General features: G+C 70.6%; 53 protein-coding genes, 2 pseudogenes and 1 CRISPR repeat array (2 of these 56 only partly in view). Of the genes and pseudogenes, 30 read left to right on the top strand and 25 right to left on the bottom strand.

Annotated features, from left to right (window positions below):
- The 3 genes from CP978_RS09255 to CP978_RS09245 form a co-directional block, all read left to right on the top strand.
- Positions 1–161, top strand: the end of a protein-coding gene (locus CP978_RS09255; protein ID WP_043439294.1) for a helix-turn-helix transcriptional regulator. It extends 1,018 nt beyond the left edge of the window; 161 of the gene's 1,179 nt are visible here — the last part of the coding sequence; its start codon lies beyond the left edge, outside the window; its stop codon occupies positions 159–161.
- 77 nt (positions 162–238) lie between these two features.
- Positions 239–613, top strand: a complete 375-nt coding sequence (locus tag CP978_RS09250; RefSeq protein ID WP_052454066.1) for a hypothetical protein — start codon at positions 239–241, stop codon at positions 611–613.
- 447 nt (positions 614–1,060) lie between these two features.
- The gene (locus CP978_RS09245) at positions 1,061–1,414 is read left to right on the top strand and encodes a hypothetical protein (protein ID WP_052454065.1); all 354 of its coding nucleotides are present in this window, start codon (positions 1,061–1,063) and stop codon (positions 1,412–1,414) included.
- 238 nt (positions 1,415–1,652) lie between these two features.
- Here the strand turns inward: CP978_RS09245 and CP978_RS09240 are convergent, their stop codons facing one another.
- The 3 genes from CP978_RS09240 to dapA all read right to left on the bottom strand — a co-directional run bounded on the left by CP978_RS09240 (position 1,653) and on the right by dapA (position 3,684).
- Positions 1,653–2,144: an HNH endonuclease gene (locus CP978_RS09240; protein WP_227745344.1), complete on the bottom strand. Its 492-nt coding sequence runs from the start codon at positions 2,142–2,144 to the stop codon at positions 1,653–1,655.
- 98 nt (positions 2,145–2,242) lie between these two features.
- A complete protein-coding gene (locus tag CP978_RS09235) occupies positions 2,243–2,665 on the bottom strand; it encodes a DUF6086 family protein (protein ID WP_043439289.1) in 423 nt (140 codons plus the stop codon).
- Between the two features lie 113 nt (positions 2,666–2,778).
- A complete protein-coding gene (gene dapA / locus CP978_RS09230; protein WP_043439287.1) occupies positions 2,779–3,684 on the bottom strand; it encodes a 4-hydroxy-tetrahydrodipicolinate synthase in 906 nt (301 codons plus the stop codon).
- Positions 3,685–3,760: 76 nt separating this feature from the next.
- On the opposite strand from dapA, the gene lipB reads away from it, so the two are divergent.
- Complete coding sequence (lipB, locus tag CP978_RS09225; RefSeq protein ID WP_043439286.1) at positions 3,761–4,396, top strand: lipoyl(octanoyl) transferase LipB; 636 nt, start codon at positions 3,761–3,763, stop codon at positions 4,394–4,396.
- 28 nt (positions 4,397–4,424) lie between these two features.
- On the opposite strand, the gene CP978_RS09220 is transcribed toward lipB, so the two are convergent.
- Positions 4,425–4,784: a DUF6204 family protein gene (locus CP978_RS09220; protein ID WP_043439285.1), complete on the bottom strand. Its 360-nt coding sequence runs from the start codon at positions 4,782–4,784 to the stop codon at positions 4,425–4,427.
- 210 nt (positions 4,785–4,994) lie between these two features.
- Here CP978_RS09220 and CP978_RS09215 point away from each other — a divergent pair, with 210 nt between their 5' ends.
- From CP978_RS09215 to CP978_RS09205, 3 genes are all read left to right on the top strand, one after another.
- Positions 4,995–5,714, top strand: coding sequence for an ArsR/SmtB family transcription factor (locus CP978_RS09215; protein ID WP_079162066.1), 720 nt, complete (start codon positions 4,995–4,997; stop codon positions 5,712–5,714).
- A gap of 30 nt (positions 5,715–5,744) precedes the next feature.
- Positions 5,745–6,488, top strand: a complete 744-nt coding sequence (locus tag CP978_RS09210; protein ID WP_043439282.1) for an SRPBCC family protein — start codon at positions 5,745–5,747, stop codon at positions 6,486–6,488.
- Positions 6,489–6,661: 173 nt separating this feature from the next.
- Positions 6,662–8,089: a hypothetical protein gene (locus CP978_RS09205; protein ID WP_043439279.1), complete on the top strand. Its 1,428-nt coding sequence runs from the start codon at positions 6,662–6,664 to the stop codon at positions 8,087–8,089.
- Between the two features lie 93 nt (positions 8,090–8,182).
- Here CP978_RS09205 and CP978_RS09200 read toward each other — a convergent pair whose 3' ends face one another.
- The 7 genes from CP978_RS09200 to CP978_RS09170 form a co-directional block, all read right to left on the bottom strand.
- Positions 8,183–9,376 carry a TerD family protein gene (locus CP978_RS09200; RefSeq protein ID WP_150478379.1) on the bottom strand — a complete coding sequence of 398 codons (1,194 nt, stop codon included), beginning with the start codon at positions 9,374–9,376 and terminating at the stop codon, positions 8,183–8,185.
- A gap of 403 nt (positions 9,377–9,779) precedes the next feature.
- The gene (locus tag CP978_RS09195) at positions 9,780–10,769 is read right to left on the bottom strand and encodes a zinc-dependent alcohol dehydrogenase family protein (protein ID WP_043439272.1); all 990 of its coding nucleotides are present in this window, start codon (positions 10,767–10,769) and stop codon (positions 9,780–9,782) included.
- Positions 10,766–11,611 (bottom strand): carbohydrate ABC transporter permease, encoded by an 846-nt coding sequence (locus CP978_RS09190; RefSeq protein ID WP_043439270.1) that lies wholly within the window; start codon positions 11,609–11,611, stop codon positions 10,766–10,768. The genes CP978_RS09195 and CP978_RS09190 overlap by 4 nt, the downstream gene beginning before the upstream one ends.
- Entirely contained in the window at positions 11,608–12,546 is a 939-nt protein-coding gene (locus CP978_RS09185) for a carbohydrate ABC transporter permease (RefSeq protein WP_043439268.1), read from the bottom strand. The genes CP978_RS09190 and CP978_RS09185 overlap by 4 nt, the downstream gene beginning before the upstream one ends.
- The gene (locus CP978_RS09180) at positions 12,543–13,913 is read right to left on the bottom strand and encodes an ABC transporter substrate-binding protein (protein WP_043439267.1); all 1,371 of its coding nucleotides are present in this window, start codon (positions 13,911–13,913) and stop codon (positions 12,543–12,545) included. The genes CP978_RS09185 and CP978_RS09180 overlap by 4 nt, the downstream gene beginning before the upstream one ends.
- A 117-nt stretch (positions 13,914–14,030) precedes the next feature.
- Positions 14,031–14,801, bottom strand: coding sequence for a DeoR/GlpR family DNA-binding transcription regulator (locus CP978_RS09175; protein ID WP_043439265.1), 771 nt, complete (start codon positions 14,799–14,801; stop codon positions 14,031–14,033).
- A 279-nt stretch (positions 14,802–15,080) separates the two neighbouring features.
- On the bottom strand, positions 15,081–15,890 hold the full coding sequence (locus CP978_RS09170; protein WP_043439263.1) for an NAD-dependent epimerase/dehydratase family protein: 810 nt from the start codon (positions 15,888–15,890) through the stop codon (positions 15,081–15,083).
- A 254-nt stretch (positions 15,891–16,144) separates the two neighbouring features.
- Between CP978_RS09170 and CP978_RS09165 the strand changes: the two genes are divergently transcribed.
- Positions 16,145–17,086, top strand: coding sequence for a 5-dehydro-4-deoxyglucarate dehydratase (locus CP978_RS09165; protein WP_043448311.1), 942 nt, complete (start codon positions 16,145–16,147; stop codon positions 17,084–17,086).
- The gene (locus CP978_RS09160) at positions 17,083–18,246 is read left to right on the top strand and encodes a hypothetical protein (RefSeq protein ID WP_150478174.1); all 1,164 of its coding nucleotides are present in this window, start codon (positions 17,083–17,085) and stop codon (positions 18,244–18,246) included. Before CP978_RS09165 ends, CP978_RS09160 begins: the two co-directional genes overlap by 4 nt.
- On the opposite strand, the gene CP978_RS09155 is transcribed toward CP978_RS09160, so the two are convergent.
- Complete coding sequence (locus tag CP978_RS09155) at positions 18,183–19,415, bottom strand: MFS transporter (RefSeq protein WP_043439260.1); 1,233 nt, start codon at positions 19,413–19,415, stop codon at positions 18,183–18,185. The genes CP978_RS09160 and CP978_RS09155 overlap by 64 nt on opposite strands.
- Positions 19,416–19,967: 552 nt before the next feature.
- On the opposite strand from CP978_RS09155, the gene CP978_RS09150 reads away from it, so the two are divergent.
- The 10 genes and pseudogenes from CP978_RS09150 to CP978_RS09105 form a co-directional block, all read left to right on the top strand.
- On the top strand, positions 19,968–20,624 hold the full coding sequence (locus CP978_RS09150) for a GntR family transcriptional regulator (protein WP_043439257.1): 657 nt from the start codon (positions 19,968–19,970) through the stop codon (positions 20,622–20,624).
- Positions 20,621–21,532 (top strand): dihydrodipicolinate synthase family protein, encoded by a 912-nt coding sequence (locus CP978_RS09145; RefSeq protein ID WP_043439255.1) that lies wholly within the window; start codon positions 20,621–20,623, stop codon positions 21,530–21,532. The genes CP978_RS09150 and CP978_RS09145 overlap by 4 nt, the downstream gene beginning before the upstream one ends.
- Complete coding sequence (gene araD / locus CP978_RS09140; protein WP_150478173.1) at positions 21,520–23,250, top strand: L-arabinonate dehydratase; 1,731 nt, start codon at positions 21,520–21,522, stop codon at positions 23,248–23,250. Before CP978_RS09145 ends, araD begins: the two co-directional genes overlap by 13 nt.
- A 184-nt stretch (positions 23,251–23,434) precedes the next feature.
- Positions 23,435–24,370 (top strand): carbohydrate ABC transporter permease, encoded by a 936-nt coding sequence (locus CP978_RS09135; protein ID WP_043439251.1) that lies wholly within the window; start codon positions 23,435–23,437, stop codon positions 24,368–24,370.
- Positions 24,367–25,266, top strand: a complete 900-nt coding sequence (locus CP978_RS09130) for a carbohydrate ABC transporter permease (protein ID WP_043439249.1) — start codon at positions 24,367–24,369, stop codon at positions 25,264–25,266. Before CP978_RS09135 ends, CP978_RS09130 begins: the two co-directional genes overlap by 4 nt.
- Positions 25,267–25,399: 133 nt before the next feature.
- Positions 25,400–26,554, top strand: a complete 1,155-nt coding sequence (locus CP978_RS09125; RefSeq protein WP_043439247.1) for a Gfo/Idh/MocA family protein — start codon at positions 25,400–25,402, stop codon at positions 26,552–26,554.
- The gene (locus CP978_RS09120; protein WP_043439245.1) at positions 26,551–27,396 is read left to right on the top strand and encodes a DUF6807 domain-containing protein; all 846 of its coding nucleotides are present in this window, start codon (positions 26,551–26,553) and stop codon (positions 27,394–27,396) included. The genes CP978_RS09125 and CP978_RS09120 overlap by 4 nt, the downstream gene beginning before the upstream one ends.
- 269 nt (positions 27,397–27,665) lie before the next feature.
- Positions 27,666–29,006: an ABC transporter substrate-binding protein gene (locus tag CP978_RS09115; protein ID WP_043439241.1), complete on the top strand. Its 1,341-nt coding sequence runs from the start codon at positions 27,666–27,668 to the stop codon at positions 29,004–29,006.
- Positions 29,007–29,164: 158 nt separating this feature from the next.
- Positions 29,165–30,493, top strand: a complete 1,329-nt coding sequence (locus tag CP978_RS09110; RefSeq protein ID WP_043439240.1) for a pectate lyase family protein — start codon at positions 29,165–29,167, stop codon at positions 30,491–30,493.
- A 2-nt stretch (positions 30,494–30,495) separates the two neighbouring features.
- A pseudogene (locus tag CP978_RS09105) lies at positions 30,496–31,355 on the top strand (pectinesterase family protein); the annotation flags it as partial.
- 5 nt (positions 31,356–31,360) lie between these two features.
- Here the strand turns inward: CP978_RS09105 and CP978_RS09100 are convergent.
- Both CP978_RS09100 and CP978_RS09095 read right to left on the bottom strand, forming a co-directional pair.
- A complete protein-coding gene (locus tag CP978_RS09100; RefSeq protein ID WP_043439239.1) occupies positions 31,361–32,989 on the bottom strand; it encodes an IS200/IS605 family element transposase accessory protein TnpB in 1,629 nt (542 codons plus the stop codon).
- Positions 32,982–33,581: an IS607 family transposase gene (locus CP978_RS09095; protein ID WP_043439237.1), complete on the bottom strand. Its 600-nt coding sequence runs from the start codon at positions 33,579–33,581 to the stop codon at positions 32,982–32,984. The genes CP978_RS09100 and CP978_RS09095 overlap by 8 nt, the downstream gene beginning before the upstream one ends.
- A 69-nt stretch (positions 33,582–33,650) precedes the next feature.
- Here CP978_RS09095 and CP978_RS09090 point away from each other — a divergent pair.
- Both CP978_RS09090 and CP978_RS09085 read left to right on the top strand, forming a co-directional pair.
- Positions 33,651–33,905 (top strand): annotated as a pseudogene (locus CP978_RS09090) (pectinesterase family protein); the annotation flags it as partial.
- A gap of 217 nt (positions 33,906–34,122) precedes the next feature.
- Entirely contained in the window at positions 34,123–34,914 is a 792-nt protein-coding gene (locus CP978_RS09085) for an HAD family acid phosphatase (RefSeq protein ID WP_043439235.1), read from the top strand.
- 338 nt (positions 34,915–35,252) lie between these two features.
- Here the strand turns inward: CP978_RS09085 and CP978_RS09080 are convergent, their stop codons facing one another.
- The 3 genes from CP978_RS09080 to CP978_RS09070 form a co-directional block, all read right to left on the bottom strand.
- Positions 35,253–36,503, bottom strand: coding sequence for an IS701 family transposase (locus tag CP978_RS09080; RefSeq protein WP_170307423.1), 1,251 nt, complete (start codon positions 36,501–36,503; stop codon positions 35,253–35,255).
- A 159-nt stretch (positions 36,504–36,662) separates the two neighbouring features.
- Positions 36,663–38,123 carry a peptidoglycan D,D-transpeptidase FtsI family protein gene (locus tag CP978_RS09075; RefSeq protein WP_043439234.1) on the bottom strand — a complete coding sequence of 487 codons (1,461 nt, stop codon included), beginning with the start codon at positions 38,121–38,123 and terminating at the stop codon, positions 36,663–36,665.
- A 138-nt stretch (positions 38,124–38,261) separates the two neighbouring features.
- Entirely contained in the window at positions 38,262–39,035 is a 774-nt protein-coding gene (locus CP978_RS09070; RefSeq protein WP_043439232.1) for an IclR family transcriptional regulator, read from the bottom strand.
- Between the two features lie 134 nt (positions 39,036–39,169).
- Here CP978_RS09070 and CP978_RS09065 point away from each other — a divergent pair, with 134 nt between their 5' ends.
- The 5 genes from CP978_RS09065 to CP978_RS09045 all read left to right on the top strand — a co-directional run bounded on the left by CP978_RS09065 (position 39,170) and on the right by CP978_RS09045 (position 44,511).
- Entirely contained in the window at positions 39,170–40,699 is a 1,530-nt protein-coding gene (locus CP978_RS09065) for an aldehyde dehydrogenase (NADP(+)) (RefSeq protein WP_043439230.1), read from the top strand.
- A 155-nt stretch (positions 40,700–40,854) separates the two neighbouring features.
- Positions 40,855–41,463 carry a DUF1349 domain-containing protein gene (locus tag CP978_RS09060; RefSeq protein ID WP_043439225.1) on the top strand — a complete coding sequence of 203 codons (609 nt, stop codon included), beginning with the start codon at positions 40,855–40,857 and terminating at the stop codon, positions 41,461–41,463.
- Between the two features lie 585 nt (positions 41,464–42,048).
- The gene (locus CP978_RS09055; RefSeq protein ID WP_043439223.1) at positions 42,049–42,564 is read left to right on the top strand and encodes a GNAT family N-acetyltransferase; all 516 of its coding nucleotides are present in this window, start codon (positions 42,049–42,051) and stop codon (positions 42,562–42,564) included.
- A gap of 76 nt (positions 42,565–42,640) precedes the next feature.
- Positions 42,641–43,360, top strand: coding sequence for a DsbA family oxidoreductase (locus CP978_RS09050; protein WP_043439220.1), 720 nt, complete (start codon positions 42,641–42,643; stop codon positions 43,358–43,360).
- Between the two features lie 101 nt (positions 43,361–43,461).
- Entirely contained in the window at positions 43,462–44,511 is a 1,050-nt protein-coding gene (locus CP978_RS09045; RefSeq protein WP_043439218.1) for an aminotransferase class V-fold PLP-dependent enzyme, read from the top strand.
- Between the two features lie 61 nt (positions 44,512–44,572).
- Here the strand turns inward: CP978_RS09045 and thpD are convergent, their stop codons facing one another.
- The 5 genes from thpD to CP978_RS09020 form a co-directional block, all read right to left on the bottom strand.
- Complete coding sequence (thpD, locus tag CP978_RS09040) at positions 44,573–45,463, bottom strand: ectoine hydroxylase (protein ID WP_043439215.1); 891 nt, start codon at positions 45,461–45,463, stop codon at positions 44,573–44,575.
- Positions 45,464–45,467: 4 nt separating this feature from the next.
- Complete coding sequence (locus CP978_RS09035) at positions 45,468–45,863, bottom strand: ectoine synthase (protein WP_043439214.1); 396 nt, start codon at positions 45,861–45,863, stop codon at positions 45,468–45,470.
- A 71-nt stretch (positions 45,864–45,934) separates the two neighbouring features.
- Positions 45,935–47,206 (bottom strand): diaminobutyrate--2-oxoglutarate transaminase, encoded by a 1,272-nt coding sequence (gene ectB / locus CP978_RS09030; RefSeq protein WP_043439212.1) that lies wholly within the window; start codon positions 47,204–47,206, stop codon positions 45,935–45,937.
- A gap of 44 nt (positions 47,207–47,250) precedes the next feature.
- Positions 47,251–47,793: a diaminobutyrate acetyltransferase gene (ectA, locus tag CP978_RS09025; protein ID WP_043439211.1), complete on the bottom strand. Its 543-nt coding sequence runs from the start codon at positions 47,791–47,793 to the stop codon at positions 47,251–47,253.
- A gap of 350 nt (positions 47,794–48,143) precedes the next feature.
- Positions 48,144–49,265, bottom strand: coding sequence for a pyridoxal-phosphate-dependent aminotransferase family protein (locus CP978_RS09020; RefSeq protein WP_174498614.1), 1,122 nt, complete (start codon positions 49,263–49,265; stop codon positions 48,144–48,146).
- A gap of 200 nt (positions 49,266–49,465) precedes the next feature.
- Between CP978_RS09020 and CP978_RS09015 the strand changes: the two genes are divergently transcribed.
- Genes CP978_RS09015 through CP978_RS09000 form a run of 4 tightly spaced genes read left to right on the top strand, consistent with a single transcriptional unit; the run spans position 49,466 to position 53,069 of the window.
- Positions 49,466–50,323: a transporter substrate-binding domain-containing protein gene (locus CP978_RS09015; RefSeq protein ID WP_043439210.1), complete on the top strand. Its 858-nt coding sequence runs from the start codon at positions 49,466–49,468 to the stop codon at positions 50,321–50,323.
- A complete protein-coding gene (locus CP978_RS09010) occupies positions 50,320–51,165 on the top strand; it encodes an amino acid ABC transporter permease (RefSeq protein WP_043439208.1) in 846 nt (281 codons plus the stop codon). Before CP978_RS09015 ends, CP978_RS09010 begins: the two co-directional genes overlap by 4 nt.
- The gene (locus CP978_RS09005; protein ID WP_043439206.1) at positions 51,162–51,956 is read left to right on the top strand and encodes an amino acid ABC transporter ATP-binding protein; all 795 of its coding nucleotides are present in this window, start codon (positions 51,162–51,164) and stop codon (positions 51,954–51,956) included. Before CP978_RS09010 ends, CP978_RS09005 begins: the two co-directional genes overlap by 4 nt.
- A 21-nt stretch (positions 51,957–51,977) precedes the next feature.
- Complete coding sequence (locus tag CP978_RS09000; RefSeq protein WP_043439205.1) at positions 51,978–53,069, top strand: amidohydrolase family protein; 1,092 nt, start codon at positions 51,978–51,980, stop codon at positions 53,067–53,069.
- A 103-nt stretch (positions 53,070–53,172) separates the two neighbouring features.
- Positions 53,173–54,177: direct repeats of the CRISPR family, unit length 29 nt; unit sequence CGACTCACCTCCGCTCGCGCGGAGAGGAC.
- Positions 54,178–54,195: 18 nt separating this feature from the next.
- Here the strand turns inward: CP978_RS09000 and cas2e are convergent.
- The 3 genes in view from cas2e to cas6e are tightly spaced (at most 28 nt apart) and all read right to left on the bottom strand, a layout consistent with a single transcriptional unit that may run on beyond the window.
- Positions 54,196–54,507: a type I-E CRISPR-associated endoribonuclease Cas2e gene (cas2e, locus tag CP978_RS08995; protein WP_043439204.1), complete on the bottom strand. Its 312-nt coding sequence runs from the start codon at positions 54,505–54,507 to the stop codon at positions 54,196–54,198.
- Between the two features lie 28 nt (positions 54,508–54,535).
- The gene (gene cas1e, locus CP978_RS08990; protein WP_043439202.1) at positions 54,536–55,510 is read right to left on the bottom strand and encodes a type I-E CRISPR-associated endonuclease Cas1e; all 975 of its coding nucleotides are present in this window, start codon (positions 55,508–55,510) and stop codon (positions 54,536–54,538) included.
- Positions 55,507–56,145, bottom strand: the 3' portion of a protein-coding gene (gene cas6e / locus CP978_RS08985; protein ID WP_043439199.1) for a type I-E CRISPR-associated protein Cas6/Cse3/CasE. Its footprint extends 33 nt past the window's final position; only the last 639 of its 672 coding nucleotides appear in the window; its start codon lies off the right edge, out of view; the stop codon is at positions 55,507–55,509. Before cas6e ends, cas1e begins: the two co-directional genes overlap by 4 nt.

The following is a 56,145-nucleotide window of genomic DNA, read 5'->3' as shown; positions in this document are numbered from 1 at the left end:
CGGAAGCCGTCGACACCTTCAACAAGATCCGCGCCGGCTCCCCGCAGTGGCTCCCGAACCAGCGCTACGCCCGCGACATCCTCGTCCGCATCGTGAGCAGGCGTCGCACGCTCACGCCGGAGATGCGGGAGCTTGCCGACCTGGTGCATCTGCCCGTGTGACACCCTGTGACACTTCGCCTTCGCCATGCGTCAAAGTGCCATCGACTCAGCGTCAACGCAGCTCCTAGCGTTGCAGCATGGCTATCGACGACGAGAGAAATGATGGCGCGACGTTCCCCTCTCCGCAGGGGAGGCTCCTCCCGTGGATCGGCGAGAACGGCAAGCCGTGCTACCTGTCCCCGAGAAGCGGGGGCGGCTTCCTCTCCCGCCTTGCAGACGCCGTGGAGGCCGAGCAGGTCCGCGACTCGCGGGAGGTCCTGGCCCACTCAAGCGGCCTCCTGGAGAGAGAGCGTCTCGGGCCCCAAGAGCTTCGGTTCATCGCGGCCCGCCTTGCCGAGTGCCTCGCGACCACACTGCGCGTCACGGAGTCGCGCGGTCTCCGGCTGGGCGTCATCGAACCGGACGGGGACGAAGACGTCACGGAGCTGATGGGTCCCGGGCCCGCTGTATGACCTCGGCGCGCCCGAAGCCCTGCTATGGCGCCCTGCTCGTCCTCATGGTCTCGGGCTCGACCGGGTTCACTCCGGCCGCTGCGTACATCGTGGCCAACCTCTGACCATCCCGTACCCCTGACCATCTGACGTGACCTCTCGAGCCGGTACACGCAGCGTGCTTGGATCACTCGTCGATGCGTCATCGTGGCCCTTCCACGGCCCGTACCGGTGGTCCGGTTCCGAGACCGGACGTGTCCCTCAGCCCATGAGGTCGCGCGGAGGTACTCCTGCTGCTTCGACGGTTCGGTCCGGCTGTATGTGGGCGCGACGGCTGCGGTGCTCGCGCACTCGTCGTCGGGGGCTGTCCTGCTTCCATCCTGACTGGCCTGACGCGGTTCGCGACGGTAGCTTGCGCGCCAGTCGATTCAGCCAGCCGTCGATGCGCGGCAACTTCGTGGAGGAGCCATGTGGGACGGACCGTTCTATCGAGTGAAGCGCGAGGGATACGAGATCCTTTTTGTACCGGGCGGAGGCGAAGATCTCGACGAGGTGTGCGACGTCGACATGTGGGTGATCTTCGCCGACGGCAACCGGTGGTCCGGGACGGTGATGACCCTGGATCTGGTGCGTCAGCTGATGGACCGAGGGAAGAACACCGGCGAGTGCTTGAACGGCAGTTACTTCTATTACTGGGACGGTCTCATTGTTCGCGACCCCGGCATCCCCGCCATGGTCCGGGTGATCGACGACCTCGTCGCCACCGGCGATTACCAATCAGCCCTTCGTCCCCTCGGACCGGAGGACGACCGGGACGCCTGACCCGCGCGCCGTTAGGATTCCGCGTGCGGGCTCGTCGTCCAGCTCTGGTGTGGACTCGATGAGTGCGCCGGACAACCGCTTTAGGAGAGGGGCTGGTCCGGTAGTACAGGTGGCCTGAGGCTTCACCGGCCGAGGTAGCGGGCAGGACTGGGCCCGTCAGCAGCCCTTGTTGACCGTGGCCGACCCCCTGCATCTGGCACGGCTGGGGCACGCGACTCCGTCGTGGATGCGTACGCGGTCAGCGTTTTTCGCGCTTGTAGCGTTCCACTCGATGCGCCAACTTGGCCTGATACCTCTCGGGTGAGTGGAAAGCCTGAGAGCTGCGGACCATATCCTCTGCCGTGAGGCTTGCTGCGTAGGCCCGGAGAGTGGGGATCCGGAGGAGGACAGCGCGCCGCTCTTCGGCTTCTTCGGTGGTTCTCAGCGGGGTGTTGTCGTTGCGTTCATGGTTGCAGCCCCAGTGTGTGAGACGCACATTGTCGCGCGTGTCAGTGCCGCCGGCCACGATGGTGCGGATGTGATCGATGCTCGGTGACCGAGGGTCCGGATGCCGGTAGGTCCGGGCCACCGGATCCTGGCACAGGCCGCAGAGCCAGCCGTCCCGTTCACCGATCTCCTCCGCCGTGTAGCGCTCGCTGCTCCCATTGCTCCGCATGCGCTCACGACGGCGCCGATCCTGGGCGCGCTTGGCTTCGCTGCGCCGCGGTGTGGGCAGGTCCGCGTTGCTCATCTGTGCCTCCTTGCTACGCGCTGCTGGGCAACGCTCTTGCCCGCTCCCGAGCTTTGGCACGCACTTCCTTTTGCCCCTGTTGTCGTGCGGTGTTCTGGTCAGCGAGCCATGTGCCGCTCGAGTTCCCGTGCCCTCTCGCGCAGGCCCGTACCCCGGGCACGCCCTTCGGTCGGAGCGGACATACCTGTGGCTTCGGGTGCGCCGTCAGGGGCTGATTCGAGCTGGGCCCAGTCCACCGTGATCCCGGCGCGCTCTGCGAGAGCCAGCACGGTAGCGGTGAACCCTTCGGAGAGTGCGAGCAATATGGCATGGCTCGTTCTCCGGCGTTGTGCCAGCAGAGCGTTGACGAAGACCTCGAAGGTGTCCGGGTCGATCTGGCATTCGTCGTTCTCCATCGGTCCGATGCCCGATGAGAGTTCCAGCTCTGCTTCGAAGACCGCCACTTGGCGCCGGAACAGACGGGAAGCTCCGTTGGACGGGTTCCACAGGGTCTCGTCGCCGCTATCGAAGTACTGGCTCATCACGGCACCTTTCGGCTGGTCATTACAGGCAGGAGTATCCAGCGGGGTCACCGCTGTCGTCGCTGTTACGTCCTGTCCGGGCGCCCGTGACACATGACGTCGGCCAGGCGTGCTCAGGGTCCGTCGATCAGTTCCTTGTACGCGGTCAGCAGGGCTTCGGTCGTTTGCGGGGGCGCGGGGCGCAGGGGTGGGCGGACCGGGCCGGACGGTAGGTCGAGGTGGGTGAGCAGGGACTTGGCGGTGACCGTGCCCGGTAGGCCGGCGGCCATCATCAGCTCTATCAGGGGGAGGAGGCGTCGCTGGAGGCGGGCGGCTTCCCTCGTGACGCCGGTGTCGAACGCGTCCAGGACGGCGCGGAACTGACGCGGGGCCACGTTGGCGACGGTGCTCACATAGCCGGTCCCGCCGAGGGCGTACAGCGGGAGCACCTGCTCGTCGCAGCCCGTGTAGTACGCCAACTCGGTGCGGGCCAGCACCTTCTGGGTGCCGAGGAGGTCGTAGGCGCAGTCCTTGACCGCCGTGATCCGGGGGTGCTCGGCGAGGCGGATCATCGTCTCGGGCTCGATGCGGGTGCCGGTGCGGCCCGGGATGTCGTACAGCATCAGTGGCAGCCCACTGGCGTCGGCGATCTCCCGGAAGTGGGCCTGGACCGCGTCCTGCGGGGGCCGGCTGTAGTACGGGGTGACCACCAGCAGCCCGTCCGCTCCCGCCTTCTCGGCCGCCAGGGAGAGTTCCACGGTGTGCCGGGTGTCCGCGGTGCCCACGCCTGCCACCAGCGAGGCGCGGGTGCCCACCGCCTCCCGCACCGCCCGTACCAGCGCGGCCTTCTCGGCGTCGGTGGTGGTCGGCGACTCGCCGGTGGTGCCGGAGAGCACCAGCCCGTCGCAGCCCTCGTCCACGAGACGGCCGGCGAGCCGCTGCGCCCCGTCGAGGTCGAGCGCACCCTCCTCGGTGAAGGGCGTGACCATCGCGCACAGGGCGCGGCCGAAGGGTGGGGTGGGGAGGGCTGGTGTCGTCATGGGAGTAGTCTCAGCACAGCGATTGTGAAGCTCCAGTTAATTTTTCTACGGGATATTGATTAGGGATGCTTAGGTAATGGCTGATATCGAGCGGATCGACCTCGGTGAGGTTCCCTACCAGGACGCGATACGGGAGATGGGCGACTGGGTGGCGCGGCGGCGCGCCGGGGAGATCGGGGATCGGCTCGTCCTGCTCGGTCACCCGCCCGTCATCACCTACGGCTCCCGCACCCCGCCCGCCGAGCTGCCGGTGGACTCGCCGATCCCGCTGGTGGCGGTGGACCGCGGCGGGCAGGCGACCTATCACGGCCCGGGTCAGCTCATCGGTTATCTCGTCCTCAATCTGCGGGAACGCGGCCCCGCCGATATCGTCCGCTGGCTGGAGAACGGCCTGATCGAGGCCTGCGCGGTGCTCGGGTTCCAGGTCGTGCGCCGGGAGACCCCGCCAGGCGGGCAGTCGCTGGTCGGGGTCTGGACGCCCGCCGGGGAGAAGCTGGTGTCGATCGGGATGCGGATCCGGGGCGGGGTCACCAGTCATGGCTTCGCCCTCAATGTCACCTCGGATCTGGAGGAGTTCACCAAGTTCACGGCGTGCGGCCTGCCCGATGTGCCGATGACCTCGCTCGCCGCGATGGCGGCCGCGCAGGGCCGTCCGGCCCCGACCGAGGCGGAGGCCAGGGACGCGGTGGCGGAGGCGCTCGGGGCGCGGTGAGCGCCCGGGTGGGGGTGCGGCCGCGGGATCAGGCGGGTTTCTGGGCCGCGGCGCGCCGCTGCCGTTTGCCGAGCGGTGCCTGGGAGAGGTCCTCGGCCTGGGACCTCAGGTTCTTGTAGCCCAGGCCGCGCTCGGTCAGCCAGGCCTTCGCCGCCTCCTCGGCGCGTTCGGACGCCTCCAGGATGTCCTCCTCTTCCTCCCCGGAGTCCAGGAAGCGGAAGGTGAAGGCGGGGCGCGCCGCCACGTCGTAGCTGAGGTGCCCCTCGGGGGTGAAGGCCGCCCGCAGGACGTCGTGTTCCGCGGCTCGAGCCAGGAGTTCGGCCCGTTGGTCGCTGCTGAGTCCGTCGAAGACGCCGCGGACGGTGATGCGGAAGGTGCGAGTGCTCATCCCGCGAACCTAGCCAGTGGGATCGGCGGACTCCACCGGGTTTCCGACGGCAACGGCGACGGTGAGGGCGAGGGCCGGCGCGCCCATGACGGTGATGGTGACGCTGGGGCCATTTCACGCTGCGCATTGTGGGTTTTTCGTCGCACCGGATGGGTCACCGACGACTGGGGCTGTCTGGACAAGAAAAGTTTTCGGTGGGAGGGTGGGGGCATGTTGGATGTCACCGTGATCGAGGATCCGGAGGCCGCGGCCGTCTCCCTGGATCCGACCAGGGCGCGGCTGCTCGCCGAGTTGGCGGCGGGGCCCGCGTCGGCCGCCATGCTGGCCGTCAAGGTCGGGCTGCCCCGGCAGAAGGTGAACTATCACCTGAAGGCGCTGGAGCGGCACGGCCTGGTCGAGCTGGCCGGTGAGCGCCGCAAGGGCAATGTCACCGAGCGGCTGATGCGGGCCACCGCGGCCTCCTATGTGATCAGCCCGCTGGCGCTCGCCTCCGTGCAACCCGACCCGGACCGCTTCCGCGACCAGGTCTCCGCGCGCTGGCTGCTCGCCCTCGGTGCCCGCCTGGTGCGGGACGTCGGTTCGCTGATCACCGGCGCGACGAAGGCCCGTAAGCGACTGGCGACCTATGCGCTCGACGGCCAGGTGCGCTTCGCCTCCGCCGCCGACCGTGCCGCGTTCGTCCATGAGCTGACGGCCGGAGTGAGCGCCCTGATCCGCAAGTACGACACCCCGGACGCCGAGGGCGGGCGTGACCACCGGATCGTCCTGGCCGTTCATCCCACGGTCGAGACGGTCGAACCCCAGGTCGCCCAGTCCTCCCAGTCCGTCCAGTCCGCCGAATCCGTCCAGCCCGCGCAGTCCCCCGAGTCTGCGCGCCCCGCGCAGTCCGCCGCGACCGAGGCGCGTCCGGACGCCGGACTCGCCGACTGACCGCCCCCTCCCCGACGCACAGGAGCCCCCATGTCCAAGGAATTCGAGATCGCCCGTGAGTTCGAGGTCGATGCCACGCCCGAGCAGGTGTGGGACGCGGTCGTCGACGGCTCCGGCGGATGGCTGTGGCCGATGGAGGCCCCCGAACCGCACGTGGGCGGCCGGGGCCCCTTCGGGTCCAGGGTCACCGCCTGGGACCCGCCGCACCGCTACGGCAACCGTGTCGCGGACGCCGAGGGGGTCTCCGGGCAGACCCTCAACGCGCTCGACTTCACCGTCGAGCCGCGCGAAGGCGGACGCCGCGCCTGGGTGCGGTACGTCCACAGCGGCATCTTCACCGACGACTGGGACAACCAGTACGACGGAGCCGGCCGGCACACCGACTTCTATCTGCACACCCTGCGCCAGTATCTGACCCACTTCGCGCCCCGCCCCGTCGCCTTCTCGACGTTCGACGGGCCCGAGGCGTCCAGGGCCGCCGACGCCTTCACCGCCGTGGGGCGCGCGCTCGGCCTCGGCGACGACACCGGGGCGGGCGCGGTCGTGGAGGTCACGGGCCCCGAGGCGGCGGGACCCTTCGAGGCCGTGGTCGACTACCGCACCCCGTACTTCATCGGGCTGCGCACCGACGACGCCCTCATCCGCTTCTTCGGCCGCAACCGCTGGGGCGCCCCGGTCGGCATCAGCGTCCATGACTTCGCCCCCGGCGCCGACGCGGGAGCCGACGAGGCCGCCTGGCGGGGCTGGCTGGACGAGGTGTACACGCGTCCTTGACGGACCCCGTCCCCCGGGAGGGCGGGTTCCGGAGGGCGGCGTCAAGGTTTCGGCCATGTCCGGAGCCGGTCGGGGAGCGGAACCGGGCGGCATGGGCGGAAACCCGTCTAGGCTGAAGCGTGTGTTTCGGGGCGTCCTCCCGGCCGCCACGTACGTCCAAGGAGATCCAGCCGATGTCAGACAGCTCCCCCTTGCCGCCGGTTCGGCTCCGCTCCGAAGCGGAGCTCGCGCGGGACGCGCTCGCCACGCCGCTGCTCTCCCGCGCCGCACGGCTCGCCCGCTGGGCCGGCCCGGACACCCGCGTCGGCGCCGGTGGCGAACTGGTCGAGGAGCAACTGCCCGCCGCGGCCGAACTCCTGGAGCTGACCGGTGAGGACGCCGTCGCCTGCGCCGGCGAGGCATGGCGGATCGCCGTCGACGCCGGTCTTGTCGAGATCGTCGACGAGGAGCAGGACACCGTGACCCCCGGCGCCGCCCTCGCGCAGCTCACCTCCGGAAGCCCGCAGGAGGTGCTCGGCGTCTGGCTGGAGGCGCTGGAGGCCCTGATCGCCGATGCGAGCGTGCCGGACCTCGACGACCTCGTCGACGCCATGGAGGAAGGCGGCGAGATCGACTTCTCCTCCCTCGACTGGGATCCGGAGGCCGAGGCCGACTTCCTCGACGGAGTGCTCGGCAATCTCTATCTGGTGTCGGCCGACGACGAGGGACGCGGCGAGGGCCAGGTGCCGCTGCCCGCCCTCGCCGCCTCGATGATCGTGCCCGACGGCATGGGCAACCCCAGCAACGCGGTGCTGGAAGAGGTCTCGGACGCCGTGATGCGGCTCGACGACCAGTTTCGGATCCTGGAGCCGATCGGGCTCATCGACTTCCAGCCGGTCGACGAGGCCCTGATGGCCGAACCCGGTGAGGAGCCCCCGGCGCCCGTCGACGAGTCGGACATCAGCCGCTACGGGATGGTGCGGCTCACCCCGCTCGGCCGGTACGGAATGCGCATGCGGCTGCTGGAGGCCGGGATGACGGCGCCGGTGGTGGGGGAGCTGACGGACAAGGGCGCGGACGTCCTGCTCGACGGCACCTCCGTGTTCCCGCCGGGGGCGGCGCAGGCGGAGACCGAGCTGTGGCTGGCCGGCCGGGAGCCGCTCGCGGCGGCCAGGGAACTGCTCGCCGCGGCGCGGGGTACGGACGCCGGTGCCCCGCTGCGCCGGCTGAGCTGTCAGCAGGCCCTGACCCTGGTCGGCGCGGAGGCCGAATCTGCCCTGCGGGAGGTGCTGGACGACGCGGAACTGGGCGGGCTGGCACGCGTCTGGCTCACCGAGCACGGGGCGGCCGATGTGCCCGCACCGCCCGAGTCGATGGTCTTCTGGCTGACCATCGACACGGTGGCGGCCCAGCTGTCGGCCGAGGGCAATTCGGCGGAGCTGCGGGCCCTGGTGGAGGGGCTGGCGGCACAGCACAGCGGGTTCTTCGCCACCGCCTGGCGGGTGGACCACCCGGCCACCCCGGAGGTCCTGGAGGCGATGGGACGACTGCACCCGGACAAGAAGGTGGCCAAGGAGGCCCGGAAGGCGGCGTTCAAGGCGCGCTCCCAGCAAGGCGGTTGAGCCCCGGCGAGGGAACTGGGCCGCCGCCCCGGGAAGGGGTGGGCCCGCGGGCGACCCGATCGGGCGCCCGCGGGCTCCGTACGGCGTCCGCTCCTACAGAGCCTGTGCCGCCGGTTCGACCATGTTCCGTACCGTGCGGGCCTGGACGAAGTCGCCCATCGCGGTCATGTCCCACTCCCCGGAGAACTGCCGGACCAGCTTGGCCATCATCACCCCCGTCTGCGGCTTGGCGTTGGTGAGGTCGAAGCGGACCAGCTCCTGGTCGGTCGTGGCGTCCACCAGACGGCAGTACGCCTTGGCGACCTCGGTGAACTTCTGCCCGGAGTAGGAGTTCACGGTGAAGACCAGACCGGTGACCTCCTGCGGCAGCCGGCCGAGGTCGACCACGATGACCTCGTCGTCGCCTCCGCCCTCGCCCGTGAGGTTGTCGCCGGAGTGCTTGATCGCGCCGTTCAGAATGCTCAGCTGGCCGAAGAAGCAGCTGTCGATGTGATTGCGCTGCGGGCCGTAGACGATCACGGACGCGTCCAGGTCGATGTCCGCGCCGCGGTACGCGGGCTCCCAGCCGAGGCCCATCTTGATCCGGGAGAGCAGTGGACGGCCGGCCTTGACCAGGGACACGGTCTCGTTCTTCCGGAGGCTGACCCGGCCCTTGTCGAGGTTGACCTTCCCGGCGCCGGGGGCCGGGACGGGCGGGGCCGGGGGCGCGGCCGGCATCGGGGGAGCACCGACGGGCATGGCCGGCGGCTGCGCCGGGGGCGGGGGCGCGGCGACGGGCTGGGCCGGGGCGGCCGGTTCCTCCACCGTGACGCCGAAGTCGGTGGCGATGCCCGCCAGTCCGTTCGCATAGCCCTGGCCGACGGCGCGTGCCTTCCACACCCCGCCCCGGAGATAGACCTCCACGATCACCAGGGCCGTCTCGGTGCCGAGCTGTGGGGGCGTGAAGGTGGCCAGGGCCCTGCTGTCGGCCGCGTCGCGGAGGGTGGCGGTCGGCTCGATCCCCTGGAAGGTCTGGCCCGCGGCGTCCGGGCTCGCCGTGACGACGATCTTCTCGATGCCCGGGGGCAGCAGCGCGGTGTCGACTGTGATGGAGTCGGGGCTGGTGCCGCCGCCGGAACGATAGGTGACGCCCGGGCCCGAGGGCTGGTTGTAGAAGATGAAGTCCTCGTCGGAGCGCACCTTGCCGTCGGCGGTGAGCAGCAGGGCCGAGACGTCCAGTCGCACCGGGGCGGCGACGTCGACCGTCACACGGGTGGCTCCCAGGGGGATGTTCGAGCCGGGGGTCATAACTGTCATGCCCGATCAACGAGCAGAGCCGCTTTACCGTTCCCTTACTCGGGGTCGTGTGGCCTGGACGGGTGAAACGAGTCCCGGCCCGCGGACCGGACGAGGTGGGGGGTTCCGATCCGCGGGCCGGGCGAGGTGGGGCCCCGCGTCCGGGGCCCGTAGGGGGAGGCGGAGATGAGGGCCCGCGTCCGGGTTCTCTACGGGGAGGTGCTCCGCTTCCCTGGCCCTCCAGGAGGTGGGGGGCTCCTGGAGGCCTGGCTCATACGGGAGATGGGGTTCCGGGTTTCTGGTCCGTGCAGACCCGGATCCCTGGTCCGTGCAGACCCGGATCCCTGGTCCATGGAGGTCCGGGTCCCTGGTCCGTACGGGGGAGGCGGAAGGACCAGAGACCCGGGCGGTCGCCCTACGGCACCACCACGATCTTGCGCCCCTCGCCCGCCGCGAACTGCTCCAGCGCCTCCGGGTACCGCTCCAGCGGGATCCGGTCGCTGATGAACACCTCGGGGTCGAGCACCCCGCCCGCGAACAGCTCCGCCGCGCGTTCGAAGCTGTGCAGGACGGCCATGGAGCCCGTGATGGTGATCTCCTGGTTGTAGATCCGGTACGGGTCGATCTCGACCCGGGTCGCATAGTCCGCCACGCCGAACTGGAGGAAGGTGCCCGCCTTCGACACCCGGCCGAGACCGTCCTGGATCGCGGCCGCGTTGCCCGTGGCGTCCACCACCACGTCCCAGCCCTGCGGCCGGTCCAGCTCGTCCGCGTTGGCCGCCGAGGCCGACACACCGAGCTGCCGCGCGGTCTTCAGACGGGCCGGGTTCACATCGACCACGTCCACGCTCGCCGCGCCGGTCCGCTTGGCCAGCTCCAGCATCATCAGGCCCATCGTGCCGGAGCCGTAGATCAGCACATGTGCGCCCAGCCGGGACTGCAGCACGTCGTAGCCGCGCACCGCGCAGGACAGCGGCTCGATCAGCGCCGCGTCCTGGGTGCGGATGTGCTCGGGGAGCTTCACACAGTTGGCCACCGGCGCCACCGCGTACTGCGCCGCGCCGCCGGCCGTCGTGACCCCGATCGCCGCCCAGCGCTCACAGAGGTTGTTGTGGCCGGCCCGGCAGTAACGGCATTCGAAGCAGTACAGGGAGGGGTCCACGGCCACCCGGTCGCCCACCGCCACCTCGGTGACCTGGGTGCCCACCCCGACCACCTCGCCCGCGAACTCGTGGCCCGGCACGATCGGCAGCTTGGGCGCGAACTCGCCCTGGAGGATGTGCAGATCCGTGCCGCACAGACCGCAGGCCGCGACCTCGACGACGACCTCGCGGGGCCCGGGCGTCGGGTCCGGGACCTCGGAGACGACGGCGCGTCCCACGGACTCGATGACGGCGGCCTTCATTTGACGGCTCCCAACGACAGGCCCTGGACCAGCTTGTCCTGGGCGGCGAACCCCGCGGCGAGCACCGGCAGGGAGATGACGAGCGACGCGGCGCACACCTTCGCCAGGAACAGGCCCTGGCTGGTGATGAAGCCGGTCAGGAAGACGGGGGCGGTCTCGGCGACCACACCCGTGAGCACCCGGGCGAAGAGCAGTTCGTTCCAGCTGAAGATGAAGCAGATCAGGGCGGTGGCGGCGATGCCCGGCAGGGCGATCGGGGCCACCACACGTGACAGGACCGTCGGCAGCCGGGCGCCGTCCAGCTGCGCCGCCTCGATCACCGCGACCGGGACCTCGGCGAGGAAGGACTGCATCATCCACACCGCGATGGGCAGGTTCATGGAGGTGTAGAGGATGACCAGGAGCCAGATGTTGTCGAGCATCCCGGCGTTCTTGGCGAACAGATAGATCGGCAGCAGGCCCGCCACCACCGGCAGCATCTTGGTGGACAGGAAGAAGAACAGCACATCCGTCCACTTCCGCACCGGGCGGATGGAGAGCGCGTACGCCGCCGGGAAGGCCAGCAGCAGCACGCACAGCGTGGACACCAGCGAGGCCACCGTGGAGTTGATCAGGGCGGGCCAGGGGCTCGCGCCGCCGCCCACGCCGAAGAAGTCACGGTAGCCGTCCAGGGTCAGGGCGGCCGCGAAGGACGGGGGGTTGGTGGCGGCGTCCGCCTCGGAGTGGAAGGACGTCAGGGCCATCCAGGCGATGGGCAGGAAGAACAGCAGTCCGACCAGCCAGGCCAGCAGGCCGAGGCCTGCTCCGCGGCGGCTGCGGCTGTGTGCGGCGACGGCGCTCATGCGCGGGACACCTCCTCGCGGAACAGGGACGACACGACGCGCAGGGCGAAGGTCGCGATGATGATCGAGCCGATGACGACCAGGACGCCGGCGGCCGAGGCGAGGCCGTTCTCATGCGCCTGGTAGAAGGTCTGGTAGACGGTGTAGGGGAGGTTCGCGGTGCCCAGTCCGCCCGAGGTGAGCGTGAAGACCGCGTCGAAGTTCTGCACGATGTAGATGGACCCCAGCAGGGCGCCGAGCTCCAGATAGCGGCGCAGATGGGGGAGCGTGAGATGGCGGAAGATCTGCCAGTCGCTCGCGCCGTCCACCCGGGCGGCCTCGATCTGCTCATGGTCCCGGCTCTGCAGGCCCGCCAGCAGGATCAGCATCATGAACGGCGTCCACTGCCAGACCAGCGCGGCCTCCACCGCGATCAGCGGGGTGTTGGAGATCCAGTCCGGCTGGGGCCCTCCCACATAGTGCAGCAGCCCGTTGAACAGCCCGTACTCGGGGTTGAAGAGCACATGCTTCCACAGCAGGGCGGCGGCGACCGGGACCACCAGGAAGGGGGCGATCAGCAGGGTGCGGACGATGCCCCGGCCGCGGAACTTGCGGTTCAGCAGCAGGGCGAGGGCAAGGCCCAGGACCAGGCTGGCCAGGACGACCGAGACCGTCAGCAGGATCGTGGTGCCCACCGACTGGCGCAGATCCGCATCGGTCAGCACCTCCCGGTAGTTGTCGACACCGGCGAAGTGACGGGCCTTGGGATAGAGGGCGTTCCAGTTGAAGAACGAGATCACCAGCGTGGCCACGAAGGGCAGCTGGGTCACGACGATCATGAAGATCAGGGCGGGCAGCAGCGGGGCCCTGGTGGCCCAGGCGCGGAGCTTGGCCGGGGGCCGGTGCCCGGTGCTCGGGGCGGGGGCGGCCACGGGGGCCGTGGTCATGGCGGTCATCGTCCCTCGTACTCCTCGGAGATCTGCTCGGCGAGCTTCTGGGACTTCTTCAGGGCCGACGCGACGGACTGGCGTCCGGCGACGGCCGCGCTGATCTCCTGGGAGACCTTGGTGCCGAGGTCGGTGAACTCGGGGATGCCGACGAACTGGATGCCGGGCGCGGGACGCGGCTGCACTCCCGGGTCGGTGGGCCGTGCGCCCTCGATGGCGGCGCGGGTCATCTCCTGGAAGGAGGCGGCCTCCTCGCGGTAGGCCGGGTTCTCATAGGTGGAGGCGCGCTTGCCGGCGGGGACGTTCGCCCAGCCGCTGGTGTCGCCGACGAGCTGCTCGTAGTCCTTGCCGGAGGCCCAGGAGACGAACTTCCAGGCCTTGTCCGCGTTCCGGGAGGCCTTCTGCATGCCCCAGGCCCAGGTGTAGAGCCAGCCGGCGGAGTCGGTCTTCTCGACCGGCGCCGGGGCGTAGCCGAGCTTGCCCTTGACCGGTGACTTGTCGGCCTCCAGCAGTCCGGCCGCGGAGGTGGCGTCGTACCACATGGCGACCTTGCCCTGGGTCATGTTGTTGAGGCACTCGGCGAACCCGGACTGAGCGGCGCCCGACTCGCCGTGCTTGCGGACGAGGTCCACATAGAAGGAGGTCGCCTTCTTGAACTCGGGGGAGTCCAGCCGTGCCTTCCAGTTCTTGTCGAACCAGGTGCCGCCGAAGGTGTTCACCACGGTGGTCAGCGGTGCCATGACCTCGCCCCAGCCGGGCAGGCCGCGCAGACAGATGCCGCGCATCCCGGGCTCCGCGCCGTCCACCTCGGCGGCGAGTTCGGCCACCTGCTGCCAGGTGGGATGCTCGGGCATAGTCAGGTGCTTCTCGGCGAACACGTCCTTGCGGTACATCAGGAAGGACGACTCGCCGTAGAAGGGCTGTCCGTAGAGCTTGCCGTCGTCCCCGGTCAGCGACTGGCGCATGGGCCGCAGGATGTCCTGCTGGTCGTAGCCCTTGTCGTCGGCGACATAGGTGTCCATCTCGTGCAGCCAGCCGTTGCGGGCGTAGATGGGTATCTCGTAGTTGCTGAGGGTGGCGACGTCGTACTGGCCCGCCTGGTTGGCGAAGTCCTGGCTGATCTTGTCGCGGACGTCGTTCTCCGGCAGCACGGTGAAGTTCACCTTGATGCCGGTCTCCTTGGTGAAGTGCGCGGCGGTGAGTTTCTGCAGCTCCACCATCTGCGGATTGTTGACCATCAGTACATTGATGGAATTTCCGCCGGAACCGGACCCGCCCGCCCCGACCCAGCAGCCGGAGAGAAGCGGGGCGAGCAGCGTCCCTGCGGCGGCCATGGCGAGCATGGCTCGCGGCCTCCGTCGGCTCTGGGTGCGCATGGATCGCTCCTGGACGTGAAAGGGGTAGGGGAAGATGAGGGGCGCTCTCGTGGTGCTGAGCGTCCCTCGGGGAGATGACGGGGGAGTGATGTGTTTCTCGGCTGTTCGCGGGTGGTGTCAGACGCGGACGACCTGCGGGCCGAGCAGTGAGTAGCGGTGCGCCTCGGCCGCCGGCAGCAGGCTGGTGGTGACGATCGCCTCCAGCGCGCCGATCTCCGCGAAGCGGCAGAAGCTCACCGCCCCGAACTTGGTGTGCACACCCGCGAAGACCGTGCGGCGGGCGGCGCGGATCGCCTGCGCCTTGACCTCGCTGACGGCCGGGTCGGGGGTGGTCAGCCCGTGTTCCCGGGAGATGCCGTTGGCGCCTATGTACGCCAGGTCGATCACGAATCCGGCCAGCATCTTCGTCGTCCAGTGGTCGACGGTGGCGAGGGTGCCGGCCCGCACCCGGCCGCCCAGCAGCAGGACGGTCGTGTTCTCGGCCTCCGCGAGCGCGCCGGCGGTGGCCAGGGACGCGGTGACCACGGTCAGCGGACGGTCCCGGGGCAGTGCCGCGGCGATGAGCTGGGGGGTGAACCCCTCGTCCACGAAGACGGTTTCGGCGTCCCCGAGCAGTTCGGCGGCGGCGGCCGCGATCCGGCGCTTCTCGGGCACCTGGCTGGTGGCGCGGAAGGCGAGGGTCGTCTCGAAACCGGCGCTCTCCACGGGATAGGCGCCGCCGTGGGTGCGGCGGACCAGCCCGTGGTCCTCCAGGGCGCGCAGATCCCGTCGTACGGTCTCCTTGGCCACGCCCAGTTCGGTGGCGAGCGCGGTGACGTCGACCGAGCCCGTACGGCGGGCGACCTGGACGATCTCGCGCTGACGTTCTTCCGCTGTCCTCGCCGTCATCGTCGCCTCCCGCCTTCCCGCAGGTCGTGCCCGTTCGGGCGCATTCTGGCCCGATGGGGCCCTTGCAGGAAGTTCTACCGCCGTGCATGCGGGGCTGACCAGGCTTGTTGCGTGCCCGAGTGTGCCCGATCCGGCCCGTATGGCTGAAAGAACCACCGTCGTGGACCTGCGATGGAGCGGCGCGGCGGGTGGGAGCGGGCGGTCCTGGTGCCCGAAACGCAGTGCGGGCGGGCCCGTTCGGTGCCCGCCCGCCCGTAGGGGGTGTCCGCTCGGTACCGCTCAGTAGGGCCAGATGGGCGGGTTGGTCACGAAGTGGCCGCCCAGGCGGGCGTGGTCGGGGTTGTCCGGGTCCAGTTCGCCCTGTTCGGCGATGAGCCGCTCCGCATAGGGCTCGGAGTCGTCCTGCGGCTCGTAGCCGAGCGCCCGGGCACTGGTGAGGTCCCACCACAGACGGGTGTTGGCGGACGAGCCGTGGACCACGGTGTGCCCCACATGCTCGGCGGTCAGGGCCGCGTGGAAGAGGCGGGCGCCGTCCCCGGGGCTCATCCAGACGGAGAGCATGCGGACGCTGGTCGGCTCGGGGAAGCAGGAGCCGATGCGCACGGAGACCGTCTCCAGGCCGTGCTTGTCCCAGTAGAGCTGGGCGAGGTCCTCGCCGAAGGACTTGGACAGGCCGTAGAAGGTGTCCGGGCGGCGCGGGGTGTCGATCGGGATCAGCGGCTCGTCGCCACGGGGGTGGGGGGTGAAGCCGACCGCGTGGTTGGAGGAGGCGAACACGATCCGGCGCACGCCCTCCTCGCGGGCCGCCTCGTACAGGTTGTAGGTGCCCTCGATGTTCGCCTTGAGGATCTTCTCGAAGGTGGACTCCACGGAGATGCCCGCGAGATGAATGATCGCGTCCACGCCCCGCACGGCCTCCCGCAGGGCCGCGCGGTCCGCGAGGTCCGCGACGACGGCGTCCGGCTCGTCCTCGATGGGCCGGAGGTCCAGGAGCCTCAGCTCATAGCCGTACTGCGGCAGAAGTCCGCGCATCAGGGTGCCGAGTCCGCCGGCGGCGCCGGTGAGCAGAACGGTGTGGGGAGCGGGCATCCTCGGAACTCCTTGAGCAATGGTCGCATTCTTATACAGCATTCACATGCATGGACACGCTAGGGAGTCTCGGGCTGACCCGTCAAGAGGGGCACGACGGCAGGAAATCCGCCCCGGTGGTACCGGTTTGCGCGCTTGACCTGCCTTGTGGCGGGGTCTTAGCGTAAGCGCGTTCAGAAATATAGACGCGGATCACAAACATGCACCACTGTGAGATCGGTCCGCACCGGAGCGCCTGTCTCAAGGGAGAGCCCGTGACGCCAGCCCCTCTTGCCGCTCGACTCAGTATCCCCAGCGGGCCGCTGTTCTTCCCCGTGACCGCCTACGGACCGGACGGCACCGTCGCCCTCGACACCTATCGCGCGCATGTGCGCGAGGGCGTGGAGGCGGGCGCCGCCGGCGTCTTCGCCTGCTGCGGCACGGGAGAGTTCCACGCCCTCACCCCCGAGGAGTACGAGTCCTGTGTGCGCACCGCCGTCGAGGCGGCGGACGGACGGGTACCGGTCGTCGCGGGCGTGGGATACGGGACCGCGCTCGCCGTCCGCTACGCCGGGATCGCCGAGGCGGCCGGCGCGGACGGGCTGCTCGCCATGCCGCCCTATCTGGTGGTCGCCGGGCAGCCGGGACTGCTGCGCCACTACCGGGAACTGGCCGCGGCGACCTCGCTGCCGGTCATCGTCTACCAGCGCGACAACGCCGTGTTCACTCCGGAGACCGTCGTCGGGCTGGCCCGCACCGACGGCATCATCGGCTTCAAGGACGGCCTCGGCGACCTGGACCTGATGCAGCGCGTGGTGAGCGCCGTACGCACCGAGGTCCCGGACGGCTTCCTCTACTTCAACGGTCTGCCGACCGCCGAGCAGACCCAGCTCGCCTACCGGGGCATCGGCATCACGCTGTACTCCTCCGCCGTCTTCTGCTTCGTCCCCGAGATCGCCCTCGCCTTCCACCGGGCGCTGGCCTCCGGTGACGAGCGCACCGTCCGCCGGCTCCTCGACGGCTTCTACCGCCCGTTCGTCGAACTGCGCGCCCGGGGCCGAGGCTATGCCGTCTCCCTGGTCAAGGCCGGTGTACGGCTGCGGGGTCCGGACGTCGGCGGGGTGCGGCCGCCGCTGCACGAACCGTCCGAGGACGATGTCGCACGGCTCGCCGAGCTGATCGACCACGGTCTCGGACTGCTGGGGGAGGACCGGTGAAGACATCCGCCTTCCTCTACCCCTGGGACGTCAACGGGGACCCCGAGGCGGCGCACCGCACCGCCGCCCTGGGTGTCGGCCAGGTGACCCTCGCCTCCGCGTACCACTCCACCCGCGCGCTGACCCCCCGCCACCCCCGGCACCGCATCGTGACCGCCCGTCACGCCGCCGTGCTCTATCCGGCGGACGCGCGCTGGGAGGGCCGGGAGCTGCGCCCCTGGGCGGCCGGGGACTGGGCCCCGGGCGACGCCTACGGCGAGGCCGCCGAGGCGCTCTCCGCGGCCGGGCTCGAGGTGCACACCTGGGTGGTGCTGGCGCACAACTCCCGCCTCGGGGAAGAACATCCCGACACCTCGGTGGTCAACGCCTACGGCGACCGCTATCCGTGGGCGCCCTGTATCGCCCAGCCCGCCACCCGGGCGTATCTCGTCGCCCTCGCGGCCGAGGCGGCCGTACGCCCGGGGGCGCGCGGCACCGAACTGGAGTCGCTCGGCTGGTACGGCCTGGCCCATCTGCACGCCCACGACAAGACCGCCGGAGTGGGGCTCGGGGACGCCGGGCAGTACCTGATGTCGCTGTGCTTCTGCGGGAGCTGCCGCACGGGCTACGAGGAGCAGGGCCTGGACGCCGGGGAACTGGCCGCGACGGTACGGGCCGCGCTGGAGCCGGTGTGGCGCGGGGCACCGTCCGACGGGGGCTGGACGGGGGTCGAGAAGCTGCTGGGCGAGGCACGGGCGGCCGCCACCCGCGCCTGGCGCGACGAGCGGGCCCGCACCCTCCAGGAGGCCGCGGTGACGGCGGTCCGCGCCGCCGCCCCCGACGGCTTCCAGGTGCTGCTGCACGCCGACCCGGTGTCGTACCACTGCGGGGCCAACGCGGGCGTCGACCCCGCGCACATCCTGTCCGTCGCGGACGGGGTCGTGGTGCCCTGCACCGGAGGCGCGGACCGGCTCGCACCGTTCGCACGCGAGCACCGGGAGGGCGCGGTGCTCGCGGCCAACTTCACCGTGGTCTCCGGGATGGGCGGCAGCCCGGGGACGCTGGAGCGGGACGCGCGCGCGGCAGCCGACCTGGGCGCCGGCGAACTGCGGCTGTATCACGCCGGGTTGGCGTCCGACGGCGACCTGGACGCGGTGCGCGCGGCCCTCGCCGCACTCTGAAACAGGGGCACCGCCGGCACCAGCAGCGCCAGGCCCAGCCCCACCAGCAGCAGCCGCCGGTCGACCAGCTCGACCAGCGCCGCCCCGACGGCCAGCCCCAGCGCGTTCGGCGCGAACAACAGGGTGTGGGCCGTCGCGGTGGCGCGCCCCAGCAGCTCACCCGGCATCTCGCGCTGCACCGTGGTGAGCGCGGCGATCAGCACACAGGGCAGCCCCGCCCCGATCGCCGCGCTGCACACCAGGGCCACCGGATCGGACGGGACCGCCCGCACGGCCACCGCCACCGCGGTGAGGGCGATCCCGCACCCTGCGAAGCGGCGCGCGCCCAGCAGCCGCAGCGCCGGGCCGGAGAGCAGCCCGACCGCCACCGAGCCGACGCCCTGGACGGCGTACAGCACACCGGTGTAGGCGGGAGAGCGCCCCAGCCCTTCCACCACGGCGTAGATCAGCGCCCCGTTGAGGCCCGCGCCCAGCATGGTGGCGCCGCCGGCCAGCACCAGGGGGCGCAGCCGTGGATGCGTCCACAGCCGGCGGGCACCCTCGGCGGTCTCCCGGCGCCAGTCGCCCCGGGGCCGGCCCGGCCGCTCCTCGCGCACCCGCAGCAGGGCGTACAGGCCGGTGGCGAGCATGAAGGTGACCGCGTCCAGCAGGGCGACGCCGGTGCCGCCGTACGCCGCGTAGATTCCGGCTCCCGCCAGCGGGGCCACCAGCTTCATGCCCTCGGTCGCCGTCATGCGCAGCCCGTTGAAGTCGCCGAGCAACGGCCCGTCGACCGCGGCGGCCACCAGCGCCGACTCCGCCGCGTCATGGACCACCCCCGCCGCGCCGTACAGAAAAAGAACCGCGTACAGCAGCCACAGCCGGCCCGGGGAGTCCACGGCGAACAGGGTGAGCAGCAGGGCGGCCAGGGCCAGGTTCGTGCGGATCAGCAGCGGTTTGCGGCGGGTGCGGTCGGCGAGCGTGCCCAGCAGCGGCCCGGCCAGGGTCGGCGCCCACAGGGCCAGCATGCACAGCGCCGCCAGGCCGTTCGAGCCGGTCAGGTCCTTGACCCACACCCCGGAGGCCAGCCACAGCGCCGAGGTGCCGAAGCCGGAGACCACCACCCCGCCCAGATAGAGGCCCGCGTTCCGGTCGCGCAGGACACGCAGCCCGGTCCATGTCGTCGTCATGTTCCGTCAGCGTGGTCCTAAGGACACCGGTGACGGATCGGGAAGGTGCCTTAGAAACGCCGCCCCGACGGCCCACCGGTCTACGCCGTCCCCGCTGTCGGTCCTCGCAGAGTTGCGAAGGCACACGGAAGCCGGTGCTTCCCGGGGCGGTCCGGATCGCGTGCCCGGACAGGGTCGGCGGCCGGGGTGCCGCTCCGTCTCGGTGAGGGTGACGGCCCGGGGGGAAGGCGTACGGACCCTGAGGGGGTCATGAGCACCCCGAGGGGGGCGGCCCCGCGCCACGCTCGCCGAACCCGCCGTCGCCGCCGAGGTGTTCCCGTCCGCTTCGGACACCCGCCCGCGTTGCCGTCGCGAACGACTCCTGGATTCCTGCGGGCACGGGCGCGTAGCACGAAGACCCCGCCGGGACCAGCCCGAACGGCCCCTTGAACTTCTCCTGCGAGAAGCATTGACGAAAGACAGGGGCGCACCTACCTTCATCGCGTCGTACTTCGTACGTCATATATGAGACGCGATACGCGAGATCAGTTACGCGATACCCGAGAGGCGCGCATGACCTCTGTGCCCACGCCGATCCCCTCCCGCACGCAGTTCGTGCTGGAAGGGATCAAACACCGCATCCTCACCGGGCAGCTGACGCCCGGTCAGGCCCTGGTCGAGACCAAGCTCGCGGCACAGTTCGGGGTGTCCAAGACCCCGGTGCGCGAGGCGCTCAAGACCCTGGCCGGCACCGGTCTTGTGGTGATGAGCCAGTACAAGGGCGTCACGGTGCGCATGGTGGACGCGGACATGGCGCGCGAGGTCTACGACGTCCGGCTGCTCCTCGAACCGGAGGCGCTGCGGCGCGCGGTGCGGCGCGGGGCCTCCCTGGACGCCGCCCGCGACGCGCTGAGCCGGGCGGACACCGCCACGGACACCGCCGAACGCTCCCTGTCCAACCGGGAGTTCCACCGCGCCCTGTATCTGCCGTGCGGCAACCCGCTGCTCGGCCGGATGCTCGACGAGGTCCGCGACCAGGCCGCCCTCGTCTCCGCCGTCGCCTGGTCCGCCGATCCCTCCTGGGAGCGGGAGGCCGGCGAGCACCGGGAGATTCTGCGGCTCGCCCTGGAGGGCGACGCCGACGGCGCGGCGCGCGCCCTGCACGCACATATCGCCTCGTTCGTCCGTCGGGCGTTCCCCCAGGCGCAGGAAGAGGAAGGTCAGTCATGAGCAGCGTGGCGTTCGAGACCCAGCGGACGGCCCTGGCCGACGTGGTGGCGATCCCGGTGACCCCGTTCGCCGAGGACGGCACCGTCGACCCGGACGTCTACCGGGCACTGCTGCGGCGGCTGCTCGACGGCGGGGTCAGGACCCTCACACCGAACGGCAACACCGGCGAGTTCTACGCCCTCACCCCCGAGGAGCGCCGCCTGGTCGCGGAGCTGACCGTCGAGGAGGTGGGCGACCGGGCCGCGATCCTGGTCGGCGTCGGACACGATGTGCCCACCGCCGTCGCCTCCGCCCGGCACGCCCGCGATCTGGGCGCCCAGATGGTGATGGTCCATCAGCCGGTGCACCCCTATGTCTCGGCCGCCGGCTGGGTCGACTACCACCGGGCCATCGCCGAGGCCGTGCCCGAGCTGGGCGTGGTCCCCTACATCCGCAACGCCCAGCTGCCCGGCGCCCGGCTCGCCGAACTCGCCGACCGCTGCCCGAACGTCATCGGGGTGAAGTACGCCGTGCCGGACGCCGCCCGGTTCGCCGCCTTCGCGCGGGACGCCGGCCTCGACCGCTTCGTCTGGGTGGCGGGACTGGCCGAGCCCTACGCCCCCTCGTACTTCTCGGCGGGCGCCACCGGTTTCACCTCGGGGCTCGTCAATGTCGCCCCCGCGGTGTCGCTCGACATGATCGAGGCGCTCCGCTCCGGGGACTATCCGGCGGCCATGAAGGTCTGGGAGCAGATCCGCCGCTTCGAGGAGCTGCGCGCGGCGAACGGCTCCGCGAACAATGTGACCGTGGTCAAGGAGGCCCTCGCCTCGCTCGGCCTGTGCCGCCGGGACGTGCGCCCGCCGAGCAAGCCGCTGGCCGAGGAGGAGCGCGCCGAGGTGGCCGCCATCGCCTCCGGATGGTCGATATGAAAAGACCCGAAGAGCTGAGAAGCCATCAGTGGTACGGCACCGACGGACTGCGCTCCTTCAGCCACCGGGCCCGCACCCGCCAGCTCGGCTACCTCCCCGAGGAACACCTCGGCAAGCCCGTCATCGCCGTCCTCAACACCTGGTCGGACATCAACCCCTGCCATGTCCATCTGAGGGACCGCGCCCAGGCCGTGAAGCGGGGCGTGTGGCAGGCGGGGGGTTTCCCGCTGGAGTTCCCGGTCTCCACGCTCAGCGAGACCTTCCAGAAGCCGACCCCGATGCTCTACCGCAATCTGCTCGCGATGGAGACCGAGGAGCTGCTGCGCTCGTACCCGGTGGACGGGGCGGTGCTGATGGGCGGCTGCGACAAGTCCACTCCGGCGCTGCTGATGGGGGCCGCCTCGGTCGACCTGCCCACCGTCTTCGTGCCCGCGGGGCCCATGCTGCCGGGCCACTGGCGCAACGAGGTGCTGGGTTCCGGCACCGACATGTGGAAGTACTGGGACGACAAGCGGGCCGGCCTCATCGGCGACTGCGAGATGACGGAGCTGGAGAGCGGGCTCGCCCGGTCCCCGGGGCACTGCATGACGATGGGCACGGCCTCCACCCTCACCGCGGCGGCCGAGGCCCTCGGCGTCACCGTGCCCGGCGCCTCCAGCATCCCCGCCGTGGACTCCGGACACGACCGGATGGCCGCCGCCTCCGGCCTCCGGATCGTCGAACTCGTCCACCAGGACCGCAGGCTGAGCGACATCCTCACCCGCGAGGCCTTCGAGGACGCGGTGCTCACGGTCCTCGGCCTCGGCGGCTCCACCAACGCCGTGATCCATCTGATCGCCATGGCGGGGCGCGCCGGGGTCCGGCTCACCCTCGACGACTTCGACCGCATCGCCCGCACGGTCCCGGTGCTCGCCGATGTCCGGCCCGGCGGGGAGCGGTACCTCATGGAGGACTTCCACTTCGCGGGCGGACTGCCCGGGTTCCTGTCCCGGATCCCGGATCTGCTGCACCTGGACCGGCCCACGGTCGCGCACGACACGCTGCGCGAGCAGATCGCGGGCGCCCAGGTGTACGACGACGACGTGATCCGGCCCCGGGACAACCCGGTGGCGAAGGAAGGGGGAGTGGCCGTGCTGCGCGGCAACCTCTGCCCGGACGGCGCCGTCATCAAGCACATCGCCGCCGAGCCTCAGCTGCTCAGGCACACCGGGCCGGCGGTCGTCTTCGACGACTACCGCACCATGCAGCGGACCATCAACGACCCCGGCCTGGGCATCACCGCGGACAGCGTGCTGGTGCTGCGCAACGCCGGACCCAAGGGCGGACCGGGCATGCCCGAGTACGGGATGCTGCCCATCCCCGACCATCTGCTGAAGCAGGGTGTGCGGGACATGGTGCGGATCTCCGACGCCCGGATGAGCGGCACCAGTTACGGCGCCTGTGTGCTGCATGTGGCACCGGAGTCGTATGTCGGCGGACCGCTGGCGCTGGTGCGGACCGGTGACCGCATCACCCTGGACGTCGAGGCGCGCACCCTGCGGCTCGAGGTGGACGACGAGGAACTGGAGCGTCGCCGGGCGCGGTGGACGCCGCCGCCCGAGCGGTACGAACGCGGCTACGGCGCGCTCTACAACGAACAGATCACCCAGGCGGACACCGGCTGCGACTTCGCGTTCCTGGCCCGTCCGGGGCAGGTGCCGGACCCCTACGCGGGGTGAGCCGAGGACCTGCCGGCGGCCTCCCCTGACGGCCGGCCACCCCGACGGAATCGGAGGACCGCTTGAACCAGGGACATCGAGCAAGCGCTTGCTATCCGATTCCCGACCAGCAGCCCCGCACCGCACACGCCCCACCGAGACACCCAGCACGCCTTCACGGCACCCGCAAGATCGGAGAACAGTCATGGCCCAAGCCGCAGCCGTGGCGAAACCGCCCGCGCCACCCCGGCGGCGCCGTGTCTCCGCGACGCCGCGCAGACTCCCGTACCTGCTGATCGCGCCGGCGGCCCTGCTGATGCTGGGCTTCATCGCCTACCCGGTCATCAGCGTCTTCTACTACAGCCTGCAGAACTACAACCCCACCAAGCCGTGGCGGAACGGCTTCGCGGGCTTCGACAACTTCGTCCAGATCTTCACCAAGGACCCGCAGTTCTGGGACACGCTGATCTTCAGCGCCAAGTGGGTCGTCGTCGAGGTCGGGCTCCAGCTGCTGTTCGGTCTCGCCCTGGCGCTGATCGTCAACCAGACGTTCGTCGGGCGGGGACTGGGCCGTGCGCTGGTCTTCTCCCCCTGGGCCGTCTCCGGCGTGCTGACCTCCGTGATCTGGGTGCTGCTCTTCAACTCCCAGACCGGTATCAGCCGGTACCTCGCCGACCTGGGCATCGGCGCCTACGGCACCAGCTGGCTGTCGGACACCTCGACCGTGTTCCCCGCCGCGGTCGTCGCCGATCTGTGGCGCGGGGTCCCCTTCTTCGCGATCCTGATCCTCGCCGACCTCCAGTCCGTCTCCAAGGACCTCTACGAGGCCGCCGAGGTCGACGGAGCCAGCCGGCTGAAGCAGTTCTGGCACATCACCCTGCCGCATCTGAAGGACGCCATCGTGCTGTCCACGCTGCTGCGCGCGGTGTGGGAGTTCAACAACGTCGACCTGCTCTACACCCTCACCGGCGGCGGCCCGGCCGGCGAGACCACCACGCTTCCGCTCTACATCGCCAACACCAGCGTCGACGCCCATAACTTCGGCTATGCCTCGGCGCTGACCACCGTCGCGTTCGTGATCCTGCTCTTCTGCTCGATCGTCTATCTGCGACTGAGCAAGTTCGGAGGCGATGACAAGTGATCACCAAGGAGATCACCGGGACCGCGCCCGCGCCGGAGCGCGTCGCACCCGCCCCCGGACCCCGGCCGCGCACCGCCCGCCGCGCCTGGGACGAGGTCCCGCGCTGGCAGATCTATCTGCCGCTGTCGGTCTATCTGCTCTTCACCCTCGTCCCCTTCTACTGGATCCTGCTCTTCTCCCTGCGCCCGGCGGGCTCGACCTCGCTGGTGCCCTGGCCGATCACCTTCGAGCACTTCGAGAAGGTGTGGACCGAGCGCAGCTTCGGCATCTACTTCACCAACAGCGTGCTGGTCGGCGTCGCGACCCTGGTGATGACGACGCTGGTCGCGCTGGCCGGCGGCTACGCCCTGGCCCGCTTCGACTTCAAGGTCAAGCGCGGCTTCATGCTGGCCCTGCTGTGCTCGCAGTTCGTGCCGGGCGCGCTGCTGCTGGTCCCGCTCTTCCAGATCTTCGCCAATCTGCGGATGATCAACTCGCTGGGCAGCGTCATCATCGCCGAGACCGTCTTCCAGCTGCCGCTGTCGATGATCCTGATCAGCGGCTTCATCAAGAATGTGCCGTACTCCCTGGAGGAGGCCGCCTGGGTCGACGGCTGCAACCGCTTCTCCGCCTTCCGGATCGTGGTGCTGCCGCTGCTGCGGCCCGGGCTGATCGCCGTCGGCTCGTTCGCCTTCGTGCACGCCTGGAACCACTTCCTGTTCGCTCTGATGTTCCTGTCCGACCAGAGCAAGCAGACCATCCCGGTCGGTCTGAACACCCTGATGAGCGCGGACAGCGTCGACCTGGGGGCCCTGGCCGCGGGCGGCATCGTCGCCGCCGTGCCCGTGGTGATCGTGTTCGCCTTCATCCAGAAGTGGCTGATCACGGGCTTCAGCGCGGGGGCGGTGAAGGGATGAGCACCCATCGGCCGAGCGGCCCGCTCACGGTGCACGGCCTCTCCGCCGGGCGGCCGGCCCCACAGCGGGGGACCGACGGCGCCCGGGCGGACGGCCGCAGGACGGCACCGGGCACGGGATCCGGGAGGACCCCATGACGAACACCGCACTGCCCGTCGTGCTCGCCGGGGCCCGCGGGCACGGCCGCTGGCACCTCGACAACCTCCGCCGGCTCCAGGACGCGGGCCTGGTACGGCTCGTGGGGATCTGCGAGCTGACGCCCCTGACCGGCGAGGAACTGACGGGGCTGGGCGAACCGGCGCAGTCCTCCGACTTCGGAGCGCTCCTCGACGCCACCGCCGCCCGGATCGCCGTGATCTGCACCCCGATCCCCACCCACACCGACCTGGCGCTCATCGCCGCCGAGCGGGGCGTCCATCTGCTCCTGGAGAAGCCGCCCGCCCCGTCGTACGCCGAGTTCCGCCGGATGGCCGACGGGGTCGCCCGGGCCGGTGTGGTCTGCCAGATCGGCTTCCAGTCGCTGGGCTCGGGCGCCCTGCCCGCGATCGCCGAGCTGATCTCCGACGGGGCGATCGGCACGGTGACCGGGGTCGGCGGCGCCGGGGCCTGGGCACGCGACGAGGCGTACTACCGGCGCGCACCCTGGGCCGGCCGGCGCCGGCTGAACGGCGCCGATGTGATCGACGGCGCCCTCACCAACCCCCTGGCGCACGCCGTCGCCACCGCCCTCGCCCTGAACGGCTCCTCCCGCGCCGAGGACGTCCTCGGCATCGAGACCGAACTGCTGCGCGCCAACGACATCGAGTCCGACGACACCTCCTGCGTCCGGGTCACCACCGCACAGGACCGGCCCGTCACCGTCGCCGTGACCCTGTGCGCCGAACGCCCCGGCGAGCCCTATGTCGTGGTGCACGGCAGCAGCGGACGGATCACCTTCTGGTACAAGCAGGACCGCATGCTGCTCCAGCGGGCCGGCCACGGCCCCGAGGAGTTCGAGTACGGCAGGACGGATCTGCTGGAGAACCTGGTCCGGCACCTCACCCGAGGCGACGGGCTGCTGGTTCCCCCGGACGCGACGGGCGCCTTCATGAAGGTGGTGGAGGCGATCCGGCAGGCCCCCGACCCGGTCGCGCTGCCCCCGGGCGCCTGGCGTCCGGTCCCCGACGAGAACCGCCGGGTCGTCCCCGGCGTCGACCGACTGGTCGAGGCCGCCGCCGACACCCTCTCCCTCTACTCCGAGCTGGGTGCCGAGTGGGCACCCCGTCCACGACAGGCGGGCATCCGATGACGACCGACGACACCCTGGTGCTGCGCGCGGCGGGCCGGCCGGTGGCCCGTTACACCGTCCGTCCCGAGCTGTCCGCCCGGCTCTCCCCGCGCCCCTATCTGCACCCGGTCACCACCCTGGCGGGCACGGCCGTCACCGAGCTGAGCCCCGCCGACCATCCGCACCACCTCGGCGTCGGTGTCGCCGTTCCCGATGTCGAGGGGCACAACTTCTGGGGCGGGCGCACCTTCGTCCGCGACCGGGGCCCGACCGAGCTGGACAACCACGGCGCCCAGCGGCACACCGCCTTCCCGCTCCGCGACCCGGACGGCTTCACGGAGGAGCTGCGCTGGGTGGCCGCGGGCCGTGAACTGCTGCGCGAGCGCCGGACCGTCACCACCACCGAACTCGGCGGCGACGCCTGGGCGCTGGACTTCACCTTCTCGCTCACCAATGTGACGCCGGATCCGCTGTCGATCGGCAGCCCCGCCACCAACGGGCGTCCCGGAGCGGCCTACGGCGGCTTCTTCTGGCGCGCCCGCAAGGAGGCCGAGGCCCCCCGGGTCTTCACCGCCGGACGCGAGGGCGAGGCGGAGGTCCACGGCACCCGGGCCGACTGGGTCGCCCTCGCCGGCACCGCCTGGACCCTGGTCTTCGCGGGGGCCACCGAGGACACCCGGCGGGACCCGTGGTTCGTACGGTCCGGTGAGTACCCGGGGGTGGGCTCCTCCCTGGCCTTCGACGAGCGGCTCCCGATGGCCCCCGGCGACACGGTCGTGCGCCGGATCGTCACCGTCGTCGCCGACGGCCGACGGGACCGGGACGAGGCCGCGGCCCTGGTGGGGAAGGCGGTGAGCCCTTGACCCCTACGGACCCGGCCCCGTGCCCCGGACCCCACCACACCCCGGCCCCGGCGTCGCACCGGCGCCCCGACTGATCCCCTCGCCCCGCCCGCACCGGTGAGGCGACCGCTCCGCCCCCCTTGTACCACCGCCCGCCCGACCCCTGCGCCTGTGGGGAGCCGCAAGGACGCGCCCTCTTAGCAAGCGCTTACCGGTTCGTGGTGAGGCCGTGGAACACCGACCCCCACACGTTCATGTCTCCGTTGGATCCAGAAGAAGAGAGCCGACCAATGAAGATCAGCAATCACAGAAGCAGGCGTGCCGCCCTGGCCGTCGCCCTGGGTTCCGTGCTCGCGCTCACCGCCACCGCCTGCGGCGACGACGGCAGCGGTGCCGGCGGGGGCAAGGGCGACGAGGGCTCCGGCAAGGGCACGATCACCTTCTGGGACAACAACGGCGGTGTGCGCACCGACGTCTGGAAGCAGATCATCGCCGACTTCGAGAAGAAGTACCCGGACATCAAGGTCGAGTATGTGGGCGTGCCCGCGGCGAGCGTGCAGTCCAAGTACGACACCGCCATCCAGGGCGGCGGTCTGCCGGACGTCGGCGGGGTGGGCACCGCGATGCTGGCCGAGATCGCCGCGCAGAACGCCCTGGAGCCGCTGGACGGCCGGATCGCGAAGAGCCCGCTGAACCAGCAGCTCAACCAGAAGTTCCTGGAGAGCGTCAAGGCCGCCGGCGGCAGCGACACGACGTACACCGTGCCGACCTCCGCCAACAACGGGACCCTGTGGTACCGGACCGACCTGTTCAAGGCCGCCGGTCTGGACGCCCCGGAGACCTGGTCGAAGTTCTACGAGGCGGCCGGCAAGCTCAGCGACAAGGGCAGGAACAAGTTCGGCTACACCATCCGCGGCGGCGAGGGCTCGATCGCCCAGGCCCTGGACGCCATGTACGGCCAGAGCGGGATCACCTCGTTCTGGAACGGCGACACGACCACGGTCAACGACCCCAAGAACGTGGCCGCGCTCGCGAAGTACGCCGGGCTCTACAAGAAGGACACCCCGGCCGCCGACGTCAACAACGACTTCACCAAGATGGTCGCCCAGTGGGACAGCGGCACCATCGGCATGCTGAGCCACAACCTGGGCTCCTACCAGAACCACCTGGACGCCCTGGGCGCCGACAAGTTCAGGGGCATCCCCAACCCGACGCTGGACGACGGGACCCGGGTGCAGGTCTCCAACCCCGTCGACGGACTCGGCCTGTTCAAGTCCAGCAAGAACAAGGCGGCGGCCTGGACGTTCATCGAGTTCGCGGCCTCGCACGAGTCCAACAGCAAGTGGAACGAGACGGCGGGCCAGGTCCCGGCGAACACCGAGGCCGCGGGCGACGACTGGGTCCAGAAGTCCGAGGCGACCAAGCTCGCCGCCGAGGCGCTGAACGGCTCCAGCACCAAGATCGTGCAGCTGCCGTACTACCTGCCCGACTGGAACACCATCTCCAAGGCCGACAACGAGCCCAACTTCCAGAAGGTGCTGCTCGGCAAGATGACGCCCAAGGCGTTCCTGGACACGCTGGCCGAGCAGCTGAACACGGCGCAGGCCGAGTGGAAGCAGCAGCAGGGATAGGCATCCCGTTCCCGTCCGGCGCCCGTGCGGCCGGCCGTGTCCCCGCGGCCGGGCCGCCCGGCGCCACGGTTCCGCGCCCCTTCCCGGGGCGCGGCACCCCCGCTCGACCTGAAGCATCCCGGACACCACCTACCGTCCACTCAAGGAGAGACGCACCGATGCGCACCCAGACATGGCATGGGCATGCCACTCGCACCATGACCGCACTGCTCGGCTGCACCGCCCTCGTCCTCGCCGTCGCCGGTCCCGCCGCCCACGCCGCCCAGCCCCTGTCCCGCGACCTCGCCCACCAGACCCTCGGCAAGAACGACGGCTGGGGCTCCCAGGGCACCGGCACCACCGGCGGTGCGGCCGCCGCCTCCGCGAACGTCCGCACCGTCACCACCTGGGAGGAGTTCAAGGCGGCCCTCGCCGGCGGTGGCACCGCGCCCAGGATCATCAAGGTCAAGGGCATGATCGACGCCGATGGGCCGAGCTGCTCCTCCTTCGAGGCGCCCGGCTACGACTTCGACACCTATCTGACGACCTACGCCCCGGAGAACTGGGGCCGCGACACCGACCTGGAGGGCGAGCCCGCCGACAGCCCCGAGGGTCTGCGCCGCGCCTCCGCCGCCCTCCAGGACGCCTACATCAAGGCGTTCGTCCCGGCCAACACCACCATCGTGGGCGTCGGCAAGGACGCCGGTTTCAAGGGCGCCAGCCTCCAGATCAAGAACGTGGACAACGTCATCGTCCGCAACCTCACCCTGGAGAGCCCCCTCGACTGCTTTCCGCAGTGGGACCCCACCGACACCGCGGACGGCAACTGGAACTCGGAGTACGACAGCGCGGTGATCACCGGCTCCACCCATGTCTGGATGGACCACAACACCTTCACCGACGGGGAGCACCCCAACAGCACGCTGCCGCACTACTACGGGCGCATCTTCGAGCAGCACGACGGTGAACTCGACATCGTCAAGGGCGCGGACCTGGTCACCGTCTCCTGGAACGTCTTCACCGAGCACGACAAGACGATCCTCATCGGCAACAGCGACAGCGCCTCCACGGCCGCCGTCGACCGCGGCCACCTCAAGGTCACGCTTCACCACAACCTGTTCTCGAACCTGGTCGAGCGCGCCCCCCGGGTCCGCTTCGGCCAGGTCGACTCCTACAACAACCACTATGTGGCGAACGCCGGCTACGGCTACAGCCTCGGCATCGGCATGGAGTCCCAGCTGGTCGCCGAGCACAACGCCTTCACGCTGCCCAAGGGGGTCGGCGCGGGCCTGATCCTCAAGAAGTGGAAGGAGGCGCCCGTCACCGCCGCCGACAACTACGTCAACGGCACCCGCACCGATCTGATCGCGGTGCACAACGCGGCGTTCCCGGAGGAGACCCTCCAGTCGGGCGCCGGCTGGACGCCGACCCTGCGCACCAAGATCGACCGCCCCCAGGCCCTTTCGGGGATCGTCGACCACGGTGCGGGCGCCGGAAAGGTCTGCTGACCATGGCGTCCGTCAGGGGACGCCGGGCCTTTCTCGCCGCGAGCGCCGGAGCGGTCACCGCTCTCGGCCTCGCGGCCCCCGCCCGGGCGTCCGCCGCGTCCCGCGCGTTCGGGCGGTACGGCTCCCCGTCCGCCCGGCTCGACGAGCGGACCCTCTACGTCCACCCGCGCGGCGCGGGGGACTTCACCGGGGTGGGGGCCGCCGTGGACGCGGCGCGCGGCCCCGGATTCACCCTGGTGATCGCGCCGGGGACCTATCGGGAGAAGGTCCTCGTCGACGCCACGCGCACCGGGATGACCTGGATCGGCGCCTCCGGGAACCCCCGGGACGTGGTGATCGTCCACGATCACGCCAACGGCACTCCCAAGCCGGACGGCGGCACCTACGGCACCACCGGCTCCGCCACCACCACCCTGGTGGCCGACGGCTTCACCGCCCGTCATCTCACCTTCGCCAACGACTTCCTGCGCGCCGACCACCCGGAGATCACCGGCACCCAGGCCGTCGCCGTCAAGGTGCAGGGCGACCGCAGCGCCTTCGAGGGGTGCAGATTCCTCGGCCACCAGGACACGCTCTACGCCGACTCGACGGCCCTGGGCGTCTTCGCACGGCAGTACTACCGGGACTGCTATGTCGAGGGCGATGTGGACTTCGTCTTCGGCCGGGCCACCGCCGTCTTCGAGGGCTGCCACTTCCGGACGCTCGACCGGACCGATCTGGCCGGGGCGCCGTACGGCTTCGTCTTCGCGCCCTCGACCGCGGTCGCCGACCCGCGCGGCTTCCTGTCACCGGGAGCCGGATCAGCAGTGCGGCGCCGGACGCCTTCTACAAGCTGGCCCGCCCCTGGGTGGCGAGCTCCGACCGTTCCTAAAGACTGAGTGGGAGTGAGTCCTGTTGCCGGGACCCGTGCTCAGCCGCGTGCCCCGAACGGTGTTGGGCACACTGGTCTCCCACTTTCGCTCTCACGTCCGGTGCAGCGGGTCGTGCCCGTTGTCCGGGGACAGAGGGGTGGGTTTCCTCACGCCCGGGGACGCCTGGTCGGGCCTGGACGGTCCGATGCCCCGCACGATCGCTCTGGTCGTGCGGGGGCGGTGCCGTCCGTCGCCGGACCGGGTGTCCCAGGGCGCGCCTGCCGATCGCCACGGCTGCCGCGTCGTGGCGGGTGGTCTTCCTGGTGTTGCTGGTGAGGGGCTTTTGCCAGTGCTGGGCGCCCCACATCGAGGTATAGGCGGGGTCCACGGCGATGATCGTCAGGCCGAGTTCGGTGGCCATGCTGACGAGCCGGGCGCGCAGCTTGCTCACGGGCATGCCGGAGATCAGCTTGCGGAACCGTTTGCGGCGGCCGAGTTTCTCCCTGGTCTTCTCCGCGCTGAAGTCCAGGTTTTCGATGCCGATGGCGAGTGTGTGCCGGGCTGCCCAGTGCAGGAGCCGGATGAGGGCGTGCCGGGCCTGCGCGTCACGGTGATCGGCGGTGCCGGAGAGGTCGAAGAAGAACCTTCGGGGCTCACCACAGGGGTTGCCGTGCCGGTCGAGCCGCCAGGCGGCCAGGTGGTCGGCGTTGGTGTCCACGCCGATCAGCCCTTTGGCGCGGGCCTGAGTCAGGGGAACGGTCTTGACCGGTGGGATAGTCCAGGAGGCGGTCAGGTACCAGCGGCCGCGCTGCACGTCTTCGTGGATGCGGTAGGCGACCGCCCGGTTGCCCACGGCGCGGTCGGCCCATTCGTCGCCCCGGTGGTGGAACACCACGGTGCCGGTGAGGAGGTACCGGCCGCATGGGGCATTGGCCAGATGAGCCAGTGGGCCGGGCAGCTTGATGCTGACCTCCCCGTCAGGGGTGACGCGGATCGTCTCGTTCCCGAACCGCTTGCCCGACTCGCCGTCCGCCTGGAGGAACCGGCGCTCGGCCTGCCAGCGCTCACGCCATTGGGTCTCGGTCAGGTTCGCGGTCGTGAGATTGTGCCGGGTGCCGAGCAGGCGTGCGCCGCCGCGGACCACCCGGACGCGCCCGGCCTCACGGTCGGCTCGCTCGGCAGTCAGCCGGTCCTCAAGCACGTGCAGGCGGCGGGATTTGGCGAACCACTCCTGCTTCGTCCGGTATCCGCCCGGCGCCTGCTTTGTGCCCTTCTCCCCGATCTGGAGGGACAGCCGGTGCGCAATCGTACGGACACCGGCCTCCAGGTTCTGGATGTGGGCGAGCTGGGCGCGGCGGGACAGCGCCCACTGGTCGTGGGTGGCCCTGGTGATGCTCCCGGCCCAGCGGGACGACGTCTCCAGCGTCAGGGTGCGCTTTCGCTCTGCCCACTGGCCGGTGTCGTGCTCCGGACCGGCCGCACAGCGGGCCTTGAGGTCACGCCCGGCCAGCGTCCCCAAGTGGTCACCGACCAGCCTGAGCACCTTCTCGTCCTCAGTCGTGATCGCCTTGAGCCGGGTACGGACCGCGACACCGGATGGACCCGGAGCAACGAATGGCGGATCGATCGAGCGCAGGTCAGCCACGTCCGGCGGCTTCCAGCGCGGCCTTCGCTCGGTTCTTTGCCGAGCGGCGGCCGTACAGGCGGGCGCAGAACGACGTCAGTACCTCCTCCATGTCACGCACCAGGTCGTCCTCCATGTCACGCACCAGGTCGTCCTCGACCTCGCCGTCGTCCAGCACCAGCAGACGACGGCCCGTCGCGGACAAGGCGGCCTCGACGAGCTCAACGTTCATCCGGCCGAGCCGGTCTTTGTGCTCTACCACCACGCAGGTCACCTGCGCGTCGGCCAGCAGACGCCGGGCCTTGGAACGGCAGCCGTCCACCCCGGAAGCGATCTCCGTCTCAACGCGAACGACTCGGTGACCGGCACTCGCTGCCCACGCGGACAGCCGGGCGACCTGGCGTTCCAGATCGGCCTTCTGATCGTGCGAGGAGACGCGGGCATAGAGTCCCAGACCGTCAATGGCCTCAAGCGCGGCGTTCGTATCGATGTCCACCAGGATCGTACGTGGCCCGACCCGCTGAGCCGGTACCGGCAACGTTCCCTCACGGAACCAGCGATACGCGGTCTGCGGATGCACGCCCTGCGTCCTCGCCCATTCCGTCAGATTCACACTTTGACAACGACACTCACCCATACATGGTTACGCTCACTTACCCGACTTCGAGGGCCAGCAGGTGAAGACCCCACCGCCCGTCCGATGCTGACCGTCCGGGACAGCCGTCTCGGCGCGGGTGTCGACGCAGTGGCCCCCTATGCCAATATGTCCGACATCTACCCTTGGCAGGACCAGCGGTTCGCCGAGTACCGCAACACGGGACCCGGCGCCCGTGTCGCCGTCCCGGAGAACCGGCCCCAACTGACCGCCGCTCAGGCCCGAAAGGCCACCCGCGAGGTGTATCTGGACGGCTGGACCCCCTGGGGGAGGGGGTGCTGACCTGAATCCGGGCATCCCGCCGGCCGGGATGCCCGGAGGTGGCCCGGCGACCGCCGGGCCGCCGCCCCGCCGTTCCCACCAGGAAGGACGGCCGTGGGCGCGCCCGTGAAGAGACCCGTACGATTCGGGAAACGGAATCTGTTATTCCGGTACGTGCGATATCAATTGGGCAAAAGGGGCTCGCGCCGAGGGGTGTGACGCGCGTAGAAAACAAGCCATGCACAAGCCACTGCGTATCGCATCCCTCGCCGCCGCCTGTGTCGTGGCCGGCGGCGCCCTGTTCGGGGCCGGCGCGGCCACCGCCGGCCAGTCGACCGCGAACTCGACCCACGAGCCCTACAACATCGGCCTTCTGGTCGGTGACATCGACACCTACTACGGCGCCACGCTCGACAAGAACGGCGTCTACCAGGCGTCCTCGAAGAGCCAGTACGCCAAGGACCTGGACCGCATCGAGAAGGACGCCAAGAACTACATCGACAAGACGGTCCGCAAGACGCCCAAGGGCAAGAAGCCCGCCGTCGTCTTCGACATCGACGACACCCTGCTGCTCAGCTTCGACTACGAGAAGAAGAGCAACTACACCTACGACTCGGCGACCTGGGCCACCTATGTGGCGAAGGCGGACCGCCCGGCCGTCCCCGGCACCACGGACCTCGTCAAGTACGCCAAGTCCAAGGGTGTCGAGATCTTCTACAACTCGGGCCTGAAGGAGTCGCAGCGCGCCTCCGCGGTCGAGAACCTGAAGAAGAACGGCGTCAACGTCAACCTCGACGCCGCCCACATGTTCCTCAAGAACGCGGACGCCCCGCCGTCCTACCTGAAGTCCTGCGCCACCCCGGGCACCTGGACCTGCACGACCGTGCAGTACAAGGCCGGCACCCGCAAGCACATCGAGTCCCTCGGGTACGACATCATCGCCAACTTCGGCGACCAGTACTCGGACCTGGACGGCGGCCACGCCGACAAGAAGTTCAAGCTGCCGAACCCGACGTACTTCGTCGAGTAGTCCCCACCGGCCCGGCCGGTCCTAGTGCCGCGGCAGGCAATGTTTGCCCGTGGAGGAGCGGCGTCGTGGGGGCACCTCCCGCGCGAGCGCAGTCGAGCGTGGGGGAGCGTGCTCTCGGTGTGCCGGCCGGAAGTCCTCGTACTGGACGTACTTGGGCTTGCGGCCGGTGCGGCGAGAGGGCGTGCCGGGCGTCGCGACGGGGCGAACGTTGCCTGTCGGGGCACTAGTAGGGCTTGGTCAGGTTGGTATCGGGGTGGGTATGTCGCGGTGACAGGTGGGGCAGGTGCCGATCCAGAGGGCGAGGAGTGTCTGCATCTCGCGGACTACTTGGTAAAGGCTCAGTCCTGCGCCGCGTCTTTTGGGTCGTGTGCCAGCCGTTGCAGGGTGCAGAAGGCGTGGGCAGCCGAGACGAGGGTGACGTGGTGGTGCCAGCCGTTCCAGGTGCGGCCTTCGAAATGGGCCAGTCCGAGGGCTTGTTTCATCTCGCGGTAGTCGTGCTCGATGCGCCAGCGGAGCTTGGCCAGTCGGACCAGCGAGGCCAGGGGCATGCCGGAGGGCAGACTGGACAGCCAGAACTGCACCGGTTCCGGCTCGGTGGCGGGCCATTCGGCCAGCAGCCATCGCTCGGGCAGCCCCGCGCCCTTGGTGGCCTGGCGGATCTCGCGTCCGGCGGGCCGGATGCGCAGGACGACGAAGCGCGAGTACATGCGTTTGAAGCCACTGCGCCCCTTTCCCGGCCGGGAACCCTCGCGCCAGGACACCGGCCGGGCCGCCTGCCGGCCGGCCTCGATGACCAGTTCCTTCACCGTCATCGGCTTGTCCGGATACGTCGCCACCGGCGGTCGGCCAATGCCCTGATAAGGCGGGGTAACCGGCTGCGCATGTTCAGGGTGAGCAGTGAGCCGGGAGGAGACGCCGACGGCGTAAGCCAGTTTCCGTTCTTCCAGGGCCAGGCGGAAGGCGGTGGCGTCGCCGTATCCGGCGTCCGCGACGACCAGCGGAACGTCCACGCCCCAACTGCGGGCCTCGTCGATCATGTCCAGGGCCAACTGCCACTTCTCCACATGGCCGGCGTCGGCGGGGACGCCGCAACGCTGACGGCGGGCGACCTTGGCCGCATCCGTCTCCGGCGAGGCGGGATCCCAGGAAGCGGGCAGGAACAGCCGCCAGTCGATCGCGGCCGAGGCACGGTCGTTGGCCAGGTGCAGCGACACGCCTACCTGGCAGTTGGTGACCTTGCCCGCGGTGCCGGTGTACTGCCGGGATACGCATGCAGAGGCGTTACCGTCCTTGAGGAAGCCGGTGTCGTCGACGATCAGTGCCTCCGGACCGATCGCTTCATACATCCTCCAGGCCAGCCGGGCCCGCACATGGGCCGCATTCCACGGACTGGAGGTGATGAAGTGCGCCAGCGCCTGGCGGTTGCCGTCCTCGCCGAGACGGGCAGCCATCGGTTCCACCGACTTGCGCCGCCCGTCCAGCAGCAGCCCTCGTACATACGCCTGCCCCCAGCGCCGCTGGTCCGCGCGGAAGAACCCGTCGAACAACTCCGCCGTGAACGCCTCCAGGTCCTCCCGGACCTCGGTCATCTCCCCAGGTGTCACACCCCCACAACGACACCCCGACGCCACCGGACACGCCACTCACGAGTGAAGCTGACCAAGCCCTACTAGGGACGGTACGCCCGATCCGACGGTCCCGTGCACCGCTGTGGTGCGCGGGACCGCCGGTGTCCCGGGCGGGACGCGTCATCCCGATCCCAGCGCCGCCTGCATCATCGCCTTGGCGACCGGAGCCGCGAGCCCGTTGCCGCTGACCTCCGACCGGGCCGCGTCCGACTGCTCGACCATGACCGCGACGGCGACCTCCTTGCCGTCGGTGCCGGACTTGGCGTACGAGGTGAACCAGGCATACGGCGTCTGGCTGTTGTTCTCGCCGTGCTGGGCCGTGCCCGTCTTGCCGCCCACCGTCGCACCGGGGATCCGCGCATTGGCGCCGGTGCCCTGCTCCACGACCGTCTGCATCGCGGACCGCAGCTGCTCGGCGGTCGACGAGCTGACGATCCGCTTGCTGCCCGGGCTGTCGTCGTAGTCGCTCAGCACCCGGCCGCCGCTGTCGGTGAGCTGCGACACCATGTGCGGGGAGACCAGCACACCGTCGTTGGCTATGGCCGCGGACACCATGGCCATCTGCAACGGGGTCGCGGTGACATCGAACTGGCCGATGCCCGAGAGCGCGGTCTGCGCAGCGTCCATGTGCGAGGGGTACACGCTGGCATAGGCGCGCACCGGGACGTCCTGCTTGTCGTCGTCGAAGCCGAACTTCTCGGCCATCGCCCGCACCTTGTCCTGGCCGAGGGTGACGGCCATCTTCCCGAAGACGTTGTTGCACGAGTAGCGCAGGGCCACCCGGATCGAGGCGTTCTCACAGGGGGCGCTCGCGCTCTCGTTCGCCAGCACCTTGGTGGAGTCCGGCAGCGGGTACGGATTCGGACTGTCGGTGCTCTGGTCCACCGAGGTGTAGAGCCCGTCCTCCAGCGCGGCCGCCGCCACCACCAGCTTGAAGGTGGAGCCCGGCGGCAGCGGCTGGCGCAGCGCCCTGTTGGTCAGCGGGTGGTCCGCATCGCCGGTGAGCCGCTTCCAGGCGGTCCCGGCGGTGCCGGCGTCGGTGAGCGAGGAGGGGTCGTACGACGGCGTCGACACGACGGCCAGGATCTTCCCGGTGCGCGGGTCGATCGCGACGGCCGCCCCCTTCTTGCCGCCCAGCGCCCGGTACCCGGCCTTCTGCACCGCCGGATCGATCGTGGTGACCACATTGCCCGGGGAGGCCCGCTGGTCGGTGACCGTGTCCATGACGGTCTTCAGCCGGGTGTCCGTGCCGTTGAGCAGGTCCTGGTAGATGCCCTCCAGCTGGGTCGGCGCATAACTCTGCGAGGCATAGCCCGTCACCGCCGCATACAGTGCCCCGTCCGTGTAGGTGCGCCGGTAGGCGAGGTCGCTGCCCTCGGTCCGCGCCGAGCCGGTGACCGACCGGCCGCCCACGATGATGTTGCCGAGCGGCGCGGAGTAGGTCGCTATCGCGTTCCGCCGGTTGTCCTTGTCGTCCGCGAGCGCCTTGCCCTCGTAGAACTGCACCCAGGTCGCCCTGATCAGCAGAGCGAGCACCAGAAGCAGTATGAAGGCCGACGCGTGTCTGATCGTCTTGTTCATCCCGCTCCGGAGACGAGCGGGACCGAGCGGGGCGTTCCCCGCCGCCCGGTTTTCTCACCGGGATCTCACGAAGACGGGGCCTGTCGCGGTGGGGCGCCGGGCCGCGCCCGGACCGTCGGGGACGTGGATGTCCCGGTGTCACAGCCTCCGTGTGGCCAGCATCAGACGGTCCCGGGCGTCGAACAGCGCGTCCTTGATCATCTGCTCATGGCCCGGGGTCAGCCGGGCCACCGGGACCGAGCAGCTGATCGCGTCACGGGCCGGGGTGCGATACGGCACGGCGACCCCGAAGCAGCGCAGGCCCAGCGTGTTCTCCTCGCGGTCGACGGCGATGCCCTGCTCGCGGATCTGGTGCAGCTCCTCGATCAGCTTCTCCCGGTCGGTGATGGTGTGCTCCGTCAGCGGTGGCAGCGTCTCGGGCAGCAGCTTGCGGACCTGCTCATCGGTGCAGGTGCTCAGCAGCGCCTTGCCGAGCGAGGTCGAGTGCGCGGGCAGCCGGCGGCCGACGCGGGTGAAGGGCCGCAGATAGTGCTGGGACTGGCGGGTCGCGAGATACACCACATTGGTGCCGTCCAGGCGGGCCAGATGGATGGTCTCCGTGGTGTCGTCCGACAGCCGGTCCAGGGTCGGGCGGGCCGCCGCCACCACCTCGTCGCCGTCGATGTAGGACGTGCCCACCAGCAGCGCCCGCACCCCGATGCCGTAGCGGGTGCCGGTCGCGTCGGTCTCCACCCAGCCCAGCTCCACAAGGGTGCGCAGCAGCATGTAGAGGCTGGACTTGGGATAGCCCACCGCCTCCTGCACGGCGGCCAGCGAGTGCATGCCGGGGCGGCCGGCGAAGTACTCGAGCAACTCCACGGTCCGCACCGCGGACTTGACCTGCGCCCCGCCGCCTGTCTCGCCTGCCGACATCGCCCTTGACCCCTTCGTTCGCCGGGAAATAGTCTCCGAGCAGCGTATTCATCATCAGAGACGGTGTTCAGCATATCGAACACCTTTGGTGGATGACGTAGGAAATGCGGCAGAACATCTGAAGGGACCCCGCGGTGGCAGCAGCACCAGTCTGGAGTGTCGACCCCCGAACCGGGAAGCAGCGTGAACAGGTCGCGGTCGAGGCCACGGCCCAGGAGGTGGACGCCGCGGTCCGGGCGGCCCACGCCGCGCGCGGCGCCCTCGCCGACCGCACGGTCCGTTCGGCCTTCCTGCGCACCGCGGCCGAGCAGTTGGAGACCGCGAAGGACCAGCTCGTCGAGGCGGCGGACGCGGAGACCGCGCTCGGCCCGGTCCGGCTCACCGGCGAACTCGCCCGCACCTGCTACCAGCTGCGCGCCTTCGCGGACATCGTCGACGAGGGCGCCTTCCTCGACGTCGTCATCAACCACCCCGACGACACCGCGGCCCCGCCGATCCCGGACCTGCGCCGCCACAAGGTGCCGCTGGGCGTCGTCGCCGTCTACTCCTCCTCCAACTTCCCCTTCGCCTTCTCCGTGGCCGGCGGCGACACCGCGAGCGCGCTCGCCGCGGGCTGCCCCGTCGTGGTCAAGGCCCACCCGGACCACCCCGCGCTCTCCGAGCTGGTCGCCGCGACGCTGCGCCGGGCCGCCGAACGGCACGACATCCCCCGGGACGTCATCGGCCTGGTGCACGGCTTCCAGGCCGGCATCGAGCTCATCACCCACCCGCTGATCAGCGCCGCCGGGTTCACCGGCTCGGTACGCGGCGGCCGCGCCCTCTTCGACGCGGCGGCCGCCCGCCCCGTGCCGATCCCCTTCCACGGCGAACTGGGCTCGCTCAACCCGGTGCTGATCACCGAGGCCGCCGCCGCCGAGCGGGCCGAGGCCATCGGCGCCGGGCTCGCGGGCTCCATGACCCTGGGCGTCGGCCAGTTCTGCGTCAAGCCGGGGCTGGTGCTGGTGCCCGCGGGCGCCGCCGGCGACCGGCTGGTGGGGGCCCTCACCGACGCCGTCAGCGCCACCGAGGCGGGCGTCCTCCTCGACCACCGGATGCGCGACAACTTCATCGCCGGGGTGGCCGAGCGCGCCGCGCTGCCCGAGGTGGACTCCCCGGTCACCGCGGGCGCGGGCGGCGAACACACCGTCAGCGCCGGATTCCTCACCGTCCCGGCGAAGCGGCTCACGGCGGAGGGGGAGCACGACCTGCTGCTGGAGGAGTGCTTCGGCCCGCTCACGATCGTCGTGCGCTACGAGGACGAGGACGAGGCCGGGAGCGTCCTGGGCCGCCTTCCCGGCAACCTCTCCGCCACGGTGCATCTCTCGGAGCGGGAGGCGGCGGGCGAGGGGCGCGGCGCGGGGATCCTCGCGGAGCTGACCCCGCTGGCCGGGCGGGTCCTGGTCAACGCCTGGCCGACCGGGGTCGCGGTCGCCCCCGCCCAGCACCACGGCGGCCCCTACCCGGCCACCACCTCGACCTCCACCTCCGTGGGCGGCACGGCCATCGAGCGCTGGCTGCGCCCGGTCTCGTACCAGAACGCCCCCGAGGCCCTGCTCCCGCCGGAGCTGCGGGACGACAACCCGCTCGGGCTGCCGCGGCGTTTCAACGGGCGCCTGGAGCGGTGACGGCACCGTGACGCGGTGACGGCCCCCGCGCCGCGCCCCGGAACCCCCGGGGCGCGGCACGGTCCGGGGCGTCCCGCCCGGATCCCGTACGGCTCTCGCGATCTCGTGCCGCGTACACGCCCCTCGTGCGGCGCGGGCCTGAGACACTTCCCCCCATGGACGTCGAACTCCCCGAACTCCCGTTCCCCCTGCGCACCTATGGACCCGACGGCGACTGGTCGTACGAGAACGGTGTGCTCACCGGCTGGGCCGGTGCCCGGCAGGATCGTTTCGTTCCGCCCACCGACGAGAGCCTGGAGTCCGTCTCCGACGCGCCCCGGCTGCTGGGCGCCCCGGAGGGCGACTTCCAGCTGATCGCCCGGGTCACGGTGGGCTTCAACGCGACCTTCGACGCGGGCGTCCTCTATGTCCATGTCGGTGAACGGGCCTGGGCCAAGCTGTGCCTGGAGTACTCCCCGGACGTCCCCACCGTCTGCACCGTGGTGACCCGCGGTCACTCCGACGACGCCAACTCCTTCACCGTGGAGGGGAGTTCGGTGTGGCTCCGGGTGAGCCGCACAGGCCGGGCCTTCGCCTTCCACGCCTCCCGCGACGGGGAACGCTGGACCTTCGTCCGCCTGTTCACCCTGGACGGGGAGAAGGAGACCGGCGCGGCGCTGGTCGGCTTCCTGGCCCAGTCACCGATGGGCGAGGGATGCGTGGCGACCTTCGACCACATCGAGTTCCGCCCGAACTGGCCGCAGGACCTCAGGGACGGCAGCTGACCGGTCCGATGCCACCACCGGACCGGAACGGGGGCCGCACCGCACCCGCCGCGAGCCGTCCTGCCGGTCCCGTGCCGTCCGGTAGTCCCGGCCGGTTTCGCCGGTCCCGTTCCGTCTGGCCTGTGTGGCCGAGTCCGTGGCGCGGGGTCCTGGGCTGGGGCCGTCCGGTTGTTATCACCGGACCGGGACGGGTCCGTGTCGTACCCGCTGTGGTGCCCTTTCCGGTTCCGTCCGGCTGGTTGATGGTGGTCGGTTTCGCCGGGCCTGTTCGGGTCGGTTTTCGTGGCCGGGTTCGTGGCGCGGGGTCCCGGGCGGGGGCCGTCCGGTTGTTATCACCGGACCGGGACGGGGTCCGTGTCGCACTCGCTGTGGCGCCCTTTCTGGTTCCGTACGGCCGGTTGATGGTGGCCGGTTTCGCCGAGCCCGTTCCGGTCGGCCCGCGTGGCCGGGGCCGTGGTGCGGGCGCCCCGGGTGCGGGGCTTGGGGCGGCACTCGCGGTCGCGCCGTGCCGGAAGCGCGCCGCCGACGCACACGCCGCCGGCGCTCTCCCGGAACCACCCCGGCCCCCGCCACGTCCTTCGTTGCATGATCTCGGAGCAGCAGACCGCGGCACGGCGGGTCATCCGTACCGCCCTGCCCATGGAGGCGACGGCCGTCGCCGAGTTGCACGCCCGGGCCCGGGCGACCTACTACCCGGACGGGGTTCCGGAGGACGGCGTCGGCTGGTCCGCCGCCTGGGCCACCGCCATCCGGCGGCCCGAGGGGCAGGTGCTGTGCGCCGTCGAGGACGGCCGGATCGTCGCGATCGCCTCCTTCCGCACCCCGAAGGCCGTGGCCGCCGACACGGTGAAGCTCCTCCAGTTCCATGTCGACCCCGAGCACTGGCGCCGCGGCCACGGCTCCGCGCTGCACGCGGCCTGTGTCGAGGCATGGCAGGCCGACGGCCGGCGGACGGCCCAGCTCAAGGTGCACACCGAGAACCGCCCGGCCCAGGCCTTCTACGCCCGCCTCGGCTGGGTCCCCGACCCGCAGGACCCGCCCGCCGAGGGCGCCGACCACCTCGCGCTCCGCTACGCCGTCCCCGGTGACCCGGGGGAATGAGTCCCCCCGCCGAAACGTTCTTCCCTACCGCGGAGGGAGCCTTCGTACCGGCACGAACTGGAGAGAAGCCCAACACATGCGCGTGGAGATCTGGAGCGACATCGCCTGCCCCTGGTGCTACGTCGGCAAGGCCCGCTTCGAGAAGGCGCTCTCGGCGTTCCCGCACCGGGACCAGGTCGAGGTGGTGCACCGCTCCTTCGAGCTGGACCCGCACCGCGCCAAGGACGACATCCAGCCGGTCCTCACGATGCTCACCCGGAAGTACGGGATGAGCGAGGCGCAGGCCCGGGCGGGGGAGGACAACCTGGGGCAGCAGGCCGCCGCCGAGGGCCTGGACTACCGCACCACGGGCCGCGACCACGGCAGCACCTTCGACATGCACCGCCTGCTCCATCTCGCCAAGGAGCACGGCCGGCAGGACGAGCTGCTCCAGATCCTGTACCGGGCGAACTTCGCGGAGGAGCGCTCCGTCTACGCCGAGGGCGAGGAGCGGCTGGTGGAACTGGCCGTGGAGGCCGGGCTCGACGCCGAGGACGCCCGCCGGGTCCTCGCCGACCCCGCCGCCTACGCCGACGCGGTGCGCGCCGACGAGCGGGAGGCCGCCGCACTGGGTGCCAACGGCGTCCCCTTCTTCGTCCTGGACCGCACCTACGGCGTCTCCGGAGCCCAGCCCGCCGAGGTCTTCACCCAGGCGCTGACGCAGGCCTGGGGCGCGCGCCCCGCGCTGGAGCTGATCGAGGACGGCGGCGCGGACGCCTGTGGCCCGGACGGCTGCGCGGTGCCGCCCCGGCGCTGAGGAGAACGCGCAGGCCGGCGCGGACGTATAAGCGCCGTTTGAGGGAACCCTTCAGAGATGTGTGATGGACCGGGGCCGCGGAGGGCGGCACAGTGGTCCCCATGGAGACCTTCGACGCCCTCGTCCGTGCCGAGTTCGCCCCGAAGAACACCTATCTGAACACCGCGAGCACCGGGCTGCTGCCGGCCCGGACCGTGGAGGCCATGCGGACCGCCGTGGAGTCGGCCGCCGCCGGGCAGCCCACCGACATGTTCGCCGATGTGGAGGCCGCCCGCGCCTCCTTCGCCCGGCTGGCGGCGGTCCCCGTCGACCGGGTGGCGGCCGGGGCCTCGGTCGCCGTCTACACCGGGCTGATCGCCGCGTCGCTGCCGGCGGGCGCCGAAGTCCTCACCGCGGAGGGCGACTTCAGCTCGGTGGTGAACCCCTTCCATATGCGGGGCGACCTCCGGGTCCGCGCCGTCCCGCTGGAGCGGGTCGCCGAGTCCGTGGGCCCCGGCACGGCCCTGGTCGCGGTCAGCGCCGCGCAGTCCGCCGACGGCCGCGTCGCCGACCTGGCCGCCGTCCGCGCCGCCGCCCGTGAGCACGGCGCCCGGATGTATGTGGACGCGTCCCAGGCCATGGGCTGGCTGCCGCTCGACTCCGGGGCGTACGACTATGTCGCCGCCGTGGCCTTCAAATGGCTCCTCTGCCCGCGCGGGGTGGCCTTCCTGGTGGCCCCGGAGGACTTCGGCGGGCTCACCCCCCTCTTCGCCGGCTGGGTCGCGGGCGAGGAGCCCTGGGACAGCTGCTACGGACCGGTGGCCGAACTGGCCCACTCGGCGCGGCGCTTCGACGAGAGCCCGGCGCTGTTCTCGTACACGGGCGCCCGTCACTCCCTGGAACTGCTGGAGGAACTGGGCGTGCAGCATGTGCGGGCCCATGACCTCGCCCTCGCCGACCGGTTCCGCGCGGGCCTTCGGGAGCTGGGCGTGGCACCGCTGCCCGCCCCCGACTCGCCGATCGTGTCCGTCCCGGGGCTCGGCGCCCGCCGGGACGGACTCAGCAGGTCCGGGGTCGAGGTCTCGGACCGGGCGGGCAGTCTGCGGGCCGCCTTCCACCTCTACAACACGCCCGCGGACGTCGACCGCCTGCTGGACGTCCTGGCCGGCTGACCCCGGCGGGTCCCCGGTCCGCGGCCGGACCGGGGACCCGAACGGCTCAGCGCACCACGGCTCAGCGCACCGGAGTGAAGTCCCGCGCCCCGATGAACTCCGGCCGCCGCACCGGTGCCGCGAAGGGCTCGAGCGCCGCGTTCTCCACGCTGTTGAACACGATGAACACATTGCTGCGCGGGAACGGGGTGATGTTGTCGCCGGACCCGTGCATACAGTTGCAGTCGAACCAGGTCGCGGACCCCGCCCTGCCGGTGAACAGCCTGATGCCGTAACGGTCCGCCAGCGCGGTCAGCGCCTCGTCGGACGGGGTGCCCGCCTCCTGCATCCGCAGCGATCGCCGGTAGTTGTCCTCGGGCGTGGCCCCGGCGCAGCCGAGGAAGGTCCGGTGCGACCCCGGCATGATCATGAGGCCGCCGTTGGTGTCGTGGTTGTCGGTCAGCGCGATCGAGACGGACACCGTCCGCATGTGCGGCAGACCGTCCTCCGCGTGCCAGGTCTCGAAGTCCGAGTGCCAGTAGAAGCCGCTGGCCCCGAAGCCCGGCTTGACATTGATCCGCGACTGGTGGACGTACACGTCCGAGCCGAGGATCTGCCGCGCCCGTCCCACGACGCGCTCGTCTCGGACGAGTTCCGCGAACACCTCGCTGATCCGGTGGACCTCGAAGACCGACCGGATCTCCCGGGACTTCGGCTCCACGATCGCGCGCTCGTCCGCGCGGATCCCCGGATCGGCGACCAGCCGCTCCAGCTCCCGCCGGTACCGGGCGACCTCGTCGGGGCCGATCAGCTCGTCCATGGCGAGGAAGCCGTCGCGCTCGTACGCCTGGAGATCGGCGACGGGGATCGGACCGGGCGTGCCGGGGGCGCCCCAGACGACCGGGTCCTGACGGGGGACGGACACCTCGGTGGCGCCGCGGCTCGGATACAGATCGGTGACGGGGGTGGTCACGGTCTCATGCCTCCTCGAGGAGCGGGTAGACGCCGTTCTCGTCGTGGTCCTCCCGCCCGGTCACGGGCGGGTTGAAGACACAGATGCAGTGGAAGTCCTCGCTGACCCGCAGGGTGTGCCGTTCATGCCCGTCCAGGAGATACATGGTCCCGGGCGTGATGGTGTACGTCCGCCCGGTCTCCTGGTCGGTCAGCTCGGCCTCGCCCGCGGTGCACACCACGGCCTCGATGTGGTTGGCGTACCACATCGACGTCTCGGTGCCCGCGTACAGGATCGTCTCGTGGAGGGAGAAGCCGACCTTCTCCCGGGCGAGGACGATGCGCTTGCTCTCCCAGGTGCCGGACGCCGCCTTGATGTGCCGGTCGGTGCCTTCGATGTCCTTGAACGAACGGACGATCACGGTGGGGTGTGCCTCCTTCTTGTCTTGCCTGTCCTGGTCTTCTCTCGGTTCTCCGGGCGTTCCCGGCGCGCTCAGGCGGTCTCGCGGACGGCCCGGGCGAGGGTGCGCAGCCCCTCGTCGAGCTCGTCGGCGGTGACGGTGAGGGCGGGGAGCAGCTTGACGACCTCGCCCTCGGGGCCCGAGGTCTCCACGAGCAGCCCGAGATCGAAGGCGCGGCGGGCGATACGCTCCGCGCGGCCCTTGTCGTGGAACTCCAGCCCCCACACCAGCCCTCGTCCGCGGTACTCCTTGATGCCGTCGGGGCTCTCCTCGGTGATCGCGGCCAGCTCCCGCTCGACCTGCTCGCCGCGCGCCCTGGTCTGCTTCTCCATGGCGGACCCGTCGGTCCAGTAGGCGTTCAGCGCGGCGGTGGCCGTGACGAACGCGGGGTTGTTGCCGCGGAAGGTGCCGTTGTGCTCGCCGGGCTCCCAGATGTCCAGCTCGGGCTTGAACAGACACAGCGACATGGGCAGTCCGTAGCCGCTGATGGACTTGGACACGGTGACGATGTCCGGCACGATCCCCGCCTCCTCGAAGGAGAAGAAGGCGCCGGTACGCCCGCAGCCCATCTGGATGTCGTCGACGATCAGCAGCATGTCGCGGCGTGCGCACAGGTCGGCGAGCCCTCGCAGCCACTCGGGCCGCGCCACATTGATGCCGCCCTCTCCCTGCACGGTCTCGACGATCACGGCGGCGGGCTGGTTGAGCCCGGACCCCTGGTCCTCCAGCAGCCGCTCGAACCACAGGAAGTCCGGGACCCTGCCGTCCAGATAGTGGTCGAAGGGCATGGGTGTCCCGTGCACCAGCGGGATCCCGGCGCCGGCCCGTTTGAAGGCGTTGCCGGTGACGGCGAGGGAGCCCAGGGACATCCCGTGGAAGGCGTTGGTGAAGGACACCACGGCCTCGCGCCCCTTCACCTTGCGGGCCAGCTTGAGGGCGGACTCCACCGCGTTGGTGCCGGTGGGGCCCGGGAACATGACCTTGTACGGCAGCTCGCGCGGCCGCAGCACGAGGTCCTGGAAGGCCCGCAGGAAGGAACGCTTGGCGGTGGTGGACATGTCGAGTCCGTGGGTGACGCCGTCCCGTTCCAGGTAGTCGATCAACGCCCGTTTCAGTACGGGGTTGTTGTGGCCGTAGTTGAGCGACCCGGCGCCGGCGAAGAAGTCGAGGTACTCGTGTCCGTCCTCGTCGTACATGCGGCTGCCCCGCGCGCGGTCGAAGACGGTGGGCCAGCCGCGGCAGTAGCTGCGCACCTCCGACTCCAGGGTCTCGAAGACGCTGAGGTCGGGCTGGGTGATGGTCACGGCGAAAACGCTCCTCGGTGGTGGGGGAGAGGACGTGCGCGAGATCAGGGGGAGAGGGGGCCGATGCGGTACAGCACCTCGGGGTCGTGCGGCCCGTCGGGGAACTGACCCGCCTCGAAGAGGACGTCGCGTTCCACGGTGGCGCCGCGGCGTCGGGCGTACGAGGTGAACAGCCGCTCGGAGGCGGTGTTGCCGGGGGTGATCGTCGTCTCGATCCCGGTCACCCCGTGCTCCGCCACGACCCGTGCGGTGAGCGCGTCGAGCATGCGCGCCGCGAGTCCCTGCCCGCGCCGGGCGGAGTCGACAGCCACCTGCCACACCAGGAGGGTGCGCGGGAGGTCGGGCCGCAGATACGCGGTGACGAATCCGACGGGCCGTCCGCCGGGCTCGGTGCGCGCCACCGCCGAGGTGCCGGCGAAGTCGCGGCACCAGAGCAGATAGCTGTAGGAGGAGTTCAGGTCGAGGGTTCCGGAGTCCTTGGCGATACGCCAGAGCGCGGCCCCGTCGGCCACCCGAGGACGGTCGATCCAGAGCCCCCGGGATATTTCCGGGGAATCGGTTTTGGGGTCTGCCTGTGCGGCGGTCATGCAGAAGGAATTTACCCACCGAAATTCGAAATTGCATCGGTGGGAAGGGCTACGGAGCCGTCGTCCATGTGTTATCACGCGGGCGTGTGTGTCCGCGCGAAGCCTCTTGAATTTGCCCTAGTATGCCGGGAAGATCCGGGGCAAAACGCACGCGTTGTGGGGTCGGTCACACCCGATGATCTCTGCGCGATCCGCCCCGATCGGGCCGGGGCGGCGTTCGCAAAATCTTCGCGTTTAGGCCCTGGGAAAGCGGGCAGGAGCCGATGGGAAGCTGTGCTGAATTACTGGTGGATAAAGTGGCCGAGGGAATCCAGGAATTCTTGTCGAATCGTGCCCGGGTGTTGTCCCGCTCACGTCCACGCCTGGGTGACCGCTCGGCGGGCCGCGGGCACGTCCGGGGTCGCTCCGGAGTCGGTCAGGGCCGCTCCCAGGGCGGCGAGGGAGGCCTGGACGGTCGTCGCCGAGGCGGCGGTGCCGTAGTGGTTGACCCGGATCATCTCGGCGGCCAGGGAGCCCCCGCCCGCGGCCAGCGGCACGCCCGGATCCACGGCCAGCGCCTTGGCCACCAGTTCGCTCGCGTCCAGATGCGCCGGCGCCCGCAGGGTCGTGGCGACCGGTGCCGCGTCGCGCGCCTCATGGACATACGGCTCCAGGCCGCCGCCCAGCGCGAGCGCTCCCGCCCGGGTCGCCGCGGCGGCCGAGCGGTGACGGGCCGTCACCGTCTCCAGGCCCTCCGCCTCGATCCGCTCCACGCACGCCTCCAGTGCCAGCATCTCCAGCTGCGCCGGCGCGTGCAGCAGCGCCCTGCGGCCGCCGTCGATCCAGCGCTCCTTCCAGTCGAGCAGCGAGAGATACGAGCGGCGCGGCGCCCGGGGGTTGGCGGCCATCCGGGCCCAGGCCCGCTCACTCACCGAGACCGCCGACACCCCCGCGGGTCCGCCCATGGCCTTCTGGGCGCCGATCACGCACAGATCCACGCCCCAGGCGTCCGGCAGCACCGGCTCGGCGCCGATCGAGGCGACCGCGTCCACCGAGAAGAGCGCGCCGTGCTCCCGCACCACCGCGCCGATCTCCGCCACCGGGTTGGTGTTGCCGGTGGCGGCCTCCGCGTGCACCAGCGACACGAAGTCGATCTCCGGGTGCTCGGCGAGCGCCGCCCGGACCTGCTCCGCCGTGACCGCCGCGTGGAAGGGCACCGCCAGGTCGTGCACCGTGGCGCCGCAGTCCCGCAGCCAGTCGCCGAAGGTCTGCCCGTAGGGCCCGGTGATCACGTTCAGTGCCGTCGTGCCGGGCCCGGCGCACCCGCGGATCACGCCCTCCAGCGGCAACAAGGCCTCGCCCTGGGTGATCAGGACGTCCTGCTGGGTAGAGAGCAGCCGTGCCACGCGGTCCTCGATCGAGGCGAAGCGTTCGGCGCTCAGCGGGGCGAGGTCCAGGAAGGGGTGGGTCACGGCGGTGCTCTCTTCGCTCATGGAAATCGACGGAGTCGAGGGTAACCGGCGGGGTTCCTCCCGCTTCCGGCCGGTGAGTTCCCGGGGAGCGCGGGCCGTGCCGATCCCCGTACGACCCCCCGTACCACCGGGGCCAGGGGAATGTTTGAGGGGGTCAAAGCTCTCCTTATAATCACATCGCACACGTCCCCAGGGACACGTCCCCCATAGAGAGGTCCCCCGTGAACACGCTCCTCGGACGCCGGGTCCGCATCCTGGCCGCCATCACCGCGACGGCCGGGGCGGTGCTCGTGGCAGGCTGCACGTCGAGCGGCAGCGGCGGCACGGCCACGTCGGCCGACGGCGGGGTCGACCTCGTCAAGGCGGGCAAGCTCACGACCTGCACGCATCTGCCGTACCCGCCCTTCCAGTCGGAGATCGACGGCAAGGTCCAGGGCTTCGACGTCTCCCTGATCGACCTGGTCGCCAAGGACCTCGGGGTGCAGCAGTACGTCTTCGACACCCCCTTCGAGAACTTCAAGACCGGCGCCTTCCTCAACTCCGGCCAGTGCGACCTGGCCGCCGCGGGCATGACCATCACCGAGGAGCGCAAGAAGAACGTCGACTTCTCCGACCCGTACTTCGACGCCACCCAGGCCGTGCTGGTCGACAGGAAGAGCGGGGTCACCTCCCTGGCCGACCTGAAGGCCAAGGGCAAGAAGCTCGGCGCCCAGGCGCAGACCACCGGCGAGGACTATGTGCGGGGGAAGGGCTTCGACCCCGTCTCCTTCGAGTCCTCCGACGCCGTCCTCAACGGCCTGCGCACCGGCCAGGTCCAGGCGGTCGTCATCGACTACCCGGTCGTCCAGGGCTGGCTCAAGAACAAGGCCGACGCGGACGCCTTCAAGGTGGTCGAAAACCTCGACACCGGTGAGCAGTACGGCTTCACCGTGAAGAAGGGCAACACCGAGCTCCTCGCCGCCGTCAACAAGGCGATCAAGGACGCCAAGGCCGACGGCACCTACCAGAAGCTGTACGAGCAGTGGATCGGCCCGTACACCCCGTCCGCCGCCGACTCGCCGTCCCCGACCGCCTCATGAGCGACACCACCGGCACAGCCGACCCCGAACTCAGGGCCCCCAGAAAGCGCCTGACCCGCAGTCGGCGGCGCAGTCTCTCGCGCGGCGCCCAGTACGCCGTCTTCGCCGTCGCCGTGATCGCCTTCGCGGCGACGGCCGACTGGGGCCGGCTGGGCAACCAGTTCGCCCAGGCGGACATCGCGCGGCGGATGTTCCCGGACGTCATCACCCTGGCGCTGAAGAACACCGTGCTCTACACCGTGTCCGGCTTCGCCGTCGGACTGCTGCTCGGCATGGTCATCGCGCTGATGCGGCTGTCGTCCGTGGGCCCCTACCGCTGGGCCGCGGGCGTCTACATCGAGATCTTCCGCGGTCTGCCCGCCCTGCTGATCTTCATCTTCGTCGGGGTGGCCGTACCGCTGGCCTTCCCCGGCACGGAGATCATCGGCGGCACCTACGGCAAGGTGGCCCTCGCCCTCGGTCTGGTCTCGGCCGCCTATATGGCGGAGACCATCCGCGCGGGCATCCAGGCCGTGCCCAGGGGACAGCTGGAGGCCGCCCGTTCGCTGGGCTTCTCGCCGGCCCGGGCCATGATCTCCATCGTCGTCCCGCAGGCGTTCCGGATCATTCTCCCGCCGCTCACCAACGAACTGGTCCTGCTCTTCAAGGACTCCTCGCTGGTGCTGTTCCTCGGCGTCACGCTGGAGGAACGCGAACTGTCCAAGTTCGGCCGTGATCTGGCCAGTCAGACCGCCAACTCCACCCCCATCCTGGTCGCGGGCCTGTGCTATCTGCTGATCACGATCCCGCTCGGACTGGTGGTGCGCCGTATGGAGTCCAAGGCCCAGGGAGCCGCCAAGTGAGCACCGTCCCCGAGATACTCGTCCGCGGCCTGCACAAGTCCTTCGGCGACAACGAGGTGCTGCGCGGGATCGACCTGGAGATCGGCCGGGGCGAGGTGGTCTGCGTCATCGGCCCCTCCGGCTCGGGCAAGTCGACCCTGCTGCGCTGTGTGAACCTTCTGGAGGAGCCCACCCGGGGGCAGGTGTTCGTCGGCGGCACCGAGCTGACCGACCCGGACGTGGACATCGACGCCGTACGCCGCCGTATCGGCATGGTGTTCCAGCAGTTCAACCTCTTCCCGCACCTCACGGTGACCGAGAACCTCACGCTGCCGCAGCGCCGTGTCCTCGGCCGGGGCAAGGCGCGGGCCGGGGAGATCGCCGCCGAGAACCTGGCGCGGGTGGGCCTGTCCGAGAAGGCGGACGCCTACCCCTCCTCCCTCTCCGGCGGCCAGCAGCAGCGGGTCGCCATCGCCCGCGCGCTCGCCATGGGCCCCGAGGTGATGCTCTTCGACGAGCCGACCTCCGCGCTCGACCCCGAGCTGGTGGGCGACGTCCTCGCCGTGATGCGGATGCTCGCCGACGAGGGCATGACGATGATGGTCGTCACCCATGAGATGGGCTTCGCCCGTGAGGTCGCCGACCGCGTGATCTTCATGGACGGCGGTGTGATCGTCGAGGACGGCGCGCCCGACCGGGTCATCGGGGACCCCGCCCATGAGCGCACCCGCCACTTCCTCTCCCGGCTGCTCGACCCCGCGCGGGCCGAGGTCGAGGAGGAGATCCCGGACCGGGCGGGCACGGGCGGCTAGCGGCGAACTAAGGTGCGGTACATGAGCGATCACGCGGTGCTGCACGTGAAGGGACGGATGCTCGTCGGGCCGCAGGAGGTCCGCGACGAGCTGTGGGTCGTCGGCGGCCGGATCTCCTACGACCGGCCCGCCGGCGCCCAGGACGTCCGTACCGTCGAGGGCTGGGCGCTCCCGGGGCTGGTCGACGCGCACTGCCATGTCGGTCTGGACGCCCACGGCCCGGTACCCGCGGACGTCTCCGAGAAGCAGGCGCTCACCGACCGGGACGCCGGCACCCTGCTGATCCGCGACGCGGGTTCCCCCTCCGACACCCGCTGGATCGACGACCGCGAGGACCTCCCGAAGATCATCCGGGCCGGCCGGCACATCGCCCGCACCCGCCGCTACATCCGCAACTACGCCTGGGAGGTCGAACCCGAGGACCTGGTCGCCTATGTCGCCCAGGAGGCCCGGCGCGGCGACGGCTGGGTCAAGCTGGTCGGCGACTGGATCGACCGGGAGGCCGGGGACCTGACCGCCTGCTGGCCGCGCGGCGCGGTGGAGGCCGCGATCGCCGAGGCGCACCGGCTGGGCGCCCGGGTCACCGCGCACTGCTTCGCCGAGGACTCGCTGCGGGACCTGGTCGAGGCCGGCATCGACTGCGTCGAGCACGCCACCGGGCTGACCGAGGAGACGATTCCGCTGTTCGCGGAGCGGGGCGTCGCGATCGTCCCCACCCTGGTCAACATCGCGACCTTCCCCCGCCTCGCGGACGGCGGCGAGACCAAGTTCCCGCGCTGGTCGGCCCATATGCGACGACTCCACGAAGGCCGCTACGACACCGTGCGCGCCGCCTATGACGCCGGGATCCCGGTGTATGTGGGGACGGACGCCGGGGGCTCGCTCCCTCACGGCCTGGTGGCGGCTGAGGTCGAGGAACTGGTGACGGCCGGCATCCCGCCCCTCCAGGCCCTCTCGGCGACCACCTGGTCCGCCCACCGCTGGCTGGGCCGCCCCGGCCTGGAGGAGGGCGCCCCGGCCGACCTCGTGGTCTACGACGAGGACCCCCGCACCGACGTACGCGTCCTGGCGGCCCCGCGACGGGTGGTGCTGAATGGGCGGGTGGTCGGCTGACAACCTGCTGGGGCCCTTTCGGGGCCCCGAGACCCACAGCCCCTGCCCGTCCAACGGGGTGAGGGCCGGTTCACGCCATCGGTGATCTCGACATCGTGACCGCCTGCTCACCTCCGCTCGCGCGGAGAGGACACCAGCCCCCAACGACTGGAGACTGACGTGGACGACTCACCTCCGCTCGCGCGGAGAGGACCTCCGGGACCTCGGCGGGTGCCTCGCAGTGATCGACTCACCTCCGCTCGCGCGGAGAGGACCCGAACAGCACCCCGATCACGGCGTCGGACACCGACTCACCTCCGTTCGCGCGGAGAGGACGCCTGTGCGAGCGCTGACCGTATCGGTACTCCCGACTCACCTCCGCTCGCGCGGAGAGGACGAACCTCTCGGCGGAGGCGGGGGCGAAGTGTCCGACTCACCTCCGCTCGCGCGGAGAGGACTCGAGACGCCCGACGACTTCGGACCCGAGAAACGACTCACCTCCGCTCGCGCGGAGAGGACCGCTCGGCTGCCTTTGCCTGGTCTCGGAGTGCCGACTCACCTCCGCTCGCGCGGAGAGGACCGGGCCGGGGCCGTCTACGGTGGTGGCGACGTCGACTCACCTCCGCTCGCGCGGAGAGGACCTGCTGCGCCTGCCGGGCGGCGGTGATGAACGCGACTCACCTCCGCTCGCGCGGAGAGGACACCGACCTCCGCAGGCTCGCTTTCGACCTGTACGACTCACCTCCGCTCGCGCGGAGAGGACTTGCGCATCACCCGCAGCAACCTGGGGGCCTGCGACTCACCTCCGCTCGCGCGGAGAGGACACGGTGATGTAGGGCATGTTCTGCTCCGATTACGACTCACCTCCGCTCGCGCGGAGAGGACCGGGCCCACCCGAACGGGAGCAGTCACGCGGTCGACTCACCTCCGCTCGCGCGGAGAGGACTGGCACGCGATGACAGCTGTACTTTTCACCGACGACTCACCTCCGCTCGCGCGGAGAGGACTTCGCGGACGGTGACAGGACCACCTCCGGGACCGACTCACCTCCGCTCGCGCGGAGAGGACAGCGTCGTCGACGGACTCTTTCACGTCGAAGACGACTCACCTCCGCTCGCGCGGAGAGGACCCTTTGTGACCTGCAGGGCTAAAGCAGGTTTGCCATCTCTTTGCTATCTCGTGTGAATGATACGAGTGTCAGTCCGTCGAAATCGACCGGGACGCGGCGTTGGTCGCCGGCAGTGCGAAGTTCGAAGCCCTGTTCGTTGTCGCTGGGATAGGCCAGAACGGCGGTGCCGCTGTCGGCGCAGGCGGTGACGGATTCCCAGAGTTCGTCGCGAACGCGAGCGGAGACCGTGCCGATGTACAGCTCGGGTGTGACTTCGAGGAGCCAGCGGGTGAGGGCACCGCGTAGGTGGTCGGGGACGGCGGAGGCTGCGAGGACGATCATCGAGGCCACGGCGGCTGTACCTCCCCTTGGGCGGGGCTCATGATCCGGTTCCATGGTTGGCCCCGCCGGGGAGAGACCCGGCTACCGGGTCCCACAGGTCGACCAGTTGTTCCTCGGGATCGGGGACCTCTCTGTCGCCGCTGGGGTCGAGCAGATCCTGGAGGTCGTGGACGATGCGTGGCAGGAGCCGGAAGAGGCGCAGACCCTCACGGAAGGAGCGGCGGGCTTCCGCTTCGGGGTTGGTGGCGGCGTGGAGGGAGAAGGCCAGGGGGATGGTGAGTTCGGCCTTGTAGAGGTCGGCGATGTCGTAGACGAGGGCCTGCTGGTTGCCGCTGTGGACGAAGCCCAGGGCGGGAGAGCATCCGAGGGCGAGGACGGCGGCGTGGACGATGCCGTACAGGCAGGTGTTGGCTGAGGACAGGGCGAGGTTGACGGGGTCTTGGCCGTGCCATTGCGCGGGGTCATAGGCGCGGCGGAAGCGGCCGATTTTGTACTGCTGGGCGAGGATCCGGTACTGGGCTTTGACGCGTTGACCTTCCATGCCGCGTAGTTGTTCCAGCGTGGTGCCAGGCGGGACGGTGCCGCCGCCGAAGCGTTTTTCGTACATAGCGGTGGCCACCACGAGGCGAAGGCTGTCGTCGGCCCAGGCGCGGACCTGACGTTCGAGCCAGGTGGTGCTCAGGGAGTCCGGCTGGGCTCCGGCATAGCAGCGGACGCCGCCGGACCCGGTGACCAGGACCGTGGTGCCGTGCCGGGCCAGGGTGGCAAGCGCTCGCGCCGTGATGGATGTTCCTGGACCGAGGAGGACGCAACTGAGCGCGGCAGTGGGCAGGTACACGGTTTGCCTGCCGTGTCGTTCGCTGGTCACCTCGGCGCAGACTCCGGTGTCGTCCTGGAGGACGCGGACGACGTCCAGATAGAGGAAGGACAGGGAGTCGGTGACGCGGGGCAGCATGGCCACGGTGGGGGCTGCGAGCCGTCGGCGGGCGTCGATGCCCGAGGGCGCCTTCATACTGCGCCGCCGTGGGAGGGCGCGATGGTCAGCAGGCCGCAGCCGTAGGCCTTGCCCCGCCCGATACCTTCAGCGATCTTCGTGCGGAGCAGGTCGGAGTCGATGATGACGGCGGTGCCGTCGAAGCGTGTGCGGGCATGGCGGACGCGCTGCTGGTCCCCGCTGCCGCGCTTGCCACGGACTCCGGTGGCGCTGTCGAGGGGCTGGGCATGCAGGGTCAGGACCTTCAGCCCGGCGGTGTCCGCCTGCCTCAGCCACCACTGCTCGGCGTGGGCGCCGTGGAGCGGGACGACAGCCGGGAGGTTGTACAGGGCACGGGTGGTGGCGCCGGGCTTGCGCACCGGGCTGGCGGTGCAGCGGAAGTTGATGTGTGCTCCGGAGCGCAGTGCGGATAGGAGGGGGTCGAGCGTGCGGGTGACGGCCTGGCCGTAGTGCTCAGGCAGGCGGCCAAGATCGGGCTGGTGACGGGACTGCAGAAGAACGCTGGGACCGGTAGGGGCGTCGTCGGTGCGGTGGAGGACGCCGAGGGTGGCGCGAGGGTCGTCTCCGGCGCCGTCGGGGAAGAGCGACATCAGCCGCCGATGGAGCGCGACGGCGTCTGCCAGGTCACGGCGCGCGTCGCGAGAGGCGGGATG

It is taken from the genome of Streptomyces nodosus (assembly GCF_008704995.1).
GTDB lineage: Bacteria > Actinomycetota > Actinomycetes > Streptomycetales > Streptomycetaceae > Streptomyces > Streptomyces nodosus.
Note: the sequence above shows the minus strand (reverse complement) of the source record. Positions and strands in the feature narration are given on the sequence as shown.

Bases quoted from the DNA above. Each gene is read 5' to 3' on its own strand.
- CP978_RS09250 (WP_052454066.1), top strand. From the start codon at position 239: ATGGCTATCGACGACGAGAGAAATGATGGCGCGACGTTCCCCTCTCCG.
- CP978_RS09245 (WP_052454065.1), top strand. From the start codon at position 1,061: ATGTGGGACGGACCGTTCTATCGAGTGAAGCGCGAGGGATACGAGATC.
- CP978_RS09240 (WP_227745344.1), bottom strand. From the start codon at position 2,144: ATGAGCAACGCGGACCTGCCCACACCGCGGCGCAGCGAAGCCAAGCGC.
- CP978_RS09235 (WP_043439289.1), bottom strand. From the start codon at position 2,665: ATGAGCCAGTACTTCGATAGCGGCGACGAGACCCTGTGGAACCCGTCC.
- dapA (WP_043439287.1), bottom strand. From the start codon at position 3,684: ATGACGACACCAGCCCTCCCCACCCCACCCTTCGGCCGCGCCCTGTGC.
- lipB (WP_043439286.1), top strand. From the start codon at position 3,761: ATGGCTGATATCGAGCGGATCGACCTCGGTGAGGTTCCCTACCAGGAC.
- CP978_RS09220 (WP_043439285.1), bottom strand. From the start codon at position 4,784: ATGAGCACTCGCACCTTCCGCATCACCGTCCGCGGCGTCTTCGACGGA.
- CP978_RS09215 (WP_079162066.1), top strand. From the start codon at position 4,995: ATGTTGGATGTCACCGTGATCGAGGATCCGGAGGCCGCGGCCGTCTCC.
- CP978_RS09210 (WP_043439282.1), top strand. From the start codon at position 5,745: ATGTCCAAGGAATTCGAGATCGCCCGTGAGTTCGAGGTCGATGCCACG.
- CP978_RS09205 (WP_043439279.1), top strand. From the start codon at position 6,662: ATGTCAGACAGCTCCCCCTTGCCGCCGGTTCGGCTCCGCTCCGAAGCG.
- CP978_RS09200 (WP_150478379.1), bottom strand. From the start codon at position 9,376: ATGACCCCCGGCTCGAACATCCCCCTGGGAGCCACCCGTGTGACGGTC.
- CP978_RS09195 (WP_043439272.1), bottom strand. From the start codon at position 10,769: ATGAAGGCCGCCGTCATCGAGTCCGTGGGACGCGCCGTCGTCTCCGAG.
- CP978_RS09190 (WP_043439270.1), bottom strand. From the start codon at position 11,611: ATGAGCGCCGTCGCCGCACACAGCCGCAGCCGCCGCGGAGCAGGCCTC.
- CP978_RS09185 (WP_043439268.1), bottom strand. From the start codon at position 12,546: ATGACCGCCATGACCACGGCCCCCGTGGCCGCCCCCGCCCCGAGCACC.
- CP978_RS09180 (WP_043439267.1), bottom strand. From the start codon at position 13,913: ATGCGCACCCAGAGCCGACGGAGGCCGCGAGCCATGCTCGCCATGGCC.
- CP978_RS09175 (WP_043439265.1), bottom strand. From the start codon at position 14,801: ATGACGGCGAGGACAGCGGAAGAACGTCAGCGCGAGATCGTCCAGGTC.
- CP978_RS09170 (WP_043439263.1), bottom strand. From the start codon at position 15,890: ATGCCCGCTCCCCACACCGTTCTGCTCACCGGCGCCGCCGGCGGACTC.
- CP978_RS09155 (WP_043439260.1), bottom strand. From the start codon at position 19,415: ATGACGACGACATGGACCGGGCTGCGTGTCCTGCGCGACCGGAACGCG.
- CP978_RS09150 (WP_043439257.1), top strand. From the start codon at position 19,968: ATGACCTCTGTGCCCACGCCGATCCCCTCCCGCACGCAGTTCGTGCTG.
- CP978_RS09145 (WP_043439255.1), top strand. From the start codon at position 20,621: ATGAGCAGCGTGGCGTTCGAGACCCAGCGGACGGCCCTGGCCGACGTG.
- araD (WP_150478173.1), top strand. From the start codon at position 21,520: ATGGTCGATATGAAAAGACCCGAAGAGCTGAGAAGCCATCAGTGGTAC.
- CP978_RS09135 (WP_043439251.1), top strand. From the start codon at position 23,435: ATGGCCCAAGCCGCAGCCGTGGCGAAACCGCCCGCGCCACCCCGGCGG.
- CP978_RS09125 (WP_043439247.1), top strand. From the start codon at position 25,400: ATGACGAACACCGCACTGCCCGTCGTGCTCGCCGGGGCCCGCGGGCAC.
- CP978_RS09120 (WP_043439245.1), top strand. From the start codon at position 26,551: ATGACGACCGACGACACCCTGGTGCTGCGCGCGGCGGGCCGGCCGGTG.
- CP978_RS09115 (WP_043439241.1), top strand. From the start codon at position 27,666: ATGAAGATCAGCAATCACAGAAGCAGGCGTGCCGCCCTGGCCGTCGCC.
- CP978_RS09110 (WP_043439240.1), top strand. From the start codon at position 29,165: ATGCGCACCCAGACATGGCATGGGCATGCCACTCGCACCATGACCGCA.
- CP978_RS09085 (WP_043439235.1), top strand. From the start codon at position 34,123: ATGCACAAGCCACTGCGTATCGCATCCCTCGCCGCCGCCTGTGTCGTG.
- CP978_RS09080 (WP_170307423.1), bottom strand. From the start codon at position 36,503: ATGACCGAGGTCCGGGAGGACCTGGAGGCGTTCACGGCGGAGTTGTTC.
- CP978_RS09075 (WP_043439234.1), bottom strand. From the start codon at position 38,123: ATGAACAAGACGATCAGACACGCGTCGGCCTTCATACTGCTTCTGGTG.
- CP978_RS09070 (WP_043439232.1), bottom strand. From the start codon at position 39,035: ATGTCGGCAGGCGAGACAGGCGGCGGGGCGCAGGTCAAGTCCGCGGTG.
- CP978_RS09060 (WP_043439225.1), top strand. From the start codon at position 40,855: ATGGACGTCGAACTCCCCGAACTCCCGTTCCCCCTGCGCACCTATGGA.
- CP978_RS09055 (WP_043439223.1), top strand. From the start codon at position 42,049: ATGATCTCGGAGCAGCAGACCGCGGCACGGCGGGTCATCCGTACCGCC.
- CP978_RS09050 (WP_043439220.1), top strand. From the start codon at position 42,641: ATGCGCGTGGAGATCTGGAGCGACATCGCCTGCCCCTGGTGCTACGTC.
- CP978_RS09045 (WP_043439218.1), top strand. From the start codon at position 43,462: ATGGAGACCTTCGACGCCCTCGTCCGTGCCGAGTTCGCCCCGAAGAAC.
- ectA (WP_043439211.1), bottom strand. From the start codon at position 47,793: ATGACCGCCGCACAGGCAGACCCCAAAACCGATTCCCCGGAAATATCC.
- CP978_RS09020 (WP_174498614.1), bottom strand. From the start codon at position 49,265: ATGAGCGAAGAGAGCACCGCCGTGACCCACCCCTTCCTGGACCTCGCC.
- CP978_RS09010 (WP_043439208.1), top strand. From the start codon at position 50,320: ATGAGCGACACCACCGGCACAGCCGACCCCGAACTCAGGGCCCCCAGA.
- CP978_RS09000 (WP_043439205.1), top strand. From the start codon at position 51,978: ATGAGCGATCACGCGGTGCTGCACGTGAAGGGACGGATGCTCGTCGGG.
- cas1e (WP_043439202.1), bottom strand. From the start codon at position 55,510: ATGAAGGCGCCCTCGGGCATCGACGCCCGCCGACGGCTCGCAGCCCCC.